Raw genomic sequence first — 57,418 nt, 5'->3', positions numbered from 1 at the left:
TCCACCGCCCATTACCAGGAGAAGTCGTGTGTCAACTTCTGGCGGAACAACACAAGATGAAAATGCAGCCAGGCCACTCTCTACCTGAGGTTGAAGCAATAGCTTAAGCCACCATTGTCATTAAACACCGCGTTTACACACACCAGATATTGTAAGCAGGGGCAAACCCTGCTTACATACCCTGCCAACTGGGGTAAGAAAATTCTAAAATGACATCGCCCATCCCCCCGTAGCGCTCCTGTAAAGCAGGAGCCAGTCTTCAGATACGTAATAACCCGGTGATTTTCATTGAAAAAGTTATTTATACAATTCTATCTTTTACTGTTCGTCTGCTTTTTGGTGATGACCATGCTGGTTGGACTGGTATACAAATTCACCGCCGAACGTGCAGGTCGCCAGTCGCTAGATGATTTGATGAAAAGCTCACTGTATTTAATGCGTAGCGAGTTGCGAGAAATTCCTCCTCGCGACTGGAACCGCACCATTAAAGATCTCGACCTTAATTTATCCTTTAAGCTGCACATTGAGCCAATGGATAAATTCAAGCTTGATGAGATGACAATGCATCACCTGCGCGCAGGCGAAATTGTCGCTCTCGACGATGAATATACATTTATCCAGCGCATCCCTCGCAGCCACTATGTACTGGCCGTAGGGCCAATACCGTATCTCTTTTTCTTACACCAAATGCGCTTACTGGACGTCGCACTGATGGCGTTTATTGCCATCTCCCTCGCCTTCCCCGTATTTATCTGGATGCGACCGCACTGGAAGGACATGCTCAAACTAGAAACGGCGGCGCAAAGATTGGGGCAAGGACATCTGGATGAGCGAATTCATTTCGATAGTGCCTCAAGTTTTGAGCGCCTGGGCGTCGCGTTTAACCAGATGGCCGATAGCATTAATGCGCAAATCGCCAGTAAGAAGCTCCTGATTGACGGGATTGCTCATGAACTTCGTACACCATTAGTCCGCTTACGTTATCGCCTGGAGATGAGTGATAATCTTACCGAAGCGGAATCACTGGCACTAAACCGCGACATTGGACAACTGGAAGCGTTAATTGAAGAATTGCTAACCTACGCACGTCTGGATCGCCCGCAAACTGAGTTACAACTGGCAAGTGTCAACGTTCCTCGCTGGCTTGATGAGCACATTGCCGACGTCAGAATTATTCATCCCCATCTCGATATCTTGCTGGATACCCCACCTAGCGGCAATTTTGGCATGATTGACCTACGCCTGATGGAACGAGTGACAGATAACCTGGTCAACAACGCATTGCGTTACAGCAATGAGAAATTACGTATTAGCCTGTGGCTTGACGGACAAACCGCAATTTTGCAGGTGGAAGACGATGGCCCAGGTATACCCGCAGAAGAACGCGAACGAGTATTTGAACCGTTTGTTCGCCTTGACCCAAGCCGTGACCGCGCTACCGGTGGCTGTGGCCTTGGGCTGGCAATTGTGCATTCTGTCGCAACCGCTATGGAGGGTTCTGTAGTCGTTGATAGCGGTGCCTTGGGTGGTGCGCGTTTTCGCTTTAGCTGGCCAATTAAGACTGAATCCGCAATGACACTGGCCTCTATCAAGCCAAGCCGCTAAAAATCACATTGTCTCCTGCCTGACCTTCGTAACACTGATGGTCAGGTTCATCTCCTTGTGTTATAAACAATGAATAGTATGTTGTAACTAACGCGGTGGCGAAATGACAAAATATGATTTGATTGAGCGCCTTAACAGTACATTTCGCGAGCTCGAGCGAGATCTCCGTCTGTTCAGTGAACAACTCGACAGCTACAGGTTGTTAGTTGGTCGTGTCTTTCAACTGCCTACGGTTGATAAAGGGAATGAACACGATGCGGTAAGCAAAATCGAGGTGACACAACGACTTGGTAGAGAAGCACATCAGGCCACCCTCGCCCATTTCACTCATTTGTTTATCCAGCAGCAGTCCGAGAAAACCAGCAGCAAAGCCGCTGTGCGCCTGCCTGGTGCCGTTTGCTATCAGGTTGACGAAATCTCCCGCCTTCAGACTCAAACCCTGGTAGTACGCATTAATCAGCTTAAACAGGAGCTTGAAAACATTATCAGCGTGGAGTCGGGACTGCCCAGCGTGCAGCGCTTTGAGTGGGTTCACCGCCAGCTTCCTGGGCTTATCACCCTTAATGCTTACCGCTCTATTACACTGCTGGAAAACCCTACTACGCTGAATTTCGGTTGGGCAAATAAACAAATCATCAAGAATTACTCACGCCGGGAAGTTATCGAAATACTCGAAAAGAGCCTCAAAGCGAATCGCGCTGTACCGCCCTACACCCGTGAGCAATGGGCGGAGCAAATTACCCGCGAGCTGAACTCCATTACCAGCCTTTCAGATAACGTACGCCTGAAGATTAAACGACCGGTAAAAGTACAGCCCGTCGCCCGCGCCTGGTACCAGGAGCGTAAAAAGCAGGTACAACATGCCTGCCCGTCACCTTTGGTAGTGCTGTGTAACCGTGATAATGGCGAAATGCCACCGGATATGGGGGAGTTATTGAATTATGATGCGGAGAATATTCGTCATCGCTATAAGCCGGATGCGCAACCACTACGGCTGGTAATCCCGCGCCTGCATTTGTACTGCGAGGAATAAATGCAGGCGCGTCGGCCTTACTGTTTCATGCTGCCAACCATCTCTTCTGGTCGCACCCAGGCATCAAACTCGTCTTCACTTAGATAGCCAAGTTTCAGCGCTGAAGCTTTCAAAGTTAGCCCTTCTTTATGGGCTTTCTTGGCAATTTCTGCTGCTTTGTCATAACCAATATGCGTATTGAGTGCAGTCACCAGCATCAGTGATTCGTTCAGTAATTGCGTAATGCGGTCACGATTCGGCTCAATACCCACCGCGCAATGTTCGTTAAAACTTTCCATACCATCTGCCAGTAAACGCACCGATTGCAAGAAGTTATGAATCACCATCGGGCGATAAACATTGAGCTCAAAGTTGCCTGACGCCCCACCCATATTTACCGCCACATCGTTACCCATCACCTGGCAGCAGAGCATCGTCACCGCCTCACACTGGGTAGGATTCACCTTACCAGGCATAATTGAGCTCCCCGGTTCATTCTCAGGAATAGCGATTTCACCAATTCCACAGCGCGGGCCAGAAGATAGCCAGCGCACATCGTTGGCAATTTTCATAAGCGACGCCGCCAGCCCTTTTAGCACACCATGCGAATGAACCAGCGCATCACAGGTCGCCAGTGCTTCGAATTTATTCGGCGCGGTGATAAACGGTTGCCCGGTAATTTCTGCGAGTTCTTTGGCGACGCGTACTGCGTATTCGGGATGGGTATTCAGCCCTGTTCCAACAGCCGTACCGCCTAATGCTAGTTCGGCAACGTGCGGCAGACTGTTTTCAACATGCCTGAGATTATGCTCAAGCATCGCCACCCAGCCGGAAATCTCCTGGCCCAGGGTAAGCGGGGTAGCATCTTGTAAATGGGTGCGGCCAATTTTAACGATGTCACGGAAGGTTTCCGCTTTACCCTGCAATGTCTCTCTCAATAGGGTTAGCTGCGGGATAAGTTGTTCGCGCACTGCAATGACAGCAGCAACATGCATCGCCGTTGGGAAAACGTCATTCGAACTTTGGCTCTTATTCACATCGTCGTTCGGGTGAACTTTTCGCTCCATGCCACGCAAGCCGCCAAGAATTTCGCTCGCCCGGTTTGCCAACACTTCGTTCATATTCATATTGCTCTGTGTACCCGAGCCGGTTTGCCAGATAGCCAGTGGGAATTCATCCGGGTGTTGGCCCGCCAAAACTTCGTCGGCCGCCTTAATAATGGCGTTGCCACGATCCTCCACCAGCAATCCAAGATCCATATTTACCTTCGCGGCAGCTCGCTTGGTTAATGCCAACGCGTGGATCAGCGCCGTGGGCATTTTTTCCGTGGAAATACGGAAGTGCTCAAGTGAGCGCTGAGTTTGCGCGCCCCACAGCTTATCTGCAGGGACGTCGATTGGGCCCATTGAGTCTTTTTCACTGCGACTTGATGCCATTTCATTCTCCTTAGACATAGAGCATCCCCCAAAATAATTCGAGGTGCGTCAAGGCGGCAAAGGAACTTATCCCGATGAGCTTACATAAGTAAGTGATTCGGGTAAGCGAGAGCAGCCAACACAGACGCACCACGAAGAATGAAGGGGGATAAAAAAACCGCCCTGATGGGCGGCTTGAGTGTCTTACTTCACGCACCGTGTGCATTGCGAGGCGTGTATTTTCTGGAAGAAGTCGTTGCCCTTATCATCCACCAGAATAAAGGCCGGGAAGTCTTCAACTTCAATCTTCCAGATGGCTTCCATACCTAATTCCGCATATTCCACGCAATCAAGGCTCTTAATGCTCTGCTGCGCCAGAACTGCCGCCGGGCCGCCGATACTACCAAGATAGAAACCGCCATGTTTATGGCAGGCATCCGTCACTTGCTGGCTACGGTTGCCTTTTGCCAACATCACCATGCTGCCGCCGTTGGCTTGCAATAAATCGACATAGGAATCCATACGCCCGGCTGTTGTTGGCCCAAGTGAACCTGATGCATAACCGTCTGGCGTTTTTGCAGGCCCCGCGTAATACACCGGGTGATCCTTGATGTATTGCGGCAAACCTTCGCCGTTGTCGATACGTTCTTTGAGTTTAGCGTGGGCGATGTCGCGTGCCACAATTATCGTGCCGCTTAGAGAAAGGCGAGTTGAAACAGGATACTGCGCCAGTTGTTTTAGGATCTCACTCATCGGGCGGTTCAGATCTACTTTAACTGCCTCCCCTTCACCCGCCCGACGCAATTCCTGCGGGATAAATTTTCCTGGGTTGTGTTCGAGTTTTTCGATCCAGATACCATCGCGGTTGATCTTCGCTTTAATGTTGCGATCGGCTGAGCACGAAACACCCATACCAATCGGGCATGACGCACCGTGACGCGGCAAGCGCACAACACGGATATCGTGGGCGAAGTATTTACCACCAAACTGCGCGCCAAGGCCAAGGTTCTGAGCTTCTTTTAATAACTCGTTTTCAAGTGCTACGTCGCGGAATGCCTGGCCGTGTTCGTTACCTTCGGTTGGCAGACCATCATAGTATTTGGTTGAGGCGAGTTTTACGGTTTTAAGCGTCGCTTCAGCCGATGTACCGCCAATCACAAACGCCACATGATACGGCGGGCACGCGGCAGTCCCGAGGCTACGCATTTTATCGACCAGGTAATCTTTAAGGCGGCCAGGACTCAGCAACGCCTTCGTTTCCTGATAGAGATAGGTTTTGTTTGCTGAACCGCCGCCTTTGGCGATACAGAGGAATTTGTATTCAGCGCCATCAACACTGTAAAGGTCGATTTGCGCAGGCAGGTTTGTGCCGGTATTCACCTCTTTGTACATATCCAGCGCCGCGTTTTGCGAGTAGCGCAGGTTATCTTCAATAAAGGTGTTATAGACGCCGCGGGACAGCGCTTCTTCATCACCACCGCCGGTCCAGACGCGTTGGCCTTTTTTACCCATGATAATTGCCGTACCGGTATCCTGGCAGGTTGGCAAAATACCTTTTGCAGCGATTTCGGAGTTACGCAGGAATTGCAGCGCGACATACTTATCATTTTCGCTGGCTTCAGGGTCATTGAGGATATCGGCTACTTGTTGCTGGTGGGCCGGGCGTAACATAAACGAGGCATCGTGGAAGGCGTGTTTGGCGAGTAACGTGAGGGCTTTAGGATCAACTTTCAGGACTTCTTGCCCTTCGAACTCTGACACGGAAACATAATCACTGCTGAGCAGGTAGTATTCTGTTTCATCTTTTTTTAACGGGAACGGTTCTTGATAATGAAAGGCTTTATTCGGCATTGTTCTCTCACTTACTACGTTAATTATTATCTTTTATACCCTTAAGATTTCAAGCCTGAGCCAACCCCGCTGTGGCTTGAAAGATAACGGGTCTAACATGCTACACAATTTTTTAACAAAAACTGAGACTAAACCGACTTTTTAATCCCCTGGTTACTTCACTGCGGATAATTGGTTTAATAGCAGTAACTTTGTTTAGATTACTATAGGGCTTGATAATGCAAAAACTCATTAACTCAGTGCAAAACTATGCCTGGGGAAGTAAAACTGCGTTAACGGAACTTTACGGCGTGGAAAACCCAGAAAACCTGCCTATGGCAGAATTATGGATGGGGGCTCACCCGAAAAGCAGCTCAAAAATTCTTGAGAACGGCAAAGCTCGTTCACTGCGTGACGTGATTGATGCCGACAAACCCGCACTGTTAGGCAAGGCCGTTGCAGAGCGTTTTGGTGAGCTACCGTTTCTCTTCAAAGTGCTGTGTGCCGATCAACCCCTTTCTATTCAGGTTCATCCTAACAAAAAAGCTTCTGAATTGGGCTTTGCCAAAGAGAATGCAGCAGGCATTCCATTAGATGCCGCCGAACGTAATTACAAAGATCCAAACCACAAACCAGAACTGGTGTTCGCGCTTACCCCATTCCTGGCAATGAATGCGTTCCGTGAGTTTAGCGATATCGTCTCTTTGCTGCAGCCCGTTTCTGGCGCACACCCTGCCATAGCTCATTTCTTACAAGAGCCAAATGCGGAACGTTTGTCACAGCTTTTCGCAAGCCTGCTGAATATGAAAGGCGATGAGAAATCCCTGGCACTCGGCGTGTTGAAGGCAGCATTGAATAATCAGCAAGGCGAGCCGTGGGAAACCATTCGCGTTATTTCTGAGTTTTACCCGGACGACAGTGGCTTATTCTCACCACTGCTGTTGAACGTGGTGAAATTACAGCCGGGCGAAGCAATGTTCCTGTTTGCAGAAACCCCGCACGCTTATCTGAAAGGTGTGGCTCTTGAGGTGATGGCAAACTCGGATAACGTCCTGCGCGCCGGGCTCACGCCAAAATACATCGACATTCCTGAGCTGGTCGCAAACGTTAAGTTTGAGCCAAAACCTGCCGCTGAATTGCTGACTCAGCCGGAGAAAAATGGCAGCGAACTGGACTTCCCTATCCCAGTTGATGACTTCGCCTTCTCCTTGCACGATCTCAGTTCTCAGCAAGTGCAGCTTGCCCAGCCAAGTGCGGCCATCGTGTTCTGCACTGAAGGTGAAGCAATTTTAAGCAAAGACCAGCAACAATTGACGCTCAAACCTGGTGAGTCTGCATTTATTTCTGCGCAAGAATCACCGGTATCTCTCAGCGGTGTAGGTCGTGTGGCTCGTGTGTTCTCTAAAATCTGAGTTTAAAGCAACTTACTGATCTTTTTGGGTAGGATTGCTAAGCTGTGTAGAATCAGTTTCTTCAATGCCCGCGGGCATTTCAATCATCTGCCGGAGGACTACCGGCAGATGCACTTAATATGGACTACGACAGAATGAAAAAATCACTGGTTGCAGTAGGTGTTATTGTGGCTTTGGGTGTGGTGTGGACTGGCACAGCCTGGTACACCGGTAAACAGCTCGAAGGCCGTATGGCGGAGATGATCAGCAACGCTAATACCGCATTGAATAAAGCCTCGCCCGAAGCTGGCTTGACGCTGGGCTACCAGGATTACCATCGTGGTCTGTTCAGCAGCACCATGCAGTTAGTCATCAAGCCAACCGCAGGAATGACAAGCGCGATCCTCAAGCCTGACCAAACTATCGTATTTAACGAAACCATTGATCATGGCCCGTTCCCGTTCGCACAACTGCAAAAATTCAATCTGTTGCCATCCATGGCGTCAGTTCATACCACATTGATGAACAACCCAACCACCAAGCCATTGTTTGATATTGCTAAAGGCCAGTCCTTTATTGATGCCCAAACGCGCATTGGCTATAGCGGTGACACCTCTTCTGATATCAATTTACTGCCACTGAATTATGAAAATGGCGAGCAAAAAGTTGCCTTTAGCGGTGGTGAGTTCAAGGCTGATGTGGATGCCCAGGGTGATAAAATTGCCGTGAGTGGTGAAGCGCAAAGCGGCCTGGTCAATACCGTCAATGAATACGGCCAGCACGTACAGATGACCTTTAACGGTATCAAAACCGAAGGCAATAGTGCGCGTAGCGAATTTATCGAGCGAATTGGTAGCCAGAAAGCCTCGATCGACAAATTATCCATTTCCATCGAAGGCAAAGAAATGGCGGTTGTGGAAGGCTTTAACATCAACGCCAAATCTGAACTTCAGGAAGATAAAAAGCATCTTTCCGGCCAAATCGAATACGCGATTAATTCTTTGAAGGTACAGAACAAAGATATTGGTAGCGGCAAGCTAACGCTCAAAATCGGCAATCTTGACGGAGCGGCGGTGCGAGAATTTAGCAAGAAATATAACGCTGAGTCGCAAAAATTACTGGCAGATCCTGCTGTTGCGCAGAATCCTGAAGCTTATCAGCAGCAAATTGTTGAGCTGTTTGCCGCCAACCTGCCGCTGTTGTTGAAAGGTGATCCGGTGATTACCGTTGCGCCATTAAGTTGGAAAAATGCTAAAGGTGAAAGCAGCTTCAATCTGTCTTTGTTCCTGAAAGACCCGGCGCAATCAAAGGGTGAACCAACAACTCCGGAAGAACAACTGAACCGTGTGGTTAAATCTCTCGACAGTAAGCTGGTTATACCAGTAGATATGGCGACCGAGTTGATGACGCAAGTTGCGCAGTTTGAAGGCTACCAGCCTGCCGAAGCAGCTAAACTTGCCGAGCAACAAATCAAAGGCCTGGCGGCAATGGGGCAAATGTTCCGAGTAACCACTATGGAAGACAATAATGTGGTTTCCAGCCTGCAGTACTCCAACGGTCAGGTCACACTGAACGGCCAGAAAATGGCACTGGGCGATCTGTTAGGAATGTTTGGTATGCCGACTATGGGTGAACCAGAAGCAGCCCCGGCACCAGAACTTGAAGCACCTGCCACACCAGAAGCGCCAGCTGTTCCTCAGCAATAATTATGAGCGATGCCTGGCTAAAAGCCTCCCTTTAGGGAGGCTTTTTAACTTTTCCTAATCACCAATCGTGCTGGCATAATCTGACTAAGCGCACTGGTATCACCTTGTTGTGTACGTTGCAGGATACGCTGCCCAGCCATACGGCCTATCTCACGTGCAGGTGTAGAAACCCAGGTTAATGGCAAGTCATCCAGTTCATCGTCCATCACTTCAGCGAAAGCTGCCAGTGCTACATGGCGGTCATAGTAACTGTCGATACTTCCCTCACCGCTTTGTCTTCCTGCACGCAGTAAACCAAACCATGCCCCCATCGCCACAGTGCTGTTGTGGCAGAGCACAGCAGTAATTGTCGGGTTGTGCTGTAGAAGTGTGGTGATCGCGTCCGCCCCTTTTTTCTGACTCGGCTCGCATTCAATTATCCACTCACTGTGGAATGGCAAGCCGTATTGCAGAAGCGTGGAACAATAACCACCCACGCGCTCGGCGCGAGTCAAAGAGGCACCATCACCACCGAGCCAGGCAATCCGTTGATGCCCACGCTTGATCAAGTGTTCGGTGACAAGCTGAGCGGCCTGCATATTGTCAGGCCTGATAATATCGGCCTCATCGAGGTAGCTGGCGCGAGAGGCAAATACCAGTGGTAAATTTTTCTGTTGCGCAATAGTACGCATATCCGCCCCCTGTCCTGCTGCTCCGGCGACAATAATGCCATCCACTCCTTGCGCAATTAACATGTCAAAGCAACGCTGCATATGCTGCCCCTGTGCGCCACTTTGGGTCAGGAAGAGTAGCTTGCCCTGCTTTTCTAGTTCATCCGTTAAACCTGCGGTGAGCTCGGCATAAAAAGGATTGCATAGATCACGCACGATCAACCCAATAACCCCGCTTTGGCCACCACGTAATGAAACAGCCTGGCGATTACGCACGAATCCTAACTTTTCTATGGCTTCATTCACGCGCAATCCGGTCGCTGGTGAAATGCGTCCTTTGCCACTGAGAACCAGAGAAACTGTCGTAACAGAAACTCCAGCCGCTTCAGCGACTTCGTTAATTGTTATTTTCTTATCCTGAGTCGTCATTAGGCCGACGGACCCTCCATGAAACAAAATTTAGTGATAAAACGTTTAACCTCATATGAGGTATTAAGCACTCTAGTGAGCTTTAGATCTGTGAACTATAGCGCAATAAAGGTTGGTAAAACGTTTTATCATCCGCTTCGTTCTTTACCACCACCCATCTATCAACCAGGGTTTAAGGAGTCGTTATGGCGGCTAATACACCACAAAAAATTACGCTTTGGGAGTTTTTTCAAAACCTTGGCAAAACCTTTATGTTGCCCGTGGCACTTTTGTCGTTCTGCGGCATCATGCTCGGTATCGGGAGTTCACTCAGTAGCCACGATGTAGTGACTCTGCTTCCAGCATTAGGTAATCCTGTTTTACAGCTAATTTTCACCTGGATGGGGAAAGTCGGCTCGTTTGCGTTTAGCTTCCTACCAATTATGTTCTGTATCGCAATCCCGCTTGGGCTCGCGCGTGAAAACAAAGGTGTAGCGGCGTTTTCCGGTTTTGTCGGTTACGCGGTAATGAACCTTGCAGTGAACTTCTGGCTGACGGCTAAAGGCATTTTGCCGACAACAGATACCGCCATCCTGAAAGCAAACAACATCCAAAATATTCTGGGTATTCAATCTATTGATACCGGCATTTTGGGTGCAGTTATTGTCGGTGTGATTGTATTCCTGCTGCATGAGCGTTTCCACAACGTGCGCTTGCCTGATGCGCTGGCCTTCTTTGGTGGTACCCGCTTTGTGCCAATCATCACCACCGTCGTGATGGGTCTGGTTGGTCTGGTTATCCCGTTAATCTGGCCGGTTTTTGCCGCTGGGATCAACGCACTGGGTAATATGATCAACAGCGCTGGCATGTTTGGGCCGATGATCTTCGGTACTGGTGAGCGCTTGTTGCTGCCGTTTGGTTTGCACCACATCCTTGTTGCGCTGATTCGCTTTACTGATGCAGGCGGAACGATGGATGTTTGTGGCCATAGCGTCAGCGGCGCACTGACTATCTTCCAGGCGCAATTGAGCTGCCCAACGGTTCATGGTTTCTCTGAAAGTGCGACCCGCTTCCTGTCACAAGGTAAAATGCCTGCCTTCCTTGGCGGTTTACCTGGTGCGGCACTGGCGATGTATCACTGTGCTCGCCCTGAAAACCGTCACAAAATTAAAGGCCTGCTGATTTCTGGCGTGATTGCCTGCGTGGTTGGTGGAACGACTGAGCCTCTGGAATTCCTGTTCCTTTTTGTCGCTCCTGTGTTGTATGTCATCCACGCTTTGTTGACTGGCCTTGGCTTTACCATGATGGCGGTATTGGGTGTGACTATCGGTAATACCGATGGCAATATCATCGACTTCGTCGTGTTCGGTATCCTGCACGGCCTGGCGACAAAATGGTATATGGTGCCTGTGGTTGCAGCTATCTGGTTTGCGGCATACTACACAATCTTCCGTTTTGCCATTACCCGCTTCAACATCAAAACGCCGGGTCGTGATATCGATAACACCACCAGCGCTGAAAAAGCGATTGCCGGCCAGGTGGGTAAATCGGGTTACAATGTTCCAGCCATGCTCGCAGCTCTGGGCGGTACCGAGAATATTGTTTCTCTCGATAACTGCATCACTCGCCTGCGTATGTCAGTGAAAGATATGTCTCTGGTCGACAGCGCAGCGCTTAAAAACCTCCGTGCCATCGGTGTGGTGCAACTCAACCAGCACAATCTGCAAGTGGTGATTGGTCCGCAGGTCCAGTCGGTGAAAGATGAAATGGCGCATCTGATGCAAACTGCTCAGGCGTAAATCATAACGGGCGTTACGGCGCCCGTTTGTTGCGAGGTAATATGTTCGATTTTTCCACAGTCGTTGACCGCCACGGAACCTGGTGTACTCAGTGGGATTATGTCGCTGACCGTTTCGGTGCCGCCGACCTCCTGCCCTTTACCATCTCCGATATGGATTTCCCTACCGCTCCAGTCATTCTTGAAGCTCTGCAACAACGTTTATCTCACGGTGTATTAGGTTATAGCCGCTGGAAGAATGAGGAGTTTCTTGGCGCGATCGCGCATTGGTATTACACGCGTTTTAACAGTGTGATCGATAAAGAGTCGATAGTGTACGGCCCGTCGGTTATCTACATGGTATCGCAACTCATCCGCCAGTGGTCTGAACCTGGCGATGCAGTGCTAGTCCATACCCCTGCATATGATGCATTTTATAAAGCCATTGAGGGCAACCAACGCCAGGTATTTAGCGCGCCGTTGCATAAAACCGATAGCAGTTGGATGTGCGATATGGGTGCTCTCGAAGCGCAACTGGCGAAGCCTGAATGCAAGATCATGCTGCTTTGCAGCCCGCAAAATCCTACCGGCAAAGTCTGGACACGTACTGAGCTTGAAACCATGGCAATGCTTTGCGAACGTCATGGCGTGAGGGTTATCAGTGATGAAATCCATATGGATATGGTATGGGAAGGCCACCAGCACACGCCGTGGAATGAAGTAGGCAAAGGTCAATGGGCTCTGTTCACATCGGGTTCCAAAAGCTTCAACATTCCTGCATTAACAGGTGCTTATGGCTTGATTAATGATAGTAATGAGCGCCAGAAATACTTAAATGTGCTGAAAGGTCAGGATGGATTATCATCCCCCGCCATTCTTGCCGTTGTCGCACATATTGCGGCCTATCAAGAAGGTTCAGTCTGGCTTGATGAGCTTCGAGTTTACCTGCAAAGTAACCTGCGCTTTGTCGCCGATGCGCTGAATGGAGAGTTTGCGCAACTAAACTGGCAACCGCCGGAATCCACTTATCTTGCATGGATAGATTTACGCCCATTGGGCATTGATGACAACGCGCTGCAAAAAGTGCTCATTGAGCAGCAAAAAGTCGCCATCATGCCGGGATATACCTACGGCGAGGAAGGAAAAGGATTTGTACGACTGAATGCCGGCTGCCCACGCGTTAAGCTTGAAGACGGCGTGAAGCGCCTGATTGCGGCGATTAAATCTCTCCAGTGAAGTTACGGGGAGCAAACTCCCCTTTTTGTTTGCGCAACGTAGCTATTTAGGTGCGTTTGTTCTTATACTGTTGCGCACTTAAATCAAAAAAAGAGTGCGACCATGATTGATATCACCCTGCCGTTAACCGATTTGCACCGCCACCTTGATGGCAATATTCGTGCTCAAACTATTCTCGATCTGGGCCGCCAGTTTAATTTGCCGCTCCCGGCTGACTCCCTTGAAGCACTTCGTCCTCACGTACAAGTTGTGGAAACAGCACCTGATCTGGTGAGTTTCCTGCAAAAACTGGACTGGGGCGTTAAAGTCCTCGCGGATCTCGATGCCTGCCGCCGCGTAGCATGGGAAAACATTGAAGATGCAGCCCTGAATGGCCTGCATTATGTCGAGTTACGTTTCTCCCCAGGCTATATGGCCATGACCCATAACCTGCCGGTTGCGGGTGTTGTGGAAGCGGTGATTGAAGGCGTTCGCCAGGGTTGCCGTGATTTCGGTGTTGAAGCCCGCTTGATTGGCATTATGAGTCGTACTTTCGGTGAGGCTGCATGTCTGGCTGAGTTGGAGGCCCTACTGGCACATCGCGATAGCATTACTGCCCTTGACCTTGCCGGTGATGAACTAGGTTTCCCGGGTAGTCTGTTCCTGAGTCACTTTAACCGTGCACGTGATGCGGGTTGGCACATCACCGTTCATGCCGGTGAAGCCGCTGGTCCGGAAAGTATCTGGCAGGCAATTCGTGAGCTGGGTGCCGAGCGTATCGGACATGGTGTTAAGGCAATCGAAGATCCGGCGCTTATGGATTTCCTTGCGGAACATGGAATTGGCATCGAGTCCTGCCTGACGTCCAATATCCAAACCAGCACGATAGCCTCAATGGATAAACACCCGTTGATTACCTTCCTGGATAAAGGCGTGCTGGCCACGATCAATACTGATGACCCAGCCGTCCAGGGTATCGATATTATTCACGAATATAATGTGGCTGCACCGCAGGCAGGTTTAAGTGCAGCACATATTCGTACCGCACAAGAGAATGGTTTAAGAATTGCCTTCTTATCTGATGCAGAAAAACAGGCGCTGATTGCTAAGGTTCGCGCCGCGTAGCTCCGACAAGAGCTTGAGTCAGGAAGCTGACTCAAGCTTTCTTTTGCTGTTTCGCGCGTAAATCCAATGCCATTAACACGAGGTTTTACCCTAAGTATCAATAATAATTGATGCTATTTTTAATCGTAAAACTTTCAACCTTCGGCGGTTTGACACTTTCATCGGTGATGTTCAGCACACATTCCAGTGGGTTGAAATACCCGTCGTAATCACAAGTTTGTTTGACTAAAGCGATAGACTTGCCGTTGAGGGTGCTTTCAGAGGTGTAATCGAGTTTTTTCTTATTGTCGCTACCGGATTTCGCCTTGATAGCCAGGGTGTCATTTTTTGCTTTAGTTACCTTACCTAACGGATATCCATCAGCGTCATAGTTATAAACAATGGATGTCGCTTCACTGTGCGCTGCCACCACAAAACCTTTATCGTCCGTCTCATAGGTAATAGCGCCACTCGGCAATTCTGCCAACTGGCATTTCCCCTGAAGCTTTACCCGTTTTTCACGGGTGATGGCGTCAAGATAGTAATTAGCATCCAACACCAAGGTTGCACCGGTATTGTTTTCCAGATCGTGAAATTCGAGCTCGTTGAAACACCCTTCTTCCGATATCAAGCCAACAATGCGTTTAACGACTTCGCCTTTTTCATTGATTAATGTCTGACTGAAGTCTTTTACCGGCCCACGCAGCGGGTCAAAATCAAATTCATTCGAGAAACTCGCCATTTCAGGCGTATAAGAAAGCGTATTGTTCTGATTGTCACACCCGGCAATAGACGCTGCCAGCGCACAGAGGATAATGATTTTCTTCACGTAATACCTGTCCCCGACTTGAAATGTAACAACAATGATGTACCCAAAATAATTCGAGTTGCAGGACAAAAGGCTTCGGCCTTTTGAACAGCGCTTGCGCTGGCCCCTTCGGGGCGAGGCTATGCCGAGTAACGAGGCAAGAGAGCGAGTCCCGATGAGCTTACTCTGGTAAGTGATGCGGGTGAGTAAACGCAGCCAACGCACATGCAACTTGAAGTATGAAGGGTATAAGCAAATACAACAATTTACACTGCAGATACTATCCTTACTACAGCCCCTCAACAGAAAGGAAGATACGATGAAACGTTCAATTTGGCTTGGTGTATGCCTGTTGGCTGCAGCAACTCCTGTACTGGCCGCACAGACTTCCTGCGATACAGTCAAGGCCGACATTCAGCAAAAGATAATCAATAACGGTGTCCCTGAATCAGGCTTTAGTTTAACAATTGTCCCTAACGATCAAGCGGATAAGCCTGATGCCCAAGTTGTTGGCCATTGTGGTAATGATACGCAAAAAATCCTGTATACGCGTACCAGTAGCGGAAACTATCCGGTAAGCGGTGGTAGTACGCAGGATGGGTCACAAAGTGAGCCACAATAGTTATTAAAACGGATGTAGATGTCTAATGCATAGCAATTGCCAGGCAATCCGTAGAGAATGCGCGGCATAACTCGCGCAACAAGGAAGAGAATGATGTCTGAAACAACGCAACGACTGGCGACTATCGCCCTGACAGGAAGAGTGCTCGGTGCGCTTTTTTATCAAGAACCCAAAAGCCGGGATGTCGCATCACTGTATGCCTCACTTCAGGATCCATCCTGGACTGAGCAATGGCCAGTGCAGCATGAAGAGCTGGCGAGTATCGCTCAGCGTATGGCGGAAGGTTTTAACTATGAGCCAGAATCTTTGAGTGAAGCCTGGCAGCGCCTGTTCATCGGCCCGGACGCTTTACCAGCCTCGCCTTGGGGTTCGGTCTATCTCGATAAAGAACAAGTGCTTTTTGGTGATTCGATGCTTGAATTACGCCGCTGGATGCGTAAAAACGACATCTCCAACGAGCAAGAAAACAACGAACCCGAAGATCATTTCGGTTTGCTACTGATGCTGGCCGCCTGGCTTGCTGAAGAAAGATTGCAGCCGAAAGTTGACGAACTTCTTGCCTGGCACATCCTGCCGTGGAGCGGGCGTTTCCTGGAGTTGTTTATCGCCAATGCTGGACATCCGTTCTATCAGGCGTTAGGCGAATTAACTAACCTGACACTTGCTCAGTGGAGTCAAGGTTTGCAGATTCCTGTCGCACAAAAAGAGCTCTATTCCTAAGAATCTGAGTAACGGTGGATGGCGTTTGCGCGTATCCACCGACTACTTTTCTAGTATCGACCCCGCGAATTAACCCCTCATTATCCGGCATTTACTCTCAGTCACTCTCCCCTGTAAAAGTTACAACGTAACTTCACTCAAACACTTTTAAGACAATTCTTTACAACCACGTTTCAAGCGAGGCGGCACAAGGCTAACTCGTTAATTTACACGCTAATCATTCGCCTGGTAATTTCTCTATTTACTGGAATCATTCCCGCTGCGTTGCTATAGGTCAAAACACCCTGCCGACACAAGGCATAACAACAAGCGACCTCAAGGTTGCTATAACGTGCACCCAGGGAGACACACTGCAATGCATAATACTTCCATCGTAAAACGCACTTTTTTTGGTGCACTGGCAATAATCGTCGTCCTCGGATTATTGATTTGGGGAATTGGCCCCGAAACCATAATCGCTCGTAAAGTGGATTTACTTTATCTCGGGCAACAACACTTAATTTTGGTGTTTAGTTCGATGGCGCTGGCTCTACTGGTGGGGATCCCAAGCGGAATTCTGCTCAGTCGCCCTGCTGCTCGCCGTTTCGCTGAATATGCGATGCAAATCTTTAACGTCGGAAATACCTTGCCACCGCTAGCCGTTTTAGCGTTGGCGATGGTGTTTATCGGGATTGGCGACAAACCTGCAATTATCGCGCTGTTCCTCGCCTCGCTGCTGCCCATTGTCCGTAATACCTACTCGGGTTTATCCGGTGTCCCTTCTTCGCTTATCGAAGCTGCCAACGGCATTGGCATGACTAAATGGCAACGCTTGCGCCAGGTCGAATTACCCAACGCATGGCCAGTCATGCTTTCGGGCATCCGTATTGCTACCGCAATTAACGTGGGTACTGCGCCGCTGGCGTTTTTGATAGGTGCCAGTAGTTACGGTGAGCTTATTTTCCCGGGCATCTACCTCAATGATTTCCCAACGCTGATTTTGGGTGCAGCTGCCACAGCACTCTTTGCCCTGCTCCTTGATGTTGCACTCGCGGGCTTGGGACGCGTGTTAAGTCCTCACACAGTGAAATAAAAACAATAAAAAGGAGCCCGTCATGAAACCATTTAAACCGTTACTTGCCGCACTCACCACAACGCTGCTATTCGCAGGCGCAGCAAAAGCCGAACCTATCGTGCTGGCAACAAAAAGCTTTACCGAACAACATATTTTGTCTGCCATGACCACACAGTACCTGCGTAAGAAAGGCTTCCAGGTGACGCCGCAGACCAACATTGCCACCGTAATTTCCCGTAATGCGATGATCAACAAACAGGTGGATATGACCTGGGAATATACCGGTACCTCATTGATTATTTTTAATCACATCAACAAACGTATGACCCCGCAGGAGTCCTACGACACCGTTAAAAAACTCGATGCCAAACTCGGATTGGTGTGGTTGAAACCTGCCGATATGAACAACACCTACGCCTTCGCGATGCAGCGCAAACGCGCTGAAGAAGAGAACATCAATACCATGTCGGAACTGGTGGCAAAAATTGAACAAATCCGCAAAACAGACCCGGACAACAACTGGATGCTCGGACTGGACCTGGAGTTTGCCGGGCGTAGCGATGGCATGAAGCCTTTGCAGCAAGCCTACAACATGCCGCTCGACAGACCTCAGATTCGCCAAATGGACCCAGGCCTTGTCTATAACGCGGTGCGCGATGGGTTTGTGGATGCTGGGTTGATTTACACCACGGACGGGCGCGTGAAGGGCTTTGATCTGAAAGTGCTGGAAGACGATAAGGGCTTCTTCCCAAGTTATGCCGTGACGCCTGTTGTGCGTAAAGAGACGTTAGCGGCGAACCCTGGGCTTGAGGAGGCTCTCGACACCCTCTCCGCATCACTCAATAACGACGTGATATCCACACTGAATGCCAAAGTGGATATCGACCATGAAACCCCACAAAAAGTTGCGCAAGAATTCCTGCAGCGTAAAGGCTTGCTCTAAGGAGGCATCATGGAAACGTTACATTATATGATTGATAACGCGGGCTATCTTGGCAGCCTGACGCTACAACACTTGTGGCTAGTCTTATTAGCTGTGGGGCTGGCGATAGTTATTGGCGTGCCGTTGGGAATTTTAATTGTGCGCCACAAATGGCTCGCCACGCCCGTTTTGGGTATCGCCACCATCGTGCTGACGATCCCGTCTATCGCGCTGTTTGGCCTGATGATTCCGCTGTTTTCGCTGGTTGGACAAGGGATTGGCGTATTCCCCGCCATTACCGCTGTCTTCCTCTATTCGCTCTTGCCGATTGTACGCAACACTCACACCGCATTAGATAGCCTGCCGCCCGGATTACGCGAAGCGGGACGCGGTATCGGCATGACCTTCTGGCAACGCCTGCGTTGGGTTGAAATCCCAATGGCTTTACCGGTGATTTTTGGTGGTATTCGTACCGCAGTGGTCATGAATATTGGTGTGATGGCGATTGCTGCGGTGATCGGTGCTGGCGGCTTAGGTTTGTTATTGCTAAACGGCATCGGCAGCAGCGACATCCGTATGTTGATTGCCGGTGCGGTGATGATTTGTGTTTTGGCTATTGTGCTTGATTGGTTACTGCATCGTTTACAAGTGGTGCTGACTCCTAAGGGGATTCGATAATGATTAAACTGGAAAATCTCACCAAACAGTTCGTTCAGAAGAACGGCCAAACATTTAACGCGGTTGATAACGTCAGCCTGAATGTGCCTGAAGGCGAAATGTGCGTGCTGCTCGGCCCTTCCGGCTGTGGCAAAACCACCACACTAAAGATGATTAACCGCCTGATTGCCCCAACCGGCGGCAATATTCTGATTAACGGTAAAAACACTAACGAGCTGGATACCGTCACGCTGCGCCGCAATATTGGCTATGTTATCCAGCAAATCGGTCTGTTCCCGAACATGACGATTGAAGAAAACATTACCGTCGTGCCGCGGATGCTGGGTTGGGATAAAGCGCGCTGTAAAGAACGCGCCAGCGAATTAATGAGCATGGTGGCGCTCGACCCTAACCGCTTCCTGAACCGTTACCCGCGTGAAATGTCAGGCGGGCAGCAACAACGTATCGGCGTGATCCGGGCGCTGGCGGCGGATCCTCCGGTGCTGCTGATGGACGAGCCGTTTGGTGCGGTTGACCCTATCAACCGTGAATCTATACAGAATGAATTTCTGGAAATGCAGCGTCAGTTGAAGAAAACCGTCATGCTGGTCAGCCATGATATTGATGAAGCCCTGAAATTGGGTGACCGTATCGCCGTGTTCCGTCAGGGGAAAATCGTGCAATGTGCCAGTCCCGATGAGCTCTTAGCTAAGCCTGCCAATGAATTTGTGGGGTCGTTTGTTGGCCAGGATCGCACCCTGAAACGCCTGCTGTTGGTTCAGGCTGGGGATGTCACCGACCAGCAACCGACAATTACCGCGCGTGAGTCCACACCGTTACCGGAAGCATTCTCTACCATGGATGATAACGACATGCGCTCGATAACCGTGGTGGATGGTGAAGGTAAGCCATTAGGCTTTGTGAAGCGCCGCGAAGCGCGTGGTGCCATCGGCTCATGCTCTGAGTTACTGCACCCGTTCCGCGTGACCGGGCGTGCGGAAGATAACCTGCGAATTGTGCTATCTAAACTTTACGAGCACAACATGGTATGGATGCCGATTACTGACGAAGATGGCCGTTACAGCGGTGAAATTTCGCAAGATTATATCGCCGATTACCTCAGTTCAGGCCGCACTCGCCGAGCGCTGAATATTTCGTAGTTTCAACGCCAATATTACTCAATCCCAGGTCGGATTAGCGCCAGCGACATCCGACAAAACAGCAACAAACGGTGGATGACGCTAACGCTTATCCACCTTACAATGCTCTGATGCGCCATCTAAACCACTTCCCCGATATGAAAGGCATGCTTCGACGGCTAATATTCGCCGTCTGGATTGGCGTTGCCTCTGCATTGGTCGTCTGGCTATTTCGCCAGTCAATGTATTTCCTTGAAGGCCTTTTCCTTGGCGATCATAGCGGAAGCCTGGTTGCCGCCGCTGCCGCACTACCGCCGTGGCGCAGATTACTCACCCCGGCTATGGGTGGTTTACTTGCAGGTACACTACTTTGGGGCTGGCAACGCGCCACACGCCAGCGCCCTTCTGCTCCCACTGACTATATGGAAGCCATAGAGACCGGCGACGGACGTCTTGATGTATCCGCAAGTCTGGTCAAATCAGCCGCGTCACTGATTGTGGTAGCAAGCGGTAGTGCCATTGGTCGCGAAGGTGCGATGGTACTATTGGCCACTGTTTTTGCTTCGGTATTTGCCCAGCGTTTCTCAAATAAAGATGAATGGAAATTGTGGGTCGCCTGCGGTGCCGCAGCCGGGATGGCAAGCGCCTACCACGCACCACTGGCTGGAAGTTTGTTTATCGCAGAGATTCTGTTTGGCACGCTGATGCTCGCCTCGCTGGGCCCAGTAGTGATTGCCGCCGTCAGCGCCTTGTTGATGACTCATTTACTCAATGACGAACAAGCATTGCTGTATACCGTGCGAGCGTTAAGCGCTCCGCAACCTATACAGTATTTGCTGATGGCAACCTTCGGTGTGATAGCCGGTGTCGCCGGGCCGTTATTCCTCTGGCTGATGTCCCACAGTAATAAATTGTTCCAACGTTTGCATTTAACGCCACCGTTGCAACTGGCGCTGGGTGGTTTGCTGGTTGGGCTGCTTTCGCTGATTACGCCATTGGTTTGGGGAAATGGTTACAGCGTGGTGCAATCGTTCCTTTCTCAGCCTCCGGCGCTGCTGTTTGTGGCAGGGATTCTGGTTTACAAACTAGCAGCGGTGCTGGCAAGTAGCGGTTCCGGCGCGCCCGGTGGCGTGTTCACACCGACACTGTTTGTAGGTGCAGCGCTCGGAATGCTGGTCGGACAATGGTTTGGGATTTGGACGTGGAGTGGCGATAGTATCGCTATTTTGCTGGCATTAACTGGAATGGCAACGCTTTTAGCGGCGACCACTCATGCACCGATTATGTCCACATTGATGGTTTGTGAAATGACCGGGGAATTTACTTTACTCCCCGGCTTACTGCTGGCGTGCGTAATTGCTTCAGCACTTTCGCGCTGGTTACGCCCTCAAACGGTCTACAGTCAGAACGCTGCTAAGACGGGATAAATCGATGTAATTTGCCAGTTCACGCTGCTCTGCTCGAGGCAAATAAGGCAGTTCGCCCACCAGCGGTGCAGGCAATTTCTTGCTTAATACATCGATAATTTCTGCGTAGTGTGCAAGCCCTGGATTGATACGGTTTGCCACCCAACCAATCAGTGGCAAGCCATCATTGGCAATCGCCTGAGCTGTCAGTAAGGCATGATTGATGCAGCCTTCCTGAATCCCAACCACCATCAACACCGGTAACTGTTCCTGAACCACCCACTCCGATAATGGACGTAAGTCGTTCATCAGGCTGCGCCAGCCGCCAGTGCCTTCGACAACAACATGATCCACCTGCCCGGCCAAACGCTGAAGCCCATCAGACAGCAGCGAATAGTTAATCTGGCAGTTATGGCTCACGCTGCTTTCTTCTTCGCTAAGAGCGATAGGATTGATGGCTTCATAAGGTAAATTGACAGTGGAAACGCTTTGTAGAACTAACGCGTCTTTGTTGCGTAGGCCCTCTGGCGTCTCTTTACTGCCTTTGGCTACCGGCTTATAGCCGACGACACTTTTGCCACTGGCTGCAAGAGCCTGCAACAAGGCGCGAGAAACCACAGTCTTCCCGACTGCAGTATCGGTACCCGTTATAAAGAAACGCGTAAGCATGACTAACTCCCAAGGTAATGCTTTAAGTACCCATCAAACTTAAGGTTGCAGGTGTGGTTATAGCCCGCCCGCAACTCAAATTATTCAGGGTATGAGTGATTAAAAATTGAATAATTCAGGAGTGAAAGTCTAAAAGAATAGTCATTCGACCAGATTGAGATAGCGCAATTTTTAGTGGATCAGGCAATGACATTAACCTTGCAGCAAGCGAATCAATAATGAACCGTTATACATTGCATCTTTTACCAGCGCCGCACCCGCCATTGTTCCACGATGATTGTACTGGGTACTTTCAACAACCATATGTTCGCTATATGCAGGGAGTGCTTGTTGGCGAATACAACTGGTGATTGCCGGATGCAGAATCTCTGCGGCTCGGTTAAACGGGGAACCAATCAGGATTTTTTGTGGATGGAACAGATTCACCATTATCGCAAGTATACGGCCGACGTTAGTGCCAATACCGAGAATGATATCTTTCGCTAATAGATCGCCACTTAATGCAGCATCACAGAGAGACTCGACTGTCAGAGGTTGTTCATGCAGCATGGAACCCATCGACTGGCTCATGCGAAGCTGCGCCAACTCAAGCACGCTGTCGATACTGGCAATCGTTTCCAGGCAACCGTGGTTACCGCAATAACAACGTTTGCCATAAGGATCGACTTGCGTATGGCCAATTTCAACCAGGCTGCTGCTGCCCGCATGGAGCAGGCGGCCATCGGTAATCACACCGGCTCCGACGTTATCATCAATAACAACCTGAATCACATCACGAGCGCCCTTTGAGGCGCCAAACAGCCCTTCCGCCATCGTCCAGGCGCTGATGTCATGCTGAATATAGACCGGCACGCCGGTGTAGTTCTCCAGAATCTCACCGAGCGGCATATCGCAGACTTCATAAAACGGCATCCGATGCACTATGCCGCGCTTGGTATCAATAATACCCGGCATAGTGATAGCTATTGCCGTCAGGCGCTCAAGTTTTTGCTGATGGCGGATAAAGAACTGGTCAATCTGCGCGATGATGCGTTCAATAAGCGGTTGCGAGTCATTAATAGCAAGGTCAACCGTATCTTCAACTATCAGCTTGCTGCTTAAATCATGCAGGCCAAGCGAGATTTCCCCACGACTAATACGCACGGACAAGTAGTGCCATGCTTCAGTTTCCAGCATCAAACCCACGGCGGGACGGCCCCGGCTACCGGGGTCTTGAATTTCCGTTTCCTGCACCAGATGAGCTTCAATCATTTCACGAACAATTTTCGTGATGCTGGCAGGCGCAAGTTGCGCCAGGCGAGAAAGATCGATGCGCGACACCGGCCCATGGGTATCAATCAAGCGATAAACTACGCCCGCATTAGTTTGCTTGATCTGATCAATATGGCCCGGTTGACTATCAGCAACCACTTGCGACTCCCTTTATTTTCGCGCTTCGAAATAAACTTTGGGCTATGGTGAAACACTTCAAGTGAAGGAGTCAAATATTTAGGTAGGGTTGTGATTTACCGCACATAATCTGCTGTATTAACCCTCTTTTAACGTCGTTATTGACTCAGTGAGCAGCGCAGAGATGCGAAGTGCCGCAGCTGAAAGTTCACGGTGCTTTGGCCAAACCAGCCACATTTCAGATTGCGCTTCCGGCTCATCAATGGGTAGCCACACCACTTCAGATAGACGGACGCGTTTAAATGACGCCGGAAGTATCGACACCCCTAACCCGGCGGACACCAACCCAATAATCGTCATAGCCTCGCCCACTTCCTGGGTGATGTAGGGTGAAATCCCGTGGCGTTGCAGCAGGCCGAGAATATCCTCATACAGCCCGGTCCCAACGAGCGGATCAAAGAAGACAAAAGGTTCATGTGCGAGCTGTTGCAGTGAAATTTTTGAGCATTGGGCCAACGGATGGTCACGATGCACCATTGCCAGTAGTGGCTCACGTAGAACCAGACTCCAGTCGAGCGTATCCGGAAGCCGCGTGTTGCGCATTAAACCGAGTTCGAGTTCGCCGTCGTTTAACGGTGCAATTTGCTTACGAGTGTTGATTTCCCGCATCTGGAGATGTACGTCCGGGTAGCTGCGGCGAAATGTCGAAAGGCTATCGGATACCGTTTTAATAAAGGGCGCGGATGAGGTGAAACCAATACGCAACTCGCCTGTTTCCCCTTGATGAAGCCGGGCTGCGCGCCCTGCCGCTGCATCAACCTGGCTTAAAATCTGCCGGGCATCTTGCAAAAACTGGCTGCCTGCGGCGGTCAGATTCACGCTGCGATTGGTTCTCGCCAGTAGACGTGCACCAATTTGCTGTTCAAGGATTTGAATTTGCTGGCTCAGAGGTGGCTGAGAGATACGTAAACGCGCGGCAGCCCGCCCAAAATGCAGCTCTTCAGCAACGGCAATAAAGTAACGCAGATGGCGCAATTCAATATTCATACTTTTAAAATATTAATTGAGATTATTAATATATTAGACAGAACAATTACAATTTTCTACTCTGAAAAGAAGACTTCATTTGTAGATTTTTAAGGACCGATTTTGAGCCGTACAACCCTCGTCAACACCGCCCCGGCAGCAGATATTGACGAAAGACGATCTCCCCAGCCGGTCACTTATATCAAGCGCGGTTCACCTCAATTTATGCGCGTTACGCTTGCGCTTTTTTCCGCAGGACTTGCCACCTTCGCGCTGCTTTATTGTGTACAACCAATACTGCCGGTTCTTTCTCATGAATTTGGAGTCTCACCGGCCAGTAGCAGTATTTCGCTATCTGTTTCTACCGCTATGCTGGCGATTGGGCTGCTCTTTACTGGCCCGCTGTCTGATGCCATTGGTCGTAAACCCGTGATGGTTACGGCGCTATTACTCGCCTCATGCTGCACGCTGCTTTCCACCATGATGACAAGTTGGCACGGCATATTGGTGATGCGTGCCCTGATTGGGCTGTCTCTTAGCGGTGTTGCTGCGGTTGGCATGACTTACCTGAGTGAAGAAATCCACCCAAGCGTAGTGGCATTTTCGATGGGGCTCTATATCAGCGGAAATTCGATTGGTGGCATGAGTGGCCGCCTGTTAAGCGGCGTTTTGACCGACTTCTTTAACTGGCGCATTGCCGTTGCGGCTATTGGCTGCTTCGCTCTCGCGTCAGCGTTAATGTTCTGGAAAATACTGCCAGCCTCAAAACATTTCCGCCCTTCTTCGCTGCGGCCAAAAACTCTGTTTATCAACTTCCGGCTGCACTGGCGCGATCAGGGCCTGCCGCTGTTATTTGCGCAGGGCTTTTTGCTGATGGGGGCGTTTGTCACCCTGTTTAACTACATTGGCTATCGCCTGATGCAAGGGCCGTGGTATTTAAGCCAGGCGGTGGTCGGGCTTTTATCGGTAGCGTATTTGACCGGAACATGGAGCTCGCCAAAAGCCGGGGCAATGACCGCAAAATTTGGCCGTGGCCCGGTGATGGTCTTTTCCACCGCGGTAATGCTGGCAGGCGTGGTGTTAACCGTCTTTTCACCGCTGCCGATTATCTTCATCGGCATGCTGCTCTTTTCTGCTGGATTCTTCGCCGCACACTCCGTCGCCAGCGGCTGGATTGGCCCGCGAGCTAAACGTGCTAAAGGGCAAGCCTCATCACTCTATTTGTTCAGCTATTATCTAGGTTCGAGCCTTGCCGGGACGCTCGGCGGTGTTTTCTGGCATCAGTTTGGCTGGTTGGGAGTCGCGAGTTTTATTGGCTCACTTTTGGTCATTTCATTACTGGTGGGAACGCGTTTGCATCATCGCGCACAATAACCCTGTCACGGCCTCGTTTTCGGGATAGCTTTTTGCTATTTTCGCTGCGTAAACCATCTCTTTATGAGGCCCTATGGAAAAGCAAAACTACAATCACCTCACCCGCACCTTCCAGCGTCTTTCCCGTTTTGGACATCTCTCAGCCATCGCTGGCTGGGATATGTTCACCAATATGCCACCCAATGGCAGCACAGCGCGCGGCGAAGCCCTGGCCGAACTGAGTGTTTTGCAGCACCAAATCCTGACCGATAAAAAAATCGCCACGCTATTGCAGGCCGCAGTTCAGGAAAATTTGAATGATATTGAACGTGCAAACCTGCGTGAAATGACACGCCAGTACCAGGAAGCCATTTTATTACCCGCATCACTGGTAGAAGAAAAATCGCTGGTTGGGACGCGCTGTGAACATGGCTGGCGCACGCAACGCCCAGCCAACGACTGGCAGGGTTTTTCCACCAATTTAAAAGAAGTGGTTCGTGTTAGCCGTGAAGAGGCGAAACTGCGCGCCGAAGCAAAGGGCAAATCCCCATACGACGCGCTGTTAGATATTTATGAACCAGGAATGACCAGCGCTAAACTTGACGTTCTGTTTGGCGACTTGCGCACCTGGCTGCCAGCGTTGCTGCAAAAAGTTGTCGATAAACAAGCAAAAGAGTCGGTCATAGCTCCTGTTGGCCCATTCGCCACGAACGACCAGCGCGAGCTTGGCCTGGAAATCATGAAGCTGTTGGGCTTTGATTTTAACGGCGGCCGGCTTGATGTCAGTGCCCATCCGTTCTGCGGCGGCGTGCCGGAAGATGTACGCATCACCACGCGTTACGATGAAAGCGATCTGGTCAGCGCACTGTTTGGCGTTATCCACGAAACGGGCCATGCGCGTTACGAGCAGAACCTGCCACGTGAATGGCTAGGCCAGCCTGTTGCTCTTGCGCGTTCCACGGCGATTCATGAGTCACAAAGTCTCTTCTTTGAGATGCAGTTGGGTCGCAGCAAAGAGTTCCTTAAACTGCTGCTGCCGATGGTTACAGCGCGTTTTGGCAAACAGCCTGCATTTGAAACGGCAAACTTTATTGCCGTGAACCAGCGTGTTGAGCGTGGTTTTATCCGCGTTGATGCGGATGAAGTGAGCTATCCAGCCCATGTTGTGCTGCGCTACGAAATTGAGCGCGCGCTGATTGATGGCGAAATTGAAGTGGAAGACATCCCGGCACTGTGGGATGAAAAAATGCAGCAATGGTTGGGGCTTTCTACCAAAGATAACTTCCGCAATGGCTGTATGCAGGATATTCACTGGACTGACGGTGCTTTCGGTTACTTCCCTTCGTACACGCTGGGCGCAATGTATGCCGCCCAATTGTTCAATGCTGCAAAACTTGCGCTGCCACAGCTCGAAAGCGATATTGCGGAAGGAAACTTCAGCGCATTGTTCGACTGGCTACGTCAGAATATCTGGCAACACGGCAGTCGCTTCACCACTTCAGAGTTGATTACCAATGCAACCGGGGAAGATCTTAACCCGTTGTATTTCCGCAAACATTTAGAAGCGCGTTACCTTTAATCTCCTCACCTGTCCGCGCCCTAAATAATTCGGGTTTTGTAGGGGTGAATAGTATTAGCGACATCCACCATTGACGCAGGTTATGTCGGATGTCGCTGCGCTAATCCGACCTACCAAGAAATTTCGTCATCAATTCCCCGGCGTGTACAAACCGTTACACGCCGAAACCAATCACTCACTGAACGCATTGATCCACAAGTCTATAGTTCATCTCAACGGCCCCGCTGGGCTTCAAACAAACATAAATTCAAACATGAATTGAGGATGTCGAGATGAATAAAGTATTAGCTCTGGTTGTTGCCGCTGCAATGGGTCTGTCTTCTGCTGCTTTCGCTGCTGAAACTACTGCGACTCCAGCTCCTGCTACCACTTCTGCTGCAGCTAAAGCTCCTGCTGCAAAAACTACTCATCATAAAAAACACAAAAAAGCAGCTACCGAGCAGAAAGCACAAGCCGCTAAAAAACACAAAAAAGAAGTGAAGAAAACTGAAGCAGCAAAACCTGCAACTCAGCCAGCTGCATAAGGTTATCGGGGTTATCCCGAAAGCATAGCCACACTACTAACCTGCATAATTTGAGTTGTCGGCAGGTGGCGAGCAAGTGAGTCCCCAGAAGCATAGATAACTATGTTACTGGGATGAACGACCGGCGCCAACACACCGATAATGTGAAGTATGACGGTTAAAAACACCCGGTTCGCCGGGTGTTTACTTCCGGAGTCTGGATGATGTTGCGACGCTATAGCTTTGAAATCATCCTCACGCTGCTTATTCTTTGCGGCATTATTACGCTAAGCTTCTGGCTGTAATGACTTTTTACTCCCACTTTTTGTGCGACCCGTCTATAGTTAGTCCATTCGCTGGGTTTATATAACAATCAAAATTAATCGCCCCACAGAGAGTGATATGCGCAAAAAAGTTGTGATGTTGTTAGGTGTACTGTGCTTGTTGCCTGCCCTTTCTCATGCTGATGACGAAAGTGCTGCAAATGTCAAAACGCTGTTTTTTGGCAAGGATGACCGCACAAGAGTGAATGATCCCGCAACACCGCCGTGGGATGCTATCGGTCAACTTGAGACGGCCAGCGGCAATCTTTGCACCGCGACCTTAATTTCCCCTCACCTGGCACTTACCGCCGGGCACTGTTTGCTACAACCACCCCGTGGAAAACCCGATAAAGCCATCGCTTTGCGCTTTGTATCTAATAAAGGGAAATGGCGCTACGAAATTCATGATATTGAAGGCCGGGTTGAATCTACGCTGGGTCGTCGCCTTAAACCCGATGGCGACGGTTGGATTGTCCCTGCCAGTGCAGCACCTCATGATTTTGGTCTGATTATTTTGCACAACCCACCTTCTGGTATCACGCCGTTGCCATTGTTTGAGGGTGACCGTGACGCACTAACCGAAGCGCTTAAAAATCAGAATCGTAAAGTCACGCAGTCGGGTTATCCCGAGGATCATCTGGACGATCTCTATACCCATAACGATTGCCTGATTACCGGCTGGGCACAGAAAACTGTTCTCTCGCATCAGTGCGATACATTACCTGGTGATAGTGGTTCACCCTTGATGCTGAAAACGGAAAATGGATGGCAGCTGATTGCGGTACAAAGCTCGGCGCCTGCGGCGAAAGATCGTTATCGGGCTGATAATCGGGCGATTTCTGTGACAGGATTTCGTGACCAGCTACAGAGTTTAGCCAGCCAATAATTTCACCGCCGGGTATCACGCCCGGCGGTTTGCTTTTATGCCAGTTTGATAAGCACCATGCCCGCTAGTAATAAAACCAGCCCCACCCAGCCTTTACGGTTAAGACGCTGGCCGAATAAAATCCAGCCAGCCGCCACGGTGGCGATAATGCCGAAGCCACCCCATAGTGCATAAGCCACCGACAGCTCAATTCCTTTTACTGCCTGCGCCAGCGCGCTGAAGGCTGCCAGAACTGCACACAGCGACAGTATGCCGTAGCCAAAACGGCGAAAACCATCAGAGTGTTTCAAGAAAATATTAGCGGCAATTTCTAACACGATTGCCAGGAACAGCCATAGCGCGTGAACCCATTCAAATGATTGCATGTTCGCTCTCCTTTGCTGGTTTTACCTTTCGCGTTTTTTTAGCGCTGGTTCCCGATTTAATCAAAGCAATCCCCACCACTAACGTGGTCAGACCGATGATTTTCAGTAGTGAGATCGATTCGTCGAACAATAGAACACTGAAAAGGGTAATAAATAAAATACCAATTCCTTCCCACATGGCATACGCGACGCCAAGGGCGATTTTTTTAACCGAAAATGATAATAAAATATAAGACAAGGTGATCATCAACAGCATAAAAATATAGCCGAGATTATCATCACTGACGCTGGACCATTTCATGGATAATGTGCCGGTAATTTCGGCAATAATAGCCAATGCTAATAATATCCAATAGATCATGATTCCTCTCCTGATAGAGAAAATAGCCGTGCTAATGCTTGTAATGTGCTAAATAAAGCGCACAAGCCGAATAAAAAATAAGCTTATTTACCCGCAATAATTCGTGTACCAGTAAGGCGACAAGACCGTAAGCAAGCGGGTGCAGTCAACGCAACTGGGGCGCGAAGTATCAAGGGAAAAACAGGAGAGCGAATCTACAGCGCGTTGCGCCAGTGTTGTTCACCGGAAAGCGAGAAAGCAGAAGAGAAAGATGGGGCTTGATGGGTTAATAACGTTTTGAACAGCTTGTTCGTAAGCATAATGTCCATAGTTTTCACAACGTATCCGCGGTGTTGCTTCTCATCAGTTGCGGATAGTAAATTGTCCTCAGTAGTCAAACACGCTGAATTTGTACCATATTTCGTAAGACGCCTGACTTCCCTTTTCAATTCTTTACGCTTGAGCAGCAGAAAATAAGTGTATACCCCTCCTTTCACCACCCGTACTATATACACAATTAAGGAACGGATTATTCTGATGGAGACCGTCAATAATGGCAAAACCCATTATTACGTTAAGTGGATTAAAAGTAGTCATTATGTTGGGGATGTTAGTCATCATCCTCGTGGGTATAAAAGTGGCTGCCGAGATCATCGTGCCATTTATTCTGGCACTGTTTATTGCCATTATCCTCAACCCAATGATTCGTCGTCTGGAGCGCATACGGGTCCCGCGCGTGCTGGCGATCACCTTCGTCATTTCAGTGATTATTTTCTTCATGGCTGTACTGCTCGCCTACCTGGGAACCACGCTTAATGAGCTGACGCGTACGCTGCCACAATACCGTTCCTTATTAATCTCCCCGCTGCAAACACTGGACCCGTGGCTGCAACGGGTTGGGATTTCTGTGTCGGTGGATGAACTGGTTAAGTATATCGACCCAAACGCGGCAATGACGTTAGTCACAAGTCTTATCACTCAGCTTTCCAATGCGATGACCTCAATCTTTTTGCTGCTTCTGACCGTAGTATTTATGTTGATTGAAGTACCGCAATTGCCGGTAAAACTTCAACAATTGATGTCCCGACCGGCTGAAGGTATGGGTGCTATTCAGCGAGCTTTGGACAGTGTCAGCCATTATCTTGTGCTAAAAACCGCTATCAGCCTGGTGACGGGGTTGGTGGTCTGGATAATGTTAGCCATGTTGGATGTGCGTTTTGCCTTTGTCTGGGGGCTACTCGCCTTCTCGCTCAACTATATTCCCAATATTGGCTCCGTTCTCGCAGCCATTCCACCGGTTGCACAAGTGCTGGTATTTAGTGGACTGTATGATGCGCTGCTTGTCGTTGCTGGTTATCTGGCCATCAACCTGGTGTTTGGCAATATCATCGAACCACGCATGATGGGGCGAGGATTGGGTTTATCGACTCTGGTGGTTTTCTTATCGTTGATTTTCTGGGGCTGGCTGCTGGGCCCGGTGGGAATGCTACTGTCGGTTCCACTGACTATCGCGGTGAAAATAGCACTTGAACAAAACGAGGGTGGCAAGAGTATTGCCGTGCTGTTGAGTGATGTAACCAAAAACTAAAGAGCCATAGCCGCTCCGGATAACTGAGCGGCTATGGAGTAACGCTACATACTGTAACCCGGTTTTTTGGCCAAAGTATCCAGTGCCGGAGCTATCTCTTTATCGTAGACATCCTCTTTCCAGCGATCTTTCTGGATAGGTGTTAGCGCAACTGAGAGCGACTCGTCAGATGAATTAAAGTGCTTCTTCAGCACGGCACAAATATCAGCGGCAAGCGCCTCTTTTTGTTCTTCAGTCAACTCACGCGGGAAGTGTTTTACGGTGATATGCGGCACAACAGATCTCCTTTGAATGGCGAACTCTATTCTTACGTTAAACTATCAAGTTATAGCAACAGAAAATCATTTGGGGCAGATGGGGGCAAACTCATCAAAGCTGATGCCGTACTGCTCGTGGTCCAGTCGCAAGCCAAACTTTTCTTGCAGTAGTTGATACACCGCCCTCTCATCGACCATTTCTTCGCATTGCTCGCCGCTAAACTGCCGGTTACTCAGCGTTAACGTTGTGCCATCGGGTTTATGCAAACACAACATTAAATGATGACGGAAATACGATTCAGGCCAGGTCGAAACATAGTGATTTGCGACCTGAAAATCACTGAAATATTGGGGTTGCAGATCAAACCGATACAGAGGCAACCAGTCATCTTGTTGTTTGATGCTCAGCAAGTAATCGCCATCCAGATGCGTTAAGCGATAGACACCATGCGCCGTAGGCTGCTCAACATCAGTTTCCAACCGCAAAGGGGAAGTCAGCGTTTTCCCGCCAAATCCTACATCAGCCAGATAACGCTGTTGATTTATCGTCACCAGCAATAGGCGGTGCGTTCTTGGTGGCATTTCAGGCGGTTGCGTGATCAACACTCTCGCCGCCAGGTCTTCCACTTCAAAACCAATGTCTTCAAGCGCTGCGCGCAGCAAAGCATTTTGCTCATAGCAATAACCTCCTCGACCAGCAACGACGAGCTTTTCAAAAACATTATCGAGTTCAAGCCTGATGGTTCGACCAAGAAGCGCATCTAAGTTTTCGAAAGGAATGGAACAAGCATGCAGCAGATGAATACGTTGCAAGGTTTCTAAGGTGGGTATGGCTTCACCATGAAAACCGATACGCGCAAAATAGGTTTGTCGCTTGAAAGTCATTATCTCAACCTCTTAAAATCCGATGTCTTTACTATAAAACGTTTTTTTCATGGCAAATGATCGATAATGCTCTGGCTACAACAGGCCTGTAGACTATTCCGCGGAAATTAAGTGCCAGAAGGATGCGCCATGAAACCCAAGTCGATGACTCTCTATGATGTGGCAAAACACGCCAATGTTTCCTATCAGACCGTTTCACGGGTTATCAATCAGGCAGAGCATGTTTCTGATAAAACGCGCCGTAAAGTCGAAGCAGCGATGCAAGAACTTAACTACGTTCCTAACCGGGTGGCGCAGCAACTGGCTGGAAAACTAAGCCAAACGATTGGGCTTGTAACCAGCAATTTGTCCCTCCACGCTCCGTCGCAAATCGCCGCAGCCATTAAGTCTCAGGCCAGCAAACTCCACTTTAACGTGGTGATATCGATGATTGAGCAGCCTGATTTAAGTGCCTGCAAAGGTGCGGTGAATAGCCTGCTTTCCCAGAGGGTTGATGGGCTGATTGTGAATATTCCTCTGGAGGATGACCAGGTTCGAGCCATCACTGACATGTGCGGCAATGTGCCGGTATTGTTCCTCGATGTCTCCCCGACTCTCAATACCCACAGCATCACATTCGATGCCAGCACCGGCACGCAGTTGGCAGTAACTCATCTCGTCCAACAAGGCCACCAGCATATTGCTTTACTCAGCGGCCCGTTGACCTCAGTTTCAGCCCGCCTGCGTCTGGAAGGTTGGCAACTGGCTCTGGCAAAGCATCATCTGATGGCTGTCGCGCAATTGCAGGGTGACTGGAGTTCAATCTCCGGTTATCTCCAGACACTGGCGCTCATTAGTACGGGATCGAAGTTTACCGCCCTGCTGGTCGCTAACGATCAAATGGCGTTAGGTGCGTTACGTGCCTTCAATGAGTCAGGCTTATCCGTTCCTGGGCAAGTCTCAGTGGTGGGTTATGACGATACCGAAGACAGCGCCTGTTTTATCCCGCCGCTCACTACCATCAAGCAAGACTTTAAAGCACTGGGGAATACCAGCGTTGACCAACTGATTGCCCAAATCCACACGCCCGCATTACCGGGCCATGCCACCGTTCTTCCCGTCACGCTTATTGAGCGTAAAACGACGGCAGCACCAAATTCTGAAACTGTGTCACCACAAGCCCTGGCCGACGCGCTTGCGGTACTTGCCCATCAGGTCGCGCGTCTGAAGTGATTTTTGTGAATCGGCTCACCTGAAGTTGTTTTACTGCTTTACATCTGCGCAGGTAAAAAACATATTAATTAATAATTGTGAGCGCTTCGCAAAAATGTAAAGGAACATCAAGTATGACCATCAGATCGGGTTCTGTTGCGGCCACGTTGGCCGCGATCCTTGGGCGACGCGACTGGGAGAACCCAGCAGTGACGCAATTAAATCGCTTGCCTGCCCACCCGCCATTTTCCAGTTGGCGTGATGCTCTCGCCGCGCGCGACGACTCATCATCTGAAAGTCTGCGCAGTCTTAACGGTGAGTGGCAGTTTAGCTACTTCACTCAGCCCGAGTGTGTTCCCGAAAGTTGGCTTGAGGTTGATTTAGCCAATGCTCAAATCTTACCAGTCCCATCCAACTGGCAAATGCATGGCTTTGATGCCCCGATTTATACCAATGTCACTTATCCCATTCCGGTTACACCGCCATTTGTGCCACAAGACAACCCAGCCGGATGTTACTCGCTCACATTTAATGTCGAACAGTCATGGCTTGATCATGGTCAGACGAGGATTATTTTCGATGGTGTGAATTCGGCATTCCATCTTTGGTGTAACGGCCACTGGATTGGCTACGGTCAGGATAGTCGCCTGCCCTCTGAGTTTGACCTCAGTGAAGTCCTTCATGCGGGGCAAAACCGCATTGCGGTGATGGTGCTACGTTGGTGCGATGGAAGTTATCTGGAAGATCAGGATATGTGGCGCATGAGCGGTATTTTCCGCGATGTGACACTACTGCATAAACCTTCCACCCAGTTGAGCGATGTGCACATTGCCACCCATTTAAACGAAGATTTCAGCCATGCGATACTGGAAACAGCTGTTGCGGTGAAAGGCGAAACCGACGGCGCGTTACAGGTAAAAGTGCAGCTGTGGCGCGGCGAAGAATTCGTAAGTGAGCGGCAACAAGCGCTGGCCAGCGAGATTATTGATGAACGTGGAATATATAACGACCGCACCACTATCCGAATGCCTGTCGCAAACCCTCTGCTGTGGAGTGCGGAAATCCCCAACCTCTATCGTGCTGTCGTTATTTTGCTGGATAGCGCAGGCGCGACAATAGAGGCAGAAGCTTATGACGTGGGTTTTCGTAAAGTCGAAATCCATCAAGGGTTGTTAAAACTCAACGGCAAACCTTTGCTCATTCGCGGCACCAACCGCCATGAACATCACCCGGAAAAAGGCCAGGTGATGGACGTGGAAACCATGCGCCAGGATATTATGTTGATGAAGCAGCACAACTTCAACGCGGTGCGCTGTTCCCATTACCCAAACCACCCGTTGTGGTATCGCTTGTGCGATCGTTACGGCCTGTACGTGGTGGATGAGGCAAACATTGAAACCCACGGCATGGTGCCGATGAATCGCCTGAGTGACGATCCTGGCTGGCTGCCCGCGATGATGGAACGTGTCACTCGTATGGTGAAACGCGATATTAATCACCCATCAATTATTATCTGGTCGCTTGGTAACGAGTCTGGTCACGGTGCCAATCATGACGCGCTTTATCGCTGGATAAAATCTGTCGACCCCACCCGCCCAGTGCAGTACGAAGGGGGTGGAGCCAATAGCGCGGCAACCGACATCATTTGCCCGATGTACGCCCGCGTCGACCAGGATCAGCCCTTCCCGGCAGTGCCAAAATGGTCAATCAAAAAGTGGATCGGTATGCCGGATGAAACCCGCCCGCTGATCCTTTGCGAATATGCCCACGCCATGGGCAACAGTTTTGGCGGTTTCCATAAATACTGGCAGGCATTCCGCCAGCACCCGCGGCTGCAAGGTGGTTTTGTCTGGGACTGGGCCGATCAGTCGCTGATTAAACACGATGAAAATGGCGAACCCTTCGCAGCCTACGGCGGGGATTTTGGCGACAAACCTAACGATCGTCAGTTCTGCATGAACGGTCTGGTTTTTGCCGACCGCACAGCGCATCCGGCATTGTATGAAGCACAACAAGCACAACAGTTTTTCCAGTTTGAACTTCATCGTGAAACCCCGTTGCGCCTCGAAATAACCAGCGAATACCTGTTCCGCCATAGCGATAACGAACGCCTTATTTGGCAGGTTTCGCAAGCGGGTGAACGGCTTGCTGAAGGCGAAGTGCTGCTTGATATCGCGCCAGTTGGAACGCAGACAATTACCTTTGATTCATTGCCAACCATCGTGCGTGGCGGTGACGTGTGGCTGACCGTAAAAGTGCAGCAAATCAACGCCACAGACTGGTCTGATTCCGGGCATATTTGTGCATGGGATCAGTGGCAACTGCCGAGTATTCTGAGCGCAACCCCGCTGCCTTTTAATGGTAAAGCACCTGAACTGACAACCAGTAACTGCCATTTCGATATTCGCTTCGGCCTGCATCACTGGCAGTTCAACCGCGAAACCGGGTTGTTAAACCAGTGGTGGAAAGCACAGCAGCCTGCACTATTAAAGCCGCTACAAGATCAATTCACCCGAGCGCCGCTTGATAACGATATTGGCGTCAGCGAAGTGGCGCGTATTGACCCGAACGCCTGGGTTGAACGCTGGAAAGCCGCTGGCATGTATGAACTGGAGTCTCGGGTCGTGAGCTGTGAAGCTGAAGCACTGGCTAATGAAGTGCAGCTACGCACCGTACATAGCTGGCATCACCATGGCAAAACGCTGTTTATCAGCCGTAAGCTTTGGCGAATTGATTGCCAGGGCGAACTCCACGTCAGCGTAGATGTTGAAATTGCTTATGGCACACCTCCACCCGCGCGCATCGGTCTGACCTGCCAACTGGAGGAAGTCTATCCTGAAGTGAGCTGGCTCGGGCTCGGCCCCCATGAAAACTACCCCGATCGCAAGCAATCTGCCCTCTTCGATAGTTGGCAGCTTCCGCTGGAAGAACTGTACACACCGTATGTTTTCCCAACGGAGAATGGCTTGCGCTGCGATACCCAAAATCTGGAATACGGCGACAACCAGTGGCGCGGGAATTTCCACTTCAATATCAGCCGCTTTAGCCAACCACAATTGCGCGAAACCTCGCATCGCCATTTGCTTGTTGCGGAAACAGGCACCAGCTTAAATCTGGATGGTTTCCATATGGGTGTTGGTGGCGATGACTCCTGGAGCCCAAGCGTTTCACCAGAATACTTGCTTGATAAGCAGCATTATCACTATCAACTAACCTGGCTACGTCGTTAAACCGCAAAAAACCGGGGCAGCACAAAGTTCTTTGTACTGCCCCGATGTAATTTTTAACGCGCTATAAAATCACTTCTCCCGACACGGACCATCAGCCTGACTATGGTCCTCAGCACATGCCGGAAGCTGCCCGGCGTCGCTTTTGGACGTTGGCTTCATGCCTGGCGTCAAAACGCCGTGTTCGCGATGCGTACCTGTCCAGGTCGCATCCCAACCACCTGCCGGTTTTTTGGATAGTGAAACCACAATGCTGTTGCCATGCAATTCAATAAAGTTTTTATTAATAAAAGAGATACGCGCAGATTTACCGTCAATGTATGCCGCTTTAAAATCTTCATCAATATGGACTTCATGATATCCCTGAAAGTTAAGTGGGCCATCCGTAGCAATTCTTGCCGCAAATGCCGACGCCGAAGAGAATAAAGCGCCAGCCATCATTGCCCCCAAAACCGTTTTTTTCATCAGATTCATAATACAATTCCAAAAGAACTATCAAGTCAATTCCGACTATAAATATACGTTCAGAATTTAAAGTCAATCGCCCCCAAACAATAAACCCATTATTTATTTTGTTTTAATTAATTCACTGTGATTAATTTACCGATGTTACTTAAGCAACATCACCATTATTAACATATTTCACAAATTTACAATTTCTTACTAGTCGATAAGCCAGGATTCTAAACCGCCTAAAACAATTGAGCGGCAACTCCTGATAAAATCAACAGCAACAATATTTAGTACTGAATAAAACAGCAAAAACCAGACAATAAAACCACAAACAAACGTCACTGTCGCTATAAACCAGAAGATAAGCCTGACAACTGGTTGCACCAGTGATCATAAAACCCACTTCTCTCTATGAGACATTTCCTGGTTAAAGCAATTTCAACGCTTAGTTGATTTACGTCAATTAACAATAAAGAGGATATTTACTCCTCGCATTGCCATGCTATTTATTATCTCGCTCACAACAAATGTTATTATTACAACATCACGAGAAACACGATGAACGCACCTGAATCAAAAAAGAAAAACCGATCTTCCATTGGGAAGATTATGCTATGGCTGTTCTATTTATTCTGTATTTATGCTGCTTTCTGTTTATTTAACACGCTGCTTTCCGTCAGCCATGTTGACGTCATTGCGGGACAAGAATCTGCCTTTCGATTTGGCGAAACCGTTGCAGTAATCGGGGAATCCGCAGGTTTGCTCTTAGTGGGAGCCATTCTTGGCCTGTTGGCCTGGATCACCCGCGCAAAATAGCACCGTTATTTTTTGTTATTAATACAATAATTTTCAATACAGGGTTTTAGAGATGAGTAAGTTACTGAGGTTTTCCACCATGATTTTAATTCCAACCTTATTCCTGACCGGGTGCGTGATTAAGGAACCCGCAGAGCATTCGCATCATCACCACCGGGTGACCAACCAAAGCGAAGATGCGCAAGGTGTGCCTGAGTATCAACAAAGGCAGCGCCTGGACGAGTCCATCGACTGTAGCCGCCCGCTTCCCGTTGATGCGGTGAATTCACAAATCGACGCTTACGACCGTCAATGTAATTAAGACAAGTTAGTTATTACTGCTCAGCGATGGTTTGCATCCACACCAACCATCGCTTTTCCCCTCGTTGTTCACAAAAGACATTAGCGTCCTTAACCATTTCTGGATAGGATTTAGCGCCCGTTTCGCCATGATGCTGAATTTATAAAAAGCCAGGCTCTGTCACGGGAATCTTTTTAACAAGGATACAGGGAAAAATGAACACAACATCGAGCAGTAAACCGACCACCGAAGCAGAGAAACACGCCGCGAAACGCCGCTGGCTTAATTCCCATGATTCCGGTTATCACAAAGCGATGGGCAACCGCCAGGTACAAATGATTGCCATCGGCGGCGCAATTGGCACAGGGCTTTTCCTGGGCGCTGGCGCACGTCTACAAATGGCAGGCCCGGCTCTGGCAATCGTCTATCTGGTCTGCGGCATCTTCTCTTTCTTCATTTTACGTGCGCTAGGTGAACTGGTACTTCATCGCCCTTCAAGCGGCAGTTTTGTTTCTTATGCCCGTGAGTTTCTCGGTGAGAAAGCCTCCTACGTGGCAGGCTGGATGTACTTCGTCAACTGGGCAATGACAGGGATTGTTGATATCACCGCCGTGGCACTTTATATGCACTATTGGGGCGCTTTTGGCGATGTCCCACAATGGGTCTTTGCTCTCGGGGCGCTTGGTATTGTCGGTGCCATGAATATGATCGGCGTGAAATGGTTCGCAGAAATGGAGTTCTGGTTTGCGCTGATCAAAGTCCTCGCAATAGTCGCCTTCCTGGTGGTGGGAACAGTGTTCCTGGGCAGTGGGAAAATGCTTGATGGCAACACGACAGGTTTCCATTTAATTACTGATAACGGTGGTTTCTTCCCGCATGGGTTACTGCCTGCATTAGTGCTTATTCAGGGCGTGGTGTTTGCTTTTGCTTCAATCGAACTGGTGGGTACGGCAGCGGGTGAATGCAAAGATCCAAAGACAATGGTGCCAAAAGCGATTAACAGCGTTATCTGGCGTATCGGGCTTTTTTACGTCGGCTCCGTGACATTGTTGGTTTTATTGCTGCCATGGAACGCCTACCAGGCGGGACAAAGCCCGTTTGTGACATTTTTCTCTAAACTCGGTGTGCCATATATTGGCGACATCATGAATATGGTGGTTCTGACTGCTGCGCTTTCCAGCCTAAACTCTGGCCTCTATTCCACCGGGCGTATTTTGCGTTCAATGTCGATGGGTGGCTCAGCACCTCAGTTCATGTCGAAAATGAGCAAGCAGCACGTACCCTATGCCGGGATATTGGTTACGCTTGGGATATATGTGATTGGTGTGGTACTGAATTATCTTGTGCCATCACAAGTGTTCGAGATAGTTCTCAACGTTGCCTCACTGGGGATTATCTCTTCCTGGGCATTTATCATGGTTTGCCAGATGCGCTTGCGTAAAGCGATTAAAGAGGGGAAAGCTGAAGACGTTAGCTTTAAATTACCTGGCGCACCATTCACCTCATGGTTAACCCTGCTCTTCCTGTTTAGCGTATTGGTATTGATGGCGTTCGATTACCCGAACGGAACTTATACCATTGCATCTATTCCGCTGATTGCTTTGTTACTGGTGATTGGCTGGTTTGGCGCACGTAAGCGTGTTCAAGAACTTGCCCACAATCCCGACGCTCACCCTGAGGAAGCGCCGCAAAAGGTGAAGTAAACCCATACTGAGCCAGTGTTTCGTAGCGATAAAGGGCAGAATATTTTCTGCCCTTTTTGCTGCTCTTTACAATGTCCCGCTAAATATGACTGGCCCGGTCGGTTGCCCCGTTGGAGAACCACCTTGCGGTTCGAGGCTGATTGCAATCGTCGTGCCTGGAGATAAAGCCACATTGGTTGCAGTAAGTTGCGTAGGTTCACTGGCATTCACTAAGCCAAGTGAAATCGGTTTTGCACCTGAAGGTATCGCCCATAACTGCAAGCTGTTATTGGCCGCAATGGCGCGAGGCTGAACCGGAACCAACTGGAGCGTTTTACGTTCACTGTCAGCACTGACAACCCATTGACCTTTGGTTGTATCGCTACTGTTTAACACCACCAGCGGTGCGAGATCGGGTGAGCGGTTCGCGAAATACGGCACCAGAATAACCGCGGCGAGTCCGGCTGCCAGCGCCCATCCCAGGTAATTCCAGTTCCACAATGACGTAGGTCTTTGCGGCGGTAAGCTGAGCTGTATTTTTTTCCATACCCGTTCTGGCGGAATCTGTTGCTGTGTATTGTTTTCAAATGGTGCCAGCAAGGTTTGCCAACGACCAAGTTGCTGTGCCAACTCTTGTTCCTGCGCAAGGCGTTTTTCGAAACGCAGACGCGCATTACCACGCAGGGTGCCCAGGGCATACTGCGCGCTCAATGCGCTGTCGATATCGTGTCTGCTTTTCATAATCCTACGCAGTCCTTAAGGTGGTCCAGAGCCCGGCGCACCCAACTTTTTACTGTACCAAGCGGTTGATGCAACCAGGTCGCAATTTCGCTATGCGACATCCCCTGATAGTAGGCCAGTACCACGCTTTGCCGTTGTTCTGGCGGCAGATGAGCAAGGCATAGTGTGAGTTTGTCGACCTGCTTATCATCGTGCTGGCTATCTTCATTTTGATAACTCGTTACTGGCGTATATTCATTCAGTTCATCTTCCAGTTCACTACTACGAGCGGCGCCACTTCTTAGCCAATCGATACAACGATTGCGTACAATATGCGTAAGCCAGGTCATCGGGGAGCTAGAGGCAGGATCATAAGTTGCAGCGCGATTCCAGACGGCAAGAAAACTGTCATGCAGAACTTCTTCGGCCCATGATGAGCGGCGCAACATACGTAACGCTACCGGGAAAAGCATCGGTGACGTCTGGCGATAAAGTTGTTCAAAGGCTCCACGATCGCCACCCGCAATCGCCTGAACCAGCACTACCTGTTGTTGAACCTGCTTATTGTCCATATCTGCCCTGATTGAGGTGTGAGTGGACGCAGGCCGCGCTCACTCACACCGAGTATAGACAGGATTTATTTAGGCATCAGGACAGTATCAATAACGTCAATTACACCGTTTTTCTGATTTACGTCATAAGTACTGATATTCGCGATATTTCCCTGAGCATCTTTCAACTGGATGTTATGCGGGCCGTTACTCATTACCCATAAAGGTTGCCCGTTCACGGTTTTCAACTCCGCATGGCCGCCACCCTCTTTAATTTTTTTCTCAAGCTGCTTCATGTCGTATTTTCCTGCCACGACGTGATAAGTCAGGATGTTGGTCAGTACCGCTTTGTTTTCCGGTTTCACCAGATTCTCAACGGTCCCTGCGGGCAGTTTTGCAAATGCTGCATTAGTTGGTGCGAACACAGTAAATGGTCCTGTTCCCTGCAATGTGTCGACCAGACCCGCAGCTTTTACCGCGGCAACCAGGGTTGTGTGGTCTTTAGAGTTGAGCGCATTTTCTACGATGTTTTTTGAAGGATACATCGCAGCGCCGCCCACCATCACGGAGTCTGACATCATGGCAGCTATGCTGGCGGCACTAAAGAGTAATGATGTAGAGATAGCAGCAGTAAGGATTCTGTTCATGGTTATTTCCTCATTGAGTCAGGAGCACGTTGTTGGCTCACACTCTGATATACGTACGAGGAAATGAACTGGATGCAGGAATATGAAAATATTTTTTCACTCTGGAAAAATCACTCCTTCCGCCGCGGAAATCCTCACAAAACACTTTCGCTCATAAAAACTTGCATTAACGTTATGTGCCGTTAACACTTTTCAAACATTCATCACAAGTATTAACATACCCTCTTGAATGTTCCAGATGGTTCGTCCGGAACGTAAAATGCTCCCACCTGTGAAAATGTCTGATGAAAATTGTGCACCATGGAAAGATCTCCCTGCCACTGATATTAGTCCCGGCCCTTTCGTCTTTTGCCCTTCCGGTACTTGCCGCCGAAGAGACGATGGTCGTTACCGCAACACAAGGCACGATTTCCGAGCTGGATACACCAGCGGCAGTGAGTGTCGTCAATGGCGACGATATGCGCCAGGCGGCACCACGCGTTAATCTTTCAGAAAGCCTTAGCAGCGTACCGGGTCTGCAAGTTCAGAATCGCCAGAACTATGCGCAAGATTTACAGCTTTCGGTGCGCGGATTTGGTTCTCGCTCCACCTATGGTGTGCGCGGCATAAGAATGTATGTCGATGGTATTCCCGCTACCATGCCTGATGGCCAGGGCCAAACCTCGAATATCGATATTAACAGCGTAGAAAGTATTGAAGTGTTACGGGGCCCCTTCTCGGCACTTTATGGCAACGCATCGGGTGGCGTGATTAATGTCAGCACAACAACGGGTACACAGCCGCCAACTTTTGAAGCGAGCAGCTATTACGGCAGCTTTGGAAGCTGGCGTAACAGTATTAAAGCAACCGGTTCCACGGGTGATGGTACGCAGGCTGGCGATGTCGATTACGCCGTATCAGCTTCACGCTTTACCACTCATGGCTATCGCGACCACAGCAGCGCCCAAAAGAATCTCGGTAATGCCAAACTGGGTGTGCGTCTCAATGAAGCAAGCAAATTAACACTACTGCTCAACAGCGTAGATATTGATGCTAACGATCCTGGCGGGTTAACCGAGCAGGAATGGCGCAATGACCCGACTCAGGCCCCTCGTGCCGAACAGTACAATACCCGCAAGACCACTAAACAGACTCAGGCTGGCCTGCGCTATGACAGGCAGTTAACCGCCAATGATGATTTAAGTGTCATGACCTATGCAGGGGTGCGCGAAACTACGCAATATCAGTCAATTCCCGTGGCCCCTCAGTTAAACCCAACACATCCAGGTGGCGTGATTGAACTTTCACGCCATTACCAAGGGATAGATTCTCGCTGGACACATCGAGGCAATCTTCTATCTGTGCCGGTAACGTTTACCACCGGGCTTGATTACGAAACCATGTCGGAAAAGCGCAAAGGGTATGAAAACTTTGTGGTAGAAAACGGCACCACCGCTTTAGGCGAAAAAGGCGACCTTCGCCGTGACGAACGTAACCTGATGTGGAACGTTGACCCCTATCTGCAAACTGCCTGGCAACTCACCGATAAACTCGGCCTCGATGCAGGTGTGCGTTTCAGCTCGGTCTGGTTTGACTCGAACGATCAGTACATCAGCGGTAAAAATGGCGATGACAGCGGCGATGCGAGCTATCACAAATGGCTACCTGCCGCCGCGTTGAAATACGCCGTGACCGATGCCTGGAACATTTACACCTCGGCAGGCCGTGGTTTTGAAACGCCGACCATCAACGAACTCTCGTATCGTGATAACGGCCAGTCAGGTTTGAATTTTGGATTAAAACCATCCACCAGCGATACCGTGGAAATCGGCAGTAAAACGCGCGTCGGCAATAGTTTGTTTGCTGCAGCACTCTTCCAGACAGATACCGATGATGAAATTGTTGCAGACCAAAGCAGTGGTGGGCGCACAACCTACAAAAACGCCGGTGAAACCCGCCGCCGTGGGGTGGAACTCTCTGCAGATAGCCAACTTGGCTACGACTGGCGCGTAAAAATGGCATGGACTTATCTCGATGCAACCTATCGCAGCAACGCATGTGGTGATGACAACTGCGAGGGTAATCGTATTCCGGGCATCGCGCGTAATATGGGATACGCTTCGCTTGAATACGCACCGCCAGAGGGATTCTATGCAGGAGCCGACGTGCGTTATATGAGTGATATTCAGGCCAATGATGAAAATACTGCGAAAGCACCGGCTTACACGGTCGCCTCACTCAATAGCGGTTATAAACTGCGGATTCAGGAAAGCTGGTTATTGGATATTTGGGGACGCGTCGATAACCTGTTCGATCGCAAGTATGTCGGTTCCGTTATTGTTAACGAAAGTAATGGTCGCTACTACGAGCCCGCATCGGGGCGAAATTATGGTGTGGGGGTGAACCTGAGTTACACATTCCTTTAAGCATAAAAAAACGGAACCTCATCAGGTTCCGTTTTTATTTGGTACAGGGGATGGATTACTCCATCGTCGCGCCGCCGTTGATCTTGAACACCACGTTGACAATCATACCTTGCCCTGGCTTGCCGCTTTCGTAGCGCCATTTTTTCATCGCCAGTTTCACTTCGCGTTCGAACATATTGGCCGGTGTCGCGGAAAGAATCGTCACATTGCTCACGCTACCATCCGCAGCAACATCAAACTTCACACGTACCTTGCCTTCAATACGCAGCGCATGTGCGCGCGCAGGATACTGTGGCGAATTGCGGCTCAGCGCGCGCGGCCCTGTGGCAACTGGTGCTGCTGAGGCAACAGGCGCAGTGTTTGCAACCGGTGCGGGACGTGCGGGTGCGGTGTTAGTTACCGGCGCGCTCGGACGTGGTTCAACCGGCCTTACTTCGCGCTTCGGCTCTTCAACCTTTTTCACCGGCTTCGGTTTTGGCTTAGGTTTTGGTTTCGGCTCTGGCTTATGAATGACAACTGGCGCCTCTTTTGGCGGCTCAGGGATCGGTTCAGGCTCAGGTTCGGCTACCGGCTCTGGCGGTGGCTGAACAACTTCAGGTTGCGGTGGTTCAAGCTCAGCCGGAGTCACCATGGTGATACTGATAGGCTGCGCAGGTGCTGGCAACTCAACAACCTGATGATGTACCGAGGTATAGAGAGCCGCCGCGACAATAGCACCATGAAGTACGACAGAGAGTGCGGTCGGCCACGGAAAGCGGCGGCGAGGTAAATCAAGGGTCATTGACGTCATAATGTCTTAGGTCTCTTAAACAGGCGTCAATTTTAAATGCAAATAGCAATCATATTCAACAACGCATCGAACAAAGTCGCTCATTTTCCTGCCAGGCGCTGGATTTTCCCACATTCAACGTAGTGATTTAACATCTTGTTAATACGCAACAGATTTCAAGTTGCAGTCTTAGCGCCATTCACTTACCGTGTTTTACAAACCTCATATCTATAAGGAGTGCTGCACGTGCTGTATGTCATTTATGCGGAAGATAATGCCGACTCTCTCGAAAAACGCACGGCTGTGCGCCCTGCCCACCTGGCCCGTCTACAACTTTTACGCGATGAAGGCCGCCTGTTAACTGCCGGGCCTATGCCTGCCGTCGACAGTAATGATCCTGGTGCAGCGGGTTTTACCGGTTCAACGGTGATTGCTGAGTTTGCATCTCTTGAAGATGCCCAAGCCTGGGCTGAAGCAGATCCTTACATTGCGGCGGGTGTCTATAAACAGGTAGCAATCAAGCCATTCAAGAAGGTATTCTGATTCTACTATTCGTACGGTGAATGAAGTTATCAGGAAATTTTTATGGATTTGTTTGATGAGTCTTATGAGCGCCACAAGCAATCTGTGGGTAATCAGGAAGCACGCTGGAACGCCTGGCTTGCCAAACATCCCTTGGTGATTGTCGCGGCGGCATCGGTCACAGTGCTGATTATTTTACTGGCAATGCATTTCTCGTAAGACCGAAGTTTCAGAAGATTTTGAAGATACTGGGCACCGCAAGCGGTGCCCTTTTCTTTACGACGCCCATTGATCGTGAATGGCAAACAGCAAGGAGTTACGCTGGCGGTTTGTCTGGCACTTTCTGATGGCGTGAATGCGCATATTGCGGCGCGACTGACCTTCCAGCCAACGCGATCTGCGCCGTTGTGTCTGACGAAGCATACGCCAACGTCCGACCTCAGTTCTACTACGCCTCATTTTTACGACTCAGGTTGCATGTAAGACGCGCCATTATAGTGTCTTCTTCACGCCAGACCAGACGTTTTACGATTAGTTTTAGTGTCAACATCTGGCGGTTGTGCGTAAACTCAAAAGCATACGGTTTCTAAAGGATTTTTGAACTATGACAACCTTCTATACAGTTGTTAGTTGGCTGATCATTTTAGGTTATTGGCTTCTAATAGCCGGCGTAACGCTGCGAATTTTAATGAAGCGCCGCGCAGTTCCTTCGGCCATGGCATGGCTGCTGATTATTTATATTCTTCCTCTGGTAGGGATAATCGCCTACCTCTCGTTTGGTGAGCTGCATCTGGGCAAACGTCGTGCCGAACGTGCGCGCGCTATGTGGCCATCAACCGCAAAATGGCTAAACGATCTTAAAAGCTGCAAACATATTTTTGCCGAAGAAAACAGCGAAGTCGCGACATCGTTATTCCAGTTATGTGAACGCCGCCAGGGAATTGGCGGTGTCAAAGGTAATCAGCTGCAACTACTCACAACCTCTGATGAAACGATGCATGCATTGATTCGTGATATCCAATTGGCTCGTCATAATATCGAGATGGTATTCTACATCTGGCAACCCGGTGGTTTAGCTGATCAAGTCGCTGAATCGCTGATGGCTGCGGCTCGCCGTGGCATTCACTGCCGTTTAATGCTGGACTCAGCCGGTAGCGTCGCCTTCTTCCGCAGCCCGTGGGCCAACATGATGCGTAACGCCGGCGTGGAAGTCGTTGAAGCGCTCAAAGTTAATTTGATGCGTGTGTTCTTGCGCCGCATGGATTTACGCCAGCACCGCAAAATGGTGATGATCGATAATTATATTGCCTACACCGGCAGTATGAATCTCGTCGACCCACGCTTCTTTAAACAAGATGCAGGCGTTGGGCAATGGGTCGATTTAATGGCGCGTATGGAAGGCCCGGTTGCCACAGCAATGGGGATTGTCTATTCCTGTGACTGGGAAATCGAAACCGGTAAGCGCATTTTACCTCCCGCGCCAGATGCCAATATTATGCCGTTTGAAGAAGCCAGCGGTCATACCATTCACACGATTGCTTCAGGCCCAGGTTTCCCGGAAGATTTGATTCACCAGGCATTGCTGACATCCGTGTATGCCGCGCGTGAATATTTAATTATGACGACCCCTTACTTCGTGCCGAGCGACGATTTACTCCACGCAATTTGTACCGCTGCGCAACGTGGCGTGGACGTCAGTATTATCGTTCCTCGCAAGAACGACTCATTACTGGTGGGTTGGGCAAGCCGGGCATTCTTTACCGAATTGCTGGAAGCTGGCGTGAAGATTTATCAGTTCGAAGGTGGCTTGCTGCATACCAAGAGCGTACTGGTCGATGGGCAACTCAGTCTGGTGGGTACGGTTAATTTGGATATGCGTAGTCTTTGGCTCAATTTCGAGATAACCCTGGTTATCGACGACTCCGGTTTTGCCAGCGACCTTGCCGCCGTACAGGACGATTATATCTCCCGCTCACGGCTGGTTGATCTACGCTTGTGGTTGAAACGCCCAATGTGGCAACGTGTGGTAGAGCGACTGTTTTACTTCTTTAGCCCGTTACTGTAAAACGTGGCGCATCAGTACTTAATAAGTGGAACCAGACATGGAAATGGATCTGAACAACCGCCTGACAGAAGATGAAACTCTCGAGCAGGCTTACGATATTTTTCTGGAGCTGGCGGTTGATAACCTCGACCCGGCAGATGTGATTTTATTTAACCTGCAATTTGAAGAGCGTGGCGGTGCCGAGCTTTTTGACCCGGCTGAAGACTGGCAGGAACATGTAGATTTCGACCTGAACCCGGACTTCTTTGCCGAAGTGGTGATTGGCCTTGCTGACACCGATGGTGGCGAACTGAACGACATTTTTGCACGCGTTCTGCTGTGCCGCGAAAAAGACCACAAGCTCTGCCATATTCTGTGGCGCGAGTGATGCTTTTTTGGCGCGGCACTGGCTGCCGCGCTACTCTTCTTTTCCAATAAGCGGCAACCGCCCGCCACACGATTTGCAATATTGCGCGTTGGTCTCATGATCTTGCTGATGACATAACGGGCATTTTCGCTCCAGCCTTTTGCGCTGGAATTCCGCCGTCATTTGCGCGGTCAAAATCCCCGTTGGAATAGCAATCACCGAGTAACCAATCAAGATAAGCAACGAAGCCACCAGCCGCCCGAGCGGTGTATGAGGCGTAATATCGCCATAGCCCACCGTCGCCACCGTCACAACCGCCCAGTAAACCGAAACACCCAGACTTGTGAAGCCATTGACCGCCCCTTCAATGCCATACATCAGCGCGCCAGCGGTAACTAATACAATCGCAATAAACGAATAGAATAGGATCAGCTGATGCCGGGCATTGACCACTGCACGCCATAAACTATTTAGCGCAGGCATTAAGCGCAGCAATTTTAGAATACGGAGTACGCGAATTGCCCGCATGGCACGCCAGGCAAAGAAATAGTGTATTGCCAGTTCTGGCCATAGCCACAAAACATAGAGCGGCAGGATCGTCGCAAGATCGATAAAACCCCAAAAACTGAATACATAGCGCACCGGATCGGGCCAGACAAGCACGCGCAATACGTATTCAAGGGTAAAGACCAGGGTAAAACCGATTTCGATGGCGATAAACATCCGCCACTGTTCTGGTGTGAAAGTGACCTGGTTGCCGATGCTGGATTCAATAAAAACAGTGATGACACTAAGCAGCGCCAGCAAACCCCATAATACTTCGCAGCGGCGCCCTGAGCGGGTTCGTTGATCAAATAAAACGTGGTAACAACGTAGTCTTAAAGAACTCTTATTCCCTGTCACGAAAACCTCGCCTGTAAAAAAGGGCTGGCGTAATGCCAGCCCTGCGAGATTATAACGGGTCAACCTTCAGACAGGAAACGGCATGCTTGAAACTGCCTTCCAGAACCGGGCGAGTTTTCGCACATTCCGGCCCTGCAATCGGGCAACGCGTACGGAAAACGCAGCCTGACGGCGGGTTGATTGGCGATGGCAACTCCCCTTCGAGAAGTTGTATCGTTTTATTTCTTTCCAGATCCGGGTCAGGAATCGGCACCGCAGACATCAGCGCTTTGGTATAAGGGTGCAGCGGGTTGTGGTACACCTCGTCATAAGTGCCCAACTCGACAGCATGGCCCAGATACATAACCAGAACACGGTCAGAGATGTGTTTTACCACGGCTAAATCGTGCGCGATGAAAATAAGGGAAAGCCCCATTTCACGTTGCAGTTTTTGCAGCAGGTTCACAACCTGTGCCTGGATTGATACGTCGAGTGCCGAAACCGGTTCGTCACAGATAATCAGTTTCGGCTCAAGGATCAAAGCACGGGCAATTCCGATACGCTGGCACTGGCCACCTGAAAACTCGTGCGGGTAACGGTTGATGAGGTTTGGTAGCAAGCCCACTTTCATCATCATCGCTTTTACGCGGTCACGAACTTCCTGGCGCGGCATTTTTGGGTGATAAGTGCGCAGCGGCTCAGCGATAATATCGCCGATATTCATACGCGGGTTGAGCGACGCCAGCGGGTCCTGGAAAATCATCTGGATGTCGCTACGCACTTCGCGCCACTCGTCCTGATTCATCCCCAGCAAATCTTTACCCAGCCATGCCACACGGCCTTCAGTGGCTTTCACCAGGCCGATAATCGCACGAGCAAATGTCGATTTTCCGCAGCCAGATTCCCCGACCACACCCAGCGTTTCTCCCTCATATAAACGCAGCGTCACGCCATCAACCGCCTTCAGTGTTTTAGAAGGTTGCCAGAACCACTGCTTGCCGTCTTTGATATCAAAGTGAACTTTCAGGTCAGCGATTTCTAAGAGGACTTTTTTCTCTTGCGTCACGGCGTTCATACTAACTCCTCCACTGGCTTAAAGCAGGCGCGTAAGCGGCCTTCACCAAAATGCTCCAGTGGTGGCGCTGTGTTACAGATTTCCATTGCATGCGGGCAACGCGGCTGGAACGGACAACCCTTCGGCAAACGCAACAGGTTTGGCGGGTTGCCAGGAATAGTCAGCAGTGATTCACCTTCAGCATCCAGACGCGGTACCGCATTCAGCAGGCCGATAGAATACGGGTGAACCGGGTTGTAAAACACATCCCGCGCCTGACCATACTCCATAGTACGGCCAGCATACATCACCAGTACTTTGTCGCAGATCCCGGCAACAACCCCCAGATCGTGGGTGATCATGATAATAGCGGTGTTGAACTCACGCTTAAGTTCATTCAACAGCGTCATGATTTGTGCCTGAACAGTTACGTCCAGTGCTGTCGTTGGCTCATCGGCAATCAGCAGTTTTGGACGGCAAAGTAACGCCATGGCAATCATTACGCGCTGGCGCATACCGCCGGAAAACTCATGCGGGAACATGCGCATGCGTTTACGTGCTTCAGGCATTTTCACCGCATCGAGCATACGAACAGATTCTTCAAACGCTTCTGCTTTACCCAATTTTTTGTGCAACATCAGCACTTCCATCAACTGCTCGCCTACACGCATGTAAGGGTTCAGCGAAGTCATTGGGTCCTGGAAGATCATCGAAATTTGTTCTGCACGCAGACGGTTAAGCTGGCTTTCTGGCAGATTCAGAATCTCTTTACCATTAAACTTCGCTGAGCCACCAATACGGCCGTTCGCCGCCAGTAAACCCATCAAAGCAAAAGCCGTTTGCGATTTACCGGAACCGGACTCGCCTACAATACCCAGTGTTTCACCGGCTTTCAGGCTGAAATTCAGATCGTTTACCGCAGTAACATCACCGTCTGGCGTTCCGAAGGTGACGCGCAGATCTTTTACGTCTAACAACGTAGAAGTCTGGCTCAGTGGAGTAACCACCGCAGGATTTTCAATTGTGCTCATCGCGGCACTCCTTAACGATCTTTCGGGTCGAGGGCATCACGCAGGCCATCGCCGATAAAGTTGAAACAGAACAGAGTGATAACCAGGAAGCCTGCCGGGAACATCAGCAACCATGGGGACACTTCCATGGAGTTAGCACCATCGCTCAGCAATGCACCCCAGCTACTTAATGGCTCTTGTGTACCCAGACCCAGGAAGCTCAGGAAAGATTCGAACAGGATCATGCTTGGTACCAGCAGCGAAGCATAAACCACCACTACGCCGAGCACGTTCGGCACAATATGACGAACTACAATGTTAACGGTAGAAACACCGCCAACCTGGGCGGCTTCAATGAACTCTTTACGTTTCAGGCTCAGCGTTTGGCCACGCACGATACGCGCCATATCCAGCCAGGAAACCATCCCGATTGCCACGAAGATCAGCAGGATGTTTTGCCCGAAGAATGTCACCAGCAAAATTACGAAGAACATGAATGGGAAGGAGTTGAGGATCTCAAGCAGACGCATCATCACGGAGTCGGTTTTGCCGCCCAGATAACCCGCCATAGAACCGTATAACGTCCCGACGACAACGGCGACCAGGGCCGCTGCAACGCCTACCATCAATGAAATACGACCACCGATAGCGACACGAACTAACAGGTCACGGCCTGAGGAGTCAGTACCGAAATAGTGACCTGAGGTCATATCCGGTGCAGCCGACATCATTCCCCAATCGGTATCAAAATAACTAAACTGTGACAGCATCGGTGCGAAGGTCACGAACAGCGCGATAAATGCCAGCACAATCAGACTCGCCACCGCGGCACGGTTATGCATAAAACGGCGACGGGCATCTTGCCAAAGGCTACGGCCTTCTACTTCTAGTTTTTCACTGAAGTTTTCCAGCGCCTCGCTGTTTTTCTTACTACTCAACATCATGGCGTACTCCAGCGTCAGTAACGGATTTTCGGATCGATAACGGCATACAGCACATCAACAATCGCGTTAAAAAGAATAGTCAGCGCACCGACCAGAATGGTCAGGCTCAGAACCAATGAATAGTCACGGTTCAACGCTCCGTTGACGAACAACTGGCCGATACCCGGTAAGCCGTAAATGGTTTCGATAACCATTGAACCTGTAATGATACCGACGAAAGCCGGGCCTAAGTAAGACAGAACAGGTAACAGTGCAGGTTTCAACGCGTGGCGCAAAATAATGCGACGCATCGGCAACCCTTTAGCACGTGCGGTACGGATAAAGTTGGAGTGCAGAACTTCAATCATCGAGCCGCGAGTGATACGCGCGATACTGGCGATATAAGCCAACGACAACGCGACCATCGGCAGGATCATGTATTGAATGGCGCCTCCGTTCCACCCACCTCCGGGCAACCACTTGAGGGTTATCGCAAATATCAGAACCAGTAATGGCGCAACCACGAAGCTCGGGATAACTACCCCGGTCATGGCTATCCCCATTACGGCGTAATCCCATTTGGTATTTTGATTCAGTGCGGCAATAACCCCAGCGAAAACCCCTAAAACAACGGCAAAGATAAATGCAGCAGCACCCAATTTTGCCGAGACTGGGAAGCTTGAGGCCACCAGGTCGTTCACTGAATAATCTTTATATTTAAATGACGGGCCAAAATCACCGTGAGCCAGTTGTTTCAGATAACTGAAATACTGGGTCGAGATCGGATCGTTTAAATGGTATTTGGCTTCAATGTTCGCCATAACTTCCGGCGGCAGTGCGCGTTCGCTGGTAAAAGGGCTACCTGGCGCAAGGCGCATCATGAAGAATGAAATTGTTATAAGAATAAATAGTGTCGGAATTGCTTCCAGACAACGACGCAGAATAAATTTCAACATTGCCCGTACCTTCTGGCTGTGCCTTTAGAGTGCGATAAAATAAGACACGATGGGGCAAGCTCTACCCTTTTATCTTAAATAATTCACGTTGCAGGAAGGCGACAAGCTCATGAATCCCCTGGAACATAGACAAACTATGTGACTGGGGTGAATGAGCGCAGTTAACGCACCTGCAACGTGAAGTATTAGGGATAAAACTTGCCCCACGAATTGCCATTAATGTTTGATGATATACATATCTTTAGTATAGATATTATCCATCGGGTCTTTACCGGTATAACCGCCAACCCATGGTTTCACCAGACGGGCATTCACGTAGTAATAAACCGGAACGATTGCAGAATCTTTGCCTAATTGCTGTTCCGCTTTATCGTATGCGGCAGAGCGTTGCGCATCATCAGTCGCTTTCAGCGATTCCGCCATGATAGCGTCAAAGGCCGGGCTCTTATAATGCGCGGTGTTCATTGAGCTGCCAGACAGCATGGTGTTCAGGAAGGAAGTCGGTTCGTTGTAATCCGCACACCAGCCAGCACGCGCAACGTTGTAGTTACCCTGGTGACGAGTATCGAGGAAGGTTTTCCATTCCTGGTTTACCAGCTTCACATTCACACCGAGGTTTTTCTGCCAGATAGACGCGGCCGCGATAGCCAGTTTCTTATGCAGATCGGATGTGTTGTACAGCAAGTCGAAGGTCAGCGGCTTGTCTTTGGTGTAACCCGCTTCAGCCAGCAACTTCTTAGCTTCTTCGTTACGTTTTTCCTGAGTCCATGAGAACCACTCAGGTTTAGTCAGTTTTGCACCGTCAGTATAAGGAGGGGTATAACCATATGCTGGCAGATCGCCCTGCGCCTTCACTTTATTAACGATAATGTCACGATCCAGACCCAGTTTCAGAGCGGTACGGACACGCGCATCGTTAAATGGAGCTTTCTGGTTGTTGATTTCGTAGTAGTAAGTACACAGATACGGGTCAACGTGTACTTCAGCTGGAATTTCTTTTTTCAGCTTCTGGAACAGCTCGATTGGCAGGTTGTTATACGTCATGTCAATTTCGCCGCTGCGGTAGCGGTTCACATCCGTGACTTCGGAAGAGATTGGCAGATAGGTGATTTGCGAAATAACGGTTTTCGCGTTATCCCAATAATTAGTATTACGCTCCATTACGATGCGTTCGTTAACAACCCAGTCTTTCAGTTTATAAGCACCGTTGCTCACGATGTTTGCAGGTTGGGTCCACTTCTCACCAAACTTCTCAATGGCGGTTTTATTCACCGGGGACATCGCCGGGTTAACCAGAAGTTTGTAGAAGTAAGGAACAGGCTCGCTCAAAGTGACTTCCAGAGTATGGTCGTCAATGGCTTTTACACCCAGTTCACTTGGTTTCATTTTGCCATCGATGATGGCATCAACGTTTACGATATGGCCGTATTGCGGGTAGCTTGCGTATGGAGAAGCGGTGTTTGGATCAACCAGACGCTGCCAGCTATATACAAAGTCTTGTGCTGTGACAGGTTCGCCGTTAGACCATTTCGCATCTTTACGCAGATGGAAGGTCCAGACTTTAAAATCTTTATTATCCCAGGACTCTGCAACACCCGGAATTGGGTGGCCGTCTTTCGGAGAAGTAATCAGTAAACCTTCAAACAGGTCACGGCTGACGTTTGACTCAGGAACACCTTCAATCTTATTTGGGTCCAGAGACTGTGGTTCAGCACCGTTATTTCGGATCAACGTTTGCTTTTCTGACAGTTGAACACCTGCAGGAACTTCGGCCGCCATGGCCACATTGCCTACGATTAGCGCGGATAAAATGCTTGCTGCTACCAGACTTTTTTTTGTGATGATGGACATTGTGTTGATACTCCACTCATTATAATTACCGACCCGAAAGCCAGCCTCTTCCCCTCTTGGGGGTTCCTTAACAGCGCAAGAGCGTATGCAACTGCCAGGTTGTTCTTCTGTGTTACTTGCTATCACCGACTTTATTTGGGGGACGCTCTTATTGGCACCCTGCTCCGTCGATTCTTAATCAACCTACCCTGTTCTCAGGTTGATATTGATGAGTCATCTGTAATTGAAACAATTTTCAGATAATTGTGTTGCCCGGAAAGTATCAAAAGCGCCTGATGCTCGCCAATACAATTTGCAAATTTGTTAACCATTTCTCCTTTATCTTTCCAGTATCAGATTTGTATCGGTATTGCGCCGGTACAAATACTCTTGTTAACTGATTAAAAATAAAAGAAATAGTGACAAGGGATTAGGCTACAACTTTCCAGTTTCTTCACATTACATGGCAATTCACAAAAACTTAACAACAGGTCACTTTTTAGCACATTCGTCTACAAGAGAGCATGATTTACTAATATCATCTCAATAAAGCGTCAGCAAGTATCATTGTGTAGTGTGAGTGAAATAACGGTGCGATTGTGAGTTTTATGTACAGCGAAAGAAAATGCAGGCAGCTAATGCCTCGTTTCCAAAGCATTTTCTTATGAGTGATTTGATTTACATACCGTGCGGAAATGTGATTAACACATGAACGTGGTGGGAAGTTAACAAGAAAAAAGCAGAATGGTTATTCTGCTTTTTCATATGTCAGATTCAGCAGATCTAGCTTAGCAGGCCTGGGAAGATGCTTTTCATACCAGTGACGATAAATTCAATCCCCAGAGCCATCAATAACAATCCCATAATACGGGTGATGACGTTAATTCCTGTTTGCCCAAGCAGCCTGACCAACCACGGTGCCAGACGGAACACCAGCCAGCAACAGAACGCAAACAACGCAATTGCTATCGTAAAACCGATTAAATAGTTCCAGCTATGGTATCGCGTTCCCCAAACAATAGTAGAACTGATGGCCCCCGGCCCTGCCATTAATGGTAATGCCAGAGGAACCACGCCGACGCTTTCACGAATAGCGCTTTCTGACTTTTCTTGTTTGTTCTGTTTATCTTCCCCGAGCTTGCCGCTAATCATCGACATCGCGATAGTCACGACCAGAATGCCGCCAGCAATACGGAAGGAATCTATTGATATCCCGAATAATTGCAGAATGCCGTCACCGAGGAACAATGATGTCCATAAAATGATAGCGACTGATAGATTGGCAGTAAGGTTGGTTTTATTCCTCGCTACAGCGGTTTGGTAGCTGGTCATGCTAATAAAGACAGGAATGATTCCCACCGGGTTTACCAGCGCAAACAAGCCAATAAAGAACTTAAAATAGGTCGGCAAATCAAACAAGGATTGAGCCACTAAAAACTCCGCAAATGAACGTAGCAAAGGCCGGCGTAATGTAATGGAAAACCGGTGTTGACGCTACGCCCATTCGCAGCATAGATAACTACTTTTATGTACAAATGCGATATTAATCAATATTGTTACCCACTTGTTGAAAATATGGTAGTTTGTTTTGTCTGTGCTGTGACTAAAATTTTAAAGATTTATCAGTAACCTGAATCTGTCATGCTGAATGGAGTCAGCCTTAGGATAATGTGATTTACATCACAAAAAACCTACTCAGAAGTGAGTACTCTTGGATACATCTGAAGAGCGTATGATTCAGACCATGAATAGGTTTTTTCGATAAGGCTCTTTTAGTAAATCAGCAAGGCGTTTTGGGAAGTTTTTGGATAGTCGTGGCTCGTGTTTTACGCAAGCTGTTGCCCGCTGACTATACTGTCGTCTCGAGCAGCTCATTTACTAAAAGAGTTTAAACATTATCAGGAGAGCATTATGGCTGTAACTAATGTCGCTGAACTTAACGCACTTGTAGAGCGCGTCAAGAAAGCCCAGCGTGAATATGCCAACTTTACTCAAGAGCAAGTAGATAAAATCTTCCGCGCCGCCGCTCTGGCTGCTGCCGATGCTCGAATCCCTCTCGCGAAACTGGCCGTTGCCGAATCTGGCATGGGTATCGTTGAAGATAAAGTGATCAAAAACCACTTTGCTTCAGAGTATATCTACAACGCCTATAAAGATGAGAAAACCTGCGGTGTTCTGTCTGAAGACCACACCTTCGGGACTATCACCATCGCTGAGCCAATCGGTATCATCTGCGGTATCGTGCCAACGACTAACCCAACTTCAACGGCTATCTTTAAGTCTCTGATCAGCCTGAAGACTCGTAACGCGATCATCTTCTCTCCACATCCACGTGCAAAAGACGCGACCAACAAAGCAGCAGACATCGTTCTGCAAGCTGCGATCGCTGCTGGTGCACCTAAAGATCTGATCGGTTGGATTGACCAGCCATCTGTCGAACTGTCTAACGCACTGATGCACCACCCAGATATCAACATGATTCTGG

At 49.5% G+C, this 57,418-nt stretch carries 57 protein-coding genes (1 of these 57 cut by a window edge); 32 read left to right on the top strand and 25 right to left on the bottom strand.

Features of this window, described 5'->3' with window-relative positions:
• From GC128_RS04805 to tus, 3 genes are all read left to right on the top strand, one after another.
• On the top strand, nt 1-107 hold the 3' end of the coding sequence (locus tag GC128_RS04805) for an EAL domain-containing protein (protein ID WP_151993331.1). 2,032 nt of this gene lie to the left of the window's left edge; the window shows 107 of its 2,139 coding nt (coding positions 2,033-2,139); the start codon falls outside the window, past its left edge; it ends in the stop codon at nt 105-107.
• A gap of 181 nt (nt 108-288) precedes the next feature.
• Nucleotides 289-1,605 carry a two-component system sensor histidine kinase RstB gene (gene rstB / locus GC128_RS04800; RefSeq protein ID WP_151993330.1) on the top strand — a complete coding sequence of 439 codons (1,317 nt, stop codon included), beginning with the start codon at nt 289-291 and terminating at the stop codon, nt 1,603-1,605.
• Between the two features lie 103 nt (nt 1,606-1,708).
• Entirely contained in the window at nt 1,709-2,638 is a 930-nt protein-coding gene (gene tus, locus GC128_RS04795) for a DNA replication terminus site-binding protein (RefSeq protein WP_151993329.1), read from the top strand.
• A 17-nt stretch (nt 2,639-2,655) separates the two neighbouring features.
• Here tus and fumC read toward each other — a convergent pair whose 3' ends face one another.
• Together fumC and fumA are read right to left on the bottom strand one after the other, a co-directional pair.
• On the bottom strand, nt 2,656-4,053 hold the full coding sequence (gene fumC, locus GC128_RS04790) for a class II fumarate hydratase (protein WP_151993328.1): 1,398 nt from the start codon (nt 4,051-4,053) through the stop codon (nt 2,656-2,658).
• A gap of 183 nt (nt 4,054-4,236) precedes the next feature.
• On the bottom strand, nt 4,237-5,883 hold the full coding sequence (gene fumA / locus GC128_RS04785) for a class I fumarate hydratase FumA (RefSeq protein ID WP_151993327.1): 1,647 nt from the start codon (nt 5,881-5,883) through the stop codon (nt 4,237-4,239).
• 218 nt (nt 5,884-6,101) lie between these two features.
• Here fumA and manA point away from each other — a divergent pair, with 218 nt between their 5' ends.
• Together manA and GC128_RS04775 are read left to right on the top strand one after the other, a co-directional pair.
• Nucleotides 6,102-7,274, top strand: coding sequence for a mannose-6-phosphate isomerase (manA, locus tag GC128_RS04780; protein ID WP_151993326.1), 1,173 nt, complete (start codon nt 6,102-6,104; stop codon nt 7,272-7,274).
• 134 nt (nt 7,275-7,408) lie between these two features.
• Nucleotides 7,409-8,959: a YdgA family protein gene (locus GC128_RS04775; RefSeq protein ID WP_151993325.1), complete on the top strand. Its 1,551-nt coding sequence runs from the start codon at nt 7,409-7,411 to the stop codon at nt 8,957-8,959.
• Nucleotides 8,960-9,003: 44 nt separating this feature from the next.
• On the opposite strand, the gene GC128_RS04770 is transcribed toward GC128_RS04775, so the two are convergent.
• A complete protein-coding gene (locus tag GC128_RS04770; protein WP_151993324.1) occupies nt 9,004-10,038 on the bottom strand; it encodes a Mal regulon transcriptional regulator MalI in 1,035 nt (344 codons plus the stop codon).
• 185 nt (nt 10,039-10,223) lie between these two features.
• Between GC128_RS04770 and malX the strand changes: the two genes are divergently transcribed.
• The 3 genes from malX (at nt 10,224) to add (ending at nt 14,134) form a co-directional block, all read left to right on the top strand.
• On the top strand, nt 10,224-11,816 hold the full coding sequence (gene malX, locus GC128_RS04765; RefSeq protein ID WP_151993323.1) for a maltose/glucose-specific PTS transporter subunit IIBC: 1,593 nt from the start codon (nt 10,224-10,226) through the stop codon (nt 11,814-11,816).
• A 41-nt stretch (nt 11,817-11,857) separates the two neighbouring features.
• Nucleotides 11,858-13,030, top strand: a complete 1,173-nt coding sequence (locus tag GC128_RS04760; protein WP_151993322.1) for a MalY/PatB family protein — start codon at nt 11,858-11,860, stop codon at nt 13,028-13,030.
• A 102-nt stretch (nt 13,031-13,132) separates the two neighbouring features.
• Complete coding sequence (gene add / locus GC128_RS04755) at nt 13,133-14,134, top strand: adenosine deaminase (RefSeq protein ID WP_151993321.1); 1,002 nt, start codon at nt 13,133-13,135, stop codon at nt 14,132-14,134.
• 97 nt (nt 14,135-14,231) lie between these two features.
• Here add and GC128_RS23045 read toward each other — a convergent pair whose 3' ends face one another.
• Nucleotides 14,232-14,942 (bottom strand): YnfC family lipoprotein, encoded by a 711-nt coding sequence (locus tag GC128_RS23045; RefSeq protein WP_407643462.1) that lies wholly within the window; start codon nt 14,940-14,942, stop codon nt 14,232-14,234.
• A gap of 298 nt (nt 14,943-15,240) precedes the next feature.
• On the opposite strand from GC128_RS23045, the gene GC128_RS04745 reads away from it, so the two are divergent.
• The 7 genes from GC128_RS04745 to clcB all read left to right on the top strand — a co-directional run bounded on the left by GC128_RS04745 (nt 15,241) and on the right by clcB (nt 21,462).
• Nucleotides 15,241-15,543: a DUF1161 domain-containing protein gene (locus GC128_RS04745; protein ID WP_134182927.1), complete on the top strand. Its 303-nt coding sequence runs from the start codon at nt 15,241-15,243 to the stop codon at nt 15,541-15,543.
• 93 nt (nt 15,544-15,636) lie between these two features.
• The gene (dmsD, locus tag GC128_RS04740; RefSeq protein ID WP_407643461.1) at nt 15,637-16,263 is read left to right on the top strand and encodes a Tat proofreading chaperone DmsD; all 627 of its coding nucleotides are present in this window, start codon (nt 15,637-15,639) and stop codon (nt 16,261-16,263) included.
• A 355-nt stretch (nt 16,264-16,618) separates the two neighbouring features.
• Entirely contained in the window at nt 16,619-17,335 is a 717-nt protein-coding gene (gene osmY / locus GC128_RS04735; protein WP_151993318.1) for an osmoprotectant ABC transporter permease OsmY, read from the top strand.
• Between the two features lie 22 nt (nt 17,336-17,357).
• The gene (osmX, locus tag GC128_RS04730) at nt 17,358-18,260 is read left to right on the top strand and encodes an osmoprotectant ABC transporter substrate-binding protein OsmX (RefSeq protein WP_151993317.1); all 903 of its coding nucleotides are present in this window, start codon (nt 17,358-17,360) and stop codon (nt 18,258-18,260) included.
• Between the two features lie 9 nt (nt 18,261-18,269).
• Nucleotides 18,270-18,917 (top strand): osmoprotectant ABC transporter permease OsmW, encoded by a 648-nt coding sequence (gene osmW / locus GC128_RS04725; protein WP_151993316.1) that lies wholly within the window; start codon nt 18,270-18,272, stop codon nt 18,915-18,917.
• Nucleotides 18,917-20,056 carry an osmoprotectant ABC transporter ATP-binding protein OsmV gene (osmV, locus tag GC128_RS04720; RefSeq protein WP_151993315.1) on the top strand — a complete coding sequence of 380 codons (1,140 nt, stop codon included), beginning with the start codon at nt 18,917-18,919 and terminating at the stop codon, nt 20,054-20,056. The genes osmW and osmV overlap by 1 nt, the downstream gene beginning before the upstream one ends.
• 110 nt (nt 20,057-20,166) lie before the next feature.
• Nucleotides 20,167-21,462 carry a voltage-gated ClC-type chloride channel ClcB gene (gene clcB, locus GC128_RS04715; protein ID WP_151993627.1) on the top strand — a complete coding sequence of 432 codons (1,296 nt, stop codon included), beginning with the start codon at nt 20,167-20,169 and terminating at the stop codon, nt 21,460-21,462.
• Here clcB and bioD read toward each other — a convergent pair.
• The 3 genes from bioD to GC128_RS04700 form a co-directional block, all read right to left on the bottom strand.
• Nucleotides 21,415-22,110 carry a dethiobiotin synthase gene (gene bioD / locus GC128_RS04710; RefSeq protein ID WP_034455805.1) on the bottom strand — a complete coding sequence of 232 codons (696 nt, stop codon included), beginning with the start codon at nt 22,108-22,110 and terminating at the stop codon, nt 21,415-21,417. The genes clcB and bioD overlap by 48 nt on opposite strands.
• 192 nt (nt 22,111-22,302) lie before the next feature.
• Nucleotides 22,303-23,520 carry a sugar metabolism global transcriptional regulator Mlc gene (gene mlc, locus GC128_RS04705; RefSeq protein WP_151993314.1) on the bottom strand — a complete coding sequence of 406 codons (1,218 nt, stop codon included), beginning with the start codon at nt 23,518-23,520 and terminating at the stop codon, nt 22,303-22,305.
• A gap of 117 nt (nt 23,521-23,637) precedes the next feature.
• Entirely contained in the window at nt 23,638-24,546 is a 909-nt protein-coding gene (locus GC128_RS04700; protein ID WP_151993313.1) for a LysR family transcriptional regulator, read from the bottom strand.
• Nucleotides 24,547-24,648: 102 nt separating this feature from the next.
• Between GC128_RS04700 and GC128_RS04695 the strand changes: the two genes are divergently transcribed.
• From GC128_RS04695 to GC128_RS04680, 5 genes are all read left to right on the top strand, one after another.
• Nucleotides 24,649-25,899 carry an MFS transporter gene (locus GC128_RS04695; protein ID WP_151993312.1) on the top strand — a complete coding sequence of 417 codons (1,251 nt, stop codon included), beginning with the start codon at nt 24,649-24,651 and terminating at the stop codon, nt 25,897-25,899.
• A gap of 73 nt (nt 25,900-25,972) precedes the next feature.
• Nucleotides 25,973-27,457, top strand: a complete 1,485-nt coding sequence (locus tag GC128_RS04690; RefSeq protein ID WP_151993311.1) for a carboxypeptidase M32 — start codon at nt 25,973-25,975, stop codon at nt 27,455-27,457.
• Between the two features lie 272 nt (nt 27,458-27,729).
• Entirely contained in the window at nt 27,730-27,981 is a 252-nt protein-coding gene (gene asr / locus GC128_RS04685; RefSeq protein WP_151993310.1) for an acid resistance repetitive basic protein Asr, read from the top strand.
• Between the two features lie 179 nt (nt 27,982-28,160).
• Entirely contained in the window at nt 28,161-28,265 is a 105-nt protein-coding gene (ydgU, locus tag GC128_RS23350; protein ID WP_456061802.1) for a small membrane protein YdgU, read from the top strand.
• A 97-nt stretch (nt 28,266-28,362) separates the two neighbouring features.
• Nucleotides 28,363-29,169: a trypsin-like serine peptidase gene (locus tag GC128_RS04680; protein WP_151993309.1), complete on the top strand. Its 807-nt coding sequence runs from the start codon at nt 28,363-28,365 to the stop codon at nt 29,167-29,169.
• A 35-nt stretch (nt 29,170-29,204) separates the two neighbouring features.
• Here GC128_RS04680 and mdtI read toward each other — a convergent pair whose 3' ends face one another.
• The 3 genes from mdtI to GC128_RS23345 all read right to left on the bottom strand — a co-directional run bounded on the left by mdtI (nt 29,205) and on the right by GC128_RS23345 (nt 30,194).
• A complete protein-coding gene (gene mdtI / locus GC128_RS04675; protein WP_134182944.1) occupies nt 29,205-29,534 on the bottom strand; it encodes a multidrug/spermidine efflux SMR transporter subunit MdtI in 330 nt (109 codons plus the stop codon).
• Complete coding sequence (mdtJ, locus tag GC128_RS04670; RefSeq protein WP_151993308.1) at nt 29,521-29,898, bottom strand: multidrug/spermidine efflux SMR transporter subunit MdtJ; 378 nt, start codon at nt 29,896-29,898, stop codon at nt 29,521-29,523. The genes mdtI and mdtJ overlap by 14 nt, the downstream gene beginning before the upstream one ends.
• 191 nt (nt 29,899-30,089) lie before the next feature.
• The gene (locus GC128_RS23345; RefSeq protein ID WP_456061801.1) at nt 30,090-30,194 is read right to left on the bottom strand and encodes a protein YdgV; all 105 of its coding nucleotides are present in this window, start codon (nt 30,192-30,194) and stop codon (nt 30,090-30,092) included.
• A 233-nt stretch (nt 30,195-30,427) separates the two neighbouring features.
• On the opposite strand from GC128_RS23345, the gene GC128_RS04665 reads away from it, so the two are divergent.
• Nucleotides 30,428-31,462 carry an AI-2E family transporter gene (locus tag GC128_RS04665; RefSeq protein WP_151993307.1) on the top strand — a complete coding sequence of 345 codons (1,035 nt, stop codon included), beginning with the start codon at nt 30,428-30,430 and terminating at the stop codon, nt 31,460-31,462.
• Between the two features lie 44 nt (nt 31,463-31,506).
• Here the strand turns inward: GC128_RS04665 and pptA are convergent, their stop codons facing one another.
• Together pptA and GC128_RS04655 are read right to left on the bottom strand one after the other, a co-directional pair.
• Complete coding sequence (pptA, locus tag GC128_RS04660) at nt 31,507-31,737, bottom strand: tautomerase PptA (protein WP_034455817.1); 231 nt, start codon at nt 31,735-31,737, stop codon at nt 31,507-31,509.
• Between the two features lie 66 nt (nt 31,738-31,803).
• A complete protein-coding gene (locus GC128_RS04655; protein ID WP_151993306.1) occupies nt 31,804-32,604 on the bottom strand; it encodes an arylamine N-acetyltransferase family protein in 801 nt (266 codons plus the stop codon).
• A gap of 129 nt (nt 32,605-32,733) precedes the next feature.
• Here GC128_RS04655 and GC128_RS04650 point away from each other — a divergent pair, with 129 nt between their 5' ends.
• Nucleotides 32,734-33,816, top strand: a complete 1,083-nt coding sequence (locus GC128_RS04650; RefSeq protein ID WP_151993305.1) for a LacI family DNA-binding transcriptional regulator — start codon at nt 32,734-32,736, stop codon at nt 33,814-33,816.
• A 113-nt stretch (nt 33,817-33,929) separates the two neighbouring features.
• Complete coding sequence (locus tag GC128_RS04645) at nt 33,930-37,025, top strand: beta-galactosidase (RefSeq protein WP_151993304.1); 3,096 nt, start codon at nt 33,930-33,932, stop codon at nt 37,023-37,025.
• A 69-nt stretch (nt 37,026-37,094) separates the two neighbouring features.
• On the opposite strand, the gene GC128_RS04640 is transcribed toward GC128_RS04645, so the two are convergent.
• Entirely contained in the window at nt 37,095-37,496 is a 402-nt protein-coding gene (locus GC128_RS04640) for a hypothetical protein (RefSeq protein ID WP_151993303.1), read from the bottom strand.
• A 537-nt stretch (nt 37,497-38,033) separates the two neighbouring features.
• Between GC128_RS04640 and GC128_RS04635 the strand changes: the two genes are divergently transcribed.
• The 3 genes from GC128_RS04635 (at nt 38,034) to ansP (ending at nt 40,274) form a co-directional block, all read left to right on the top strand.
• Nucleotides 38,034-38,291, top strand: coding sequence for a hypothetical protein (locus GC128_RS04635; RefSeq protein WP_151993302.1), 258 nt, complete (start codon nt 38,034-38,036; stop codon nt 38,289-38,291).
• A 52-nt stretch (nt 38,292-38,343) separates the two neighbouring features.
• Nucleotides 38,344-38,592: a hypothetical protein gene (locus GC128_RS04630; protein ID WP_151993301.1), complete on the top strand. Its 249-nt coding sequence runs from the start codon at nt 38,344-38,346 to the stop codon at nt 38,590-38,592.
• 194 nt (nt 38,593-38,786) lie between these two features.
• On the top strand, nt 38,787-40,274 hold the full coding sequence (gene ansP / locus GC128_RS04625) for an L-asparagine permease (protein ID WP_151993300.1): 1,488 nt from the start codon (nt 38,787-38,789) through the stop codon (nt 40,272-40,274).
• A 66-nt stretch (nt 40,275-40,340) separates the two neighbouring features.
• Here ansP and GC128_RS04620 read toward each other — a convergent pair whose 3' ends face one another.
• The 3 genes from GC128_RS04620 to GC128_RS04610 form a co-directional block, all read right to left on the bottom strand.
• Nucleotides 40,341-40,994, bottom strand: coding sequence for an anti-sigma factor (locus GC128_RS04620; protein ID WP_151993299.1), 654 nt, complete (start codon nt 40,992-40,994; stop codon nt 40,341-40,343).
• Nucleotides 40,991-41,545: an RNA polymerase sigma factor gene (locus GC128_RS04615; RefSeq protein ID WP_151993298.1), complete on the bottom strand. Its 555-nt coding sequence runs from the start codon at nt 41,543-41,545 to the stop codon at nt 40,991-40,993. The genes GC128_RS04620 and GC128_RS04615 overlap by 4 nt, the downstream gene beginning before the upstream one ends.
• A gap of 65 nt (nt 41,546-41,610) precedes the next feature.
• On the bottom strand, nt 41,611-42,171 hold the full coding sequence (locus GC128_RS04610; protein ID WP_151993297.1) for a fasciclin domain-containing protein: 561 nt from the start codon (nt 42,169-42,171) through the stop codon (nt 41,611-41,613).
• A 284-nt stretch (nt 42,172-42,455) separates the two neighbouring features.
• Here GC128_RS04610 and pqqU point away from each other — a divergent pair, with 284 nt between their 5' ends.
• Entirely contained in the window at nt 42,456-44,576 is a 2,121-nt protein-coding gene (gene pqqU, locus GC128_RS04605) for a TonB-dependent receptor PqqU (RefSeq protein WP_151993296.1), read from the top strand.
• A gap of 55 nt (nt 44,577-44,631) precedes the next feature.
• Here pqqU and tonB read toward each other — a convergent pair whose 3' ends face one another.
• On the bottom strand, nt 44,632-45,357 hold the full coding sequence (tonB, locus tag GC128_RS04600) for a TonB system transport protein TonB (RefSeq protein ID WP_151993626.1): 726 nt from the start codon (nt 45,355-45,357) through the stop codon (nt 44,632-44,634).
• Between the two features lie 234 nt (nt 45,358-45,591).
• On the opposite strand from tonB, the gene GC128_RS04595 reads away from it, so the two are divergent.
• A complete protein-coding gene (locus tag GC128_RS04595) occupies nt 45,592-45,888 on the top strand; it encodes a YciI family protein (protein WP_034455828.1) in 297 nt (98 codons plus the stop codon).
• A gap of 42 nt (nt 45,889-45,930) precedes the next feature.
• Entirely contained in the window at nt 45,931-46,086 is a 156-nt protein-coding gene (locus GC128_RS22955; protein WP_154150139.1) for a hypothetical protein, read from the top strand.
• A gap of 57 nt (nt 46,087-46,143) precedes the next feature.
• Here GC128_RS22955 and GC128_RS04590 read toward each other — a convergent pair whose 3' ends face one another.
• Nucleotides 46,144-46,326, bottom strand: a complete 183-nt coding sequence (locus tag GC128_RS04590) for a YciY family protein (RefSeq protein WP_072009405.1) — start codon at nt 46,324-46,326, stop codon at nt 46,144-46,146.
• 145 nt (nt 46,327-46,471) lie between these two features.
• On the opposite strand from GC128_RS04590, the gene cls reads away from it, so the two are divergent.
• Nucleotides 46,472-47,932: a cardiolipin synthase gene (gene cls, locus GC128_RS04585; protein ID WP_151993295.1), complete on the top strand. Its 1,461-nt coding sequence runs from the start codon at nt 46,472-46,474 to the stop codon at nt 47,930-47,932.
• A gap of 37 nt (nt 47,933-47,969) precedes the next feature.
• Nucleotides 47,970-48,299, top strand: coding sequence for an HI1450 family dsDNA-mimic protein (locus GC128_RS04580; RefSeq protein ID WP_034494996.1), 330 nt, complete (start codon nt 47,970-47,972; stop codon nt 48,297-48,299).
• 30 nt (nt 48,300-48,329) lie between these two features.
• Here GC128_RS04580 and GC128_RS04575 read toward each other — a convergent pair whose 3' ends face one another.
• From GC128_RS04575 to GC128_RS04545, 7 genes are all read right to left on the bottom strand, one after another.
• Nucleotides 48,330-49,181, bottom strand: a complete 852-nt coding sequence (locus GC128_RS04575) for an ion transporter (RefSeq protein WP_151993294.1) — start codon at nt 49,179-49,181, stop codon at nt 48,330-48,332.
• 49 nt (nt 49,182-49,230) lie between these two features.
• Nucleotides 49,231-50,235 carry a murein tripeptide/oligopeptide ABC transporter ATP binding protein OppF gene (gene oppF / locus GC128_RS04570; RefSeq protein ID WP_151993293.1) on the bottom strand — a complete coding sequence of 335 codons (1,005 nt, stop codon included), beginning with the start codon at nt 50,233-50,235 and terminating at the stop codon, nt 49,231-49,233.
• Nucleotides 50,232-51,245: an ABC transporter ATP-binding protein gene (oppD, locus tag GC128_RS04565; RefSeq protein WP_151993292.1), complete on the bottom strand. Its 1,014-nt coding sequence runs from the start codon at nt 51,243-51,245 to the stop codon at nt 50,232-50,234. Before oppD ends, oppF begins: the two co-directional genes overlap by 4 nt.
• Nucleotides 51,246-51,256: 11 nt before the next feature.
• Nucleotides 51,257-52,165, bottom strand: coding sequence for an oligopeptide ABC transporter permease OppC (gene oppC, locus GC128_RS04560; RefSeq protein ID WP_151993625.1), 909 nt, complete (start codon nt 52,163-52,165; stop codon nt 51,257-51,259).
• A gap of 17 nt (nt 52,166-52,182) precedes the next feature.
• A complete protein-coding gene (oppB, locus tag GC128_RS04555; protein WP_064518504.1) occupies nt 52,183-53,103 on the bottom strand; it encodes an oligopeptide ABC transporter permease OppB in 921 nt (306 codons plus the stop codon).
• A gap of 216 nt (nt 53,104-53,319) precedes the next feature.
• Nucleotides 53,320-54,954: an oligopeptide ABC transporter substrate-binding protein OppA gene (oppA, locus tag GC128_RS04550; protein WP_151993291.1), complete on the bottom strand. Its 1,635-nt coding sequence runs from the start codon at nt 54,952-54,954 to the stop codon at nt 53,320-53,322.
• Between the two features lie 762 nt (nt 54,955-55,716).
• Complete coding sequence (locus GC128_RS04545) at nt 55,717-56,364, bottom strand: YchE family NAAT transporter (RefSeq protein WP_120063671.1); 648 nt, start codon at nt 56,362-56,364, stop codon at nt 55,717-55,719.
• A 480-nt stretch (nt 56,365-56,844) separates the two neighbouring features.
• On the opposite strand from GC128_RS04545, the gene GC128_RS04540 reads away from it, so the two are divergent.
• The coding region (locus GC128_RS04540) for an aldehyde dehydrogenase family protein (RefSeq protein ID WP_151993290.1) at nt 56,845-57,418 on the top strand (574 nt) is incomplete at its 3' end.

The organism is Buttiauxella massiliensis (assembly GCF_902500225.1).
GTDB classification, from domain to species: domain Bacteria; phylum Pseudomonadota; class Gammaproteobacteria; order Enterobacterales; family Enterobacteriaceae; genus Buttiauxella; species Buttiauxella massiliensis.
Note: the sequence above shows the minus strand (reverse complement) of the source record. Positions and strands in the feature narration are given on the sequence as shown.

What these genes read in the sequence shown, in the direction of transcription:
- tus (WP_151993329.1), top strand. Translation starts at nt 1,709, where the DNA reads ATGACAAAATATGATTTGATTGAGCGCCTTAACAGTACATTTCGCGAG.
- fumC (WP_151993328.1), bottom strand. Translation starts at nt 4,053, where the DNA reads ATGGCATCAAGTCGCAGTGAAAAAGACTCAATGGGCCCAATCGACGTC.
- fumA (WP_151993327.1), bottom strand. Translation starts at nt 5,883, where the DNA reads ATGCCGAATAAAGCCTTTCATTATCAAGAACCGTTCCCGTTAAAAAAA.
- manA (WP_151993326.1), top strand. Translation starts at nt 6,102, where the DNA reads ATGCAAAAACTCATTAACTCAGTGCAAAACTATGCCTGGGGAAGTAAA.
- GC128_RS04775 (WP_151993325.1), top strand. Translation starts at nt 7,409, where the DNA reads ATGAAAAAATCACTGGTTGCAGTAGGTGTTATTGTGGCTTTGGGTGTG.
- GC128_RS04770 (WP_151993324.1), bottom strand. Translation starts at nt 10,038, where the DNA reads ATGACGACTCAGGATAAGAAAATAACAATTAACGAAGTCGCTGAAGCG.
- malX (WP_151993323.1), top strand. Translation starts at nt 10,224, where the DNA reads ATGGCGGCTAATACACCACAAAAAATTACGCTTTGGGAGTTTTTTCAA.
- GC128_RS04760 (WP_151993322.1), top strand. Translation starts at nt 11,858, where the DNA reads ATGTTCGATTTTTCCACAGTCGTTGACCGCCACGGAACCTGGTGTACT.
- add (WP_151993321.1), top strand. Translation starts at nt 13,133, where the DNA reads ATGATTGATATCACCCTGCCGTTAACCGATTTGCACCGCCACCTTGAT.
- GC128_RS04745 (WP_134182927.1), top strand. Translation starts at nt 15,241, where the DNA reads ATGAAACGTTCAATTTGGCTTGGTGTATGCCTGTTGGCTGCAGCAACT.
- dmsD (WP_407643461.1), top strand. Translation starts at nt 15,637, where the DNA reads ATGTCTGAAACAACGCAACGACTGGCGACTATCGCCCTGACAGGAAGA.
- osmY (WP_151993318.1), top strand. Translation starts at nt 16,619, where the DNA reads ATGCATAATACTTCCATCGTAAAACGCACTTTTTTTGGTGCACTGGCA.
- osmX (WP_151993317.1), top strand. Translation starts at nt 17,358, where the DNA reads ATGAAACCATTTAAACCGTTACTTGCCGCACTCACCACAACGCTGCTA.
- osmW (WP_151993316.1), top strand. Translation starts at nt 18,270, where the DNA reads ATGGAAACGTTACATTATATGATTGATAACGCGGGCTATCTTGGCAGC.
- osmV (WP_151993315.1), top strand. Translation starts at nt 18,917, where the DNA reads ATGATTAAACTGGAAAATCTCACCAAACAGTTCGTTCAGAAGAACGGC.
- clcB (WP_151993627.1), top strand. Translation starts at nt 20,167, where the DNA reads ATGCGCCATCTAAACCACTTCCCCGATATGAAAGGCATGCTTCGACGG.
- bioD (WP_034455805.1), bottom strand. Translation starts at nt 22,110, where the DNA reads ATGCTTACGCGTTTCTTTATAACGGGTACCGATACTGCAGTCGGGAAG.
- GC128_RS04700 (WP_151993313.1), bottom strand. Translation starts at nt 24,546, where the DNA reads ATGAATATTGAATTGCGCCATCTGCGTTACTTTATTGCCGTTGCTGAA.
- GC128_RS04690 (WP_151993311.1), top strand. Translation starts at nt 25,973, where the DNA reads ATGGAAAAGCAAAACTACAATCACCTCACCCGCACCTTCCAGCGTCTT.
- asr (WP_151993310.1), top strand. Translation starts at nt 27,730, where the DNA reads ATGAATAAAGTATTAGCTCTGGTTGTTGCCGCTGCAATGGGTCTGTCT.
- GC128_RS04680 (WP_151993309.1), top strand. Translation starts at nt 28,363, where the DNA reads ATGCGCAAAAAAGTTGTGATGTTGTTAGGTGTACTGTGCTTGTTGCCT.
- mdtI (WP_134182944.1), bottom strand. Translation starts at nt 29,534, where the DNA reads ATGCAATCATTTGAATGGGTTCACGCGCTATGGCTGTTCCTGGCAATC.
- GC128_RS23345 (WP_456061801.1), bottom strand. Translation starts at nt 30,194, where the DNA reads ATGCTTACGAACAAGCTGTTCAAAACGTTATTAACCCATCAAGCCCCA.
- GC128_RS04665 (WP_151993307.1), top strand. Translation starts at nt 30,428, where the DNA reads ATGGCAAAACCCATTATTACGTTAAGTGGATTAAAAGTAGTCATTATG.
- GC128_RS04655 (WP_151993306.1), bottom strand. Translation starts at nt 32,604, where the DNA reads ATGACTTTCAAGCGACAAACCTATTTTGCGCGTATCGGTTTTCATGGT.
- GC128_RS04650 (WP_151993305.1), top strand. Translation starts at nt 32,734, where the DNA reads ATGAAACCCAAGTCGATGACTCTCTATGATGTGGCAAAACACGCCAAT.
- GC128_RS04645 (WP_151993304.1), top strand. Translation starts at nt 33,930, where the DNA reads ATGACCATCAGATCGGGTTCTGTTGCGGCCACGTTGGCCGCGATCCTT.
- GC128_RS04640 (WP_151993303.1), bottom strand. Translation starts at nt 37,496, where the DNA reads ATGAATCTGATGAAAAAAACGGTTTTGGGGGCAATGATGGCTGGCGCT.
- GC128_RS04635 (WP_151993302.1), top strand. Translation starts at nt 38,034, where the DNA reads ATGAACGCACCTGAATCAAAAAAGAAAAACCGATCTTCCATTGGGAAG.
- GC128_RS04630 (WP_151993301.1), top strand. Translation starts at nt 38,344, where the DNA reads ATGAGTAAGTTACTGAGGTTTTCCACCATGATTTTAATTCCAACCTTA.
- ansP (WP_151993300.1), top strand. Translation starts at nt 38,787, where the DNA reads ATGAACACAACATCGAGCAGTAAACCGACCACCGAAGCAGAGAAACAC.
- GC128_RS04620 (WP_151993299.1), bottom strand. Translation starts at nt 40,994, where the DNA reads ATGAAAAGCAGACACGATATCGACAGCGCATTGAGCGCGCAGTATGCC.
- GC128_RS04615 (WP_151993298.1), bottom strand. Translation starts at nt 41,545, where the DNA reads ATGGACAATAAGCAGGTTCAACAACAGGTAGTGCTGGTTCAGGCGATT.
- GC128_RS04610 (WP_151993297.1), bottom strand. Translation starts at nt 42,171, where the DNA reads ATGAACAGAATCCTTACTGCTGCTATCTCTACATCATTACTCTTTAGT.
- pqqU (WP_151993296.1), top strand. Translation starts at nt 42,456, where the DNA reads ATGAAAATTGTGCACCATGGAAAGATCTCCCTGCCACTGATATTAGTC.
- tonB (WP_151993626.1), bottom strand. Translation starts at nt 45,357, where the DNA reads ATGACCCTTGATTTACCTCGCCGCCGCTTTCCGTGGCCGACCGCACTC.
- GC128_RS22955 (WP_154150139.1), top strand. Translation starts at nt 45,931, where the DNA reads ATGGATTTGTTTGATGAGTCTTATGAGCGCCACAAGCAATCTGTGGGT.
- GC128_RS04590 (WP_072009405.1), bottom strand. Translation starts at nt 46,326, where the DNA reads ATGAGGCGTAGTAGAACTGAGGTCGGACGTTGGCGTATGCTTCGTCAG.
- cls (WP_151993295.1), top strand. Translation starts at nt 46,472, where the DNA reads ATGACAACCTTCTATACAGTTGTTAGTTGGCTGATCATTTTAGGTTAT.
- GC128_RS04580 (WP_034494996.1), top strand. Translation starts at nt 47,970, where the DNA reads ATGGAAATGGATCTGAACAACCGCCTGACAGAAGATGAAACTCTCGAG.
- oppF (WP_151993293.1), bottom strand. Translation starts at nt 50,235, where the DNA reads ATGAACGCCGTGACGCAAGAGAAAAAAGTCCTCTTAGAAATCGCTGAC.
- oppD (WP_151993292.1), bottom strand. Translation starts at nt 51,245, where the DNA reads ATGAGCACAATTGAAAATCCTGCGGTGGTTACTCCACTGAGCCAGACT.
- oppC (WP_151993625.1), bottom strand. Translation starts at nt 52,165, where the DNA reads ATGTTGAGTAGTAAGAAAAACAGCGAGGCGCTGGAAAACTTCAGTGAA.
- oppB (WP_064518504.1), bottom strand. Translation starts at nt 53,103, where the DNA reads ATGTTGAAATTTATTCTGCGTCGTTGTCTGGAAGCAATTCCGACACTA.
- oppA (WP_151993291.1), bottom strand. Translation starts at nt 54,954, where the DNA reads ATGTCCATCATCACAAAAAAAAGTCTGGTAGCAGCAAGCATTTTATCC.